Source organism: Legionella jamestowniensis (assembly GCF_001467745.1).
Lineage (GTDB): Bacteria > Pseudomonadota > Gammaproteobacteria > Legionellales > Legionellaceae > Tatlockia > Tatlockia jamestowniensis.
This window is the reverse complement of record NZ_LNYG01000008.1, coordinates 27,698-85,368: the sequence shown is the minus strand read 5'-3', so window position 1 is coordinate 85,368 and position 57,671 is coordinate 27,698. Positions and strand designations below refer to the sequence as shown.

The window sequence follows — 57,671 nt, the reverse complement described above, 5'->3', positions numbered from 1 at the left end:
CGCTTAGATTTTGTAACTCGTTTTTTAACGCCGTGTATTGAGTAACTTTATCAATACTGTTTAATTCATAGCGTTCATTTTTATCTTTATAACGCTTCAGTTGCTCTTCTATATGAGTCTGCAAAGCGTTTAAAATACTATTAATATTGTGTGAAAAAGTCTGTATTTCAAATTTTAGCGCTCTATCTTCAGAGGTATCTCCTGGGTATTCTTGCATAAAAACTCCACTTTAACTTAACGCCTCAATATAAAGCTTGCATTCCTATTCAATCTTTTGTTAATTATACCAGATTATAACAAGAACTGATTAATTAATGTTCATATAACGTAACCCGTAGCCCGGCTGCTTGCAGCCGGGAAGACTTCTATTTAACTGATAAATCCTGCAAAATAGATTCTGAAAGGCTGCTTTATGGGAACGACTTCCCCCGGTTGCAAGCAACCGGGCTACTTGCTGCTTGCAGCTGAATCTTATACACATCTCTGAAAACCTGGTTCAGCTTTGCTTTCCGACGTCCCGCGGCTTTGTCCGCGGGATCCAGAAGCACTGCGCTAAATCACTGGACCCCGCGGACAAAGCGTCGGCAGAGAGATGTGTTCAAGAGACAGGGACAAGCCGCGAAGCGTAGGCAAAGATGTGATCAAGAGACAGCTGCTTGCAGCCGGGAAGACTTCTTTTTAACTCTCCTAAACTTTGCAAAATAGATGATGACAGGCTAGGAGAGTTCATAATTAGGTTACGATTATTCCGGTGGCAAGCAACCAGCTACTTGCTTTAGGTTATTTGAGGAGCAAACATGTAAATTGGAGCCTTTATCCAATCCTTTTAGGCCTAACGTGTTATCGACGTTTCCGATATAATTTGTAACCGATGTCTTCGGAATAGGCCTTATTTAATTGGCGTCCCGGAGAGGATTTGAACCTCCGACCTGCCCCTTAGGAGGGGGCTGCGCTATCCAGCTGTGCCACCGGGACTTCTCGTTAGCAAGTCTAGCGTTATCATTGAAAAATAACAAATCATTTTTCAGGACGTTTACATTAATCTAGGTGAATGACTTTCATCAAATATAGTCAAACAAACTCAATCCTTGAATTTTTGCAAAGGTTTGTTGGGCTGCCTGCAAATAAACTTGTTGAAGTTCAAGTTTTACAGCTACCTCAGCAAGATTGATATCTTCCAGTGAGGACAATGTCTCCTGACTTGTTTGTAACACATCACCATTGACTTGTTCCGCAACATCTAATTGATTTAAACGAGCCCCAACTTGTGACTGGAAAGCCAGAATGTTGTCAAGCGCGGCATCCAGCTGATCAAGAAGTTGATGATTTTCAGTCTCCACCACTGCTTTATCCGCAGCAGTCAAAAATGGCCGCTTTAAGTTAACCACCATCCTGTCCACGGTTGAAAAAACTGATTCATTTTGTGAGGGTTGAATGCTAAACGCATCACCCACGTCGGGATTTCCGGTAATTGTTACCTGGATACCATTGAATGTGACTGTATTTCCCGCCTGATACAAAGGAGCATCATCGGGAAGGCCTGTGGGAGGAATAACCGGCCCACTGTTCACGCCACTTATCAATACTACCAACTCATTCGTGGAATTTAAAACAAATTGCAGGGTATAGTCATCGGGGATATAAGCAGCAACATCCACCACTGTTCCAGAGTTCACAGTCCCACTACCCGTATTGGGGGTTACTGTTTGGCTTACAGTGAAGTAACCATTCCCATTGGGGATACGCATGAATAAATCTGAACCGTTATCATTAACCGCCACATTCAATCCACCACTTATCGCCTGGAATCGTTGTGTTTCATCGCCGTTATAAACGAATTGACCACCCACATCCCGGGTTATTGCTTGTGTGGATGTTTTTCCACCACTAAATAAATAATATCCATTGCTATCCTGAGTATTGGCTAGGCCTTGCAATTGGCCTAACAAGCTTTCTGCTTCCTCACCTAACGCTTTGCGATCAGCCTCTGACAAAGAAGTATTTCCTGCCTGCACCTGAATTTCGCGAACACGCTGCAGCACATTAATCATATTGCTCAGCGTACTTTCTTCATAGCTTATAGCCCCCAGAGCCGCATCACGATTCTTTTGCAGCCGCTCTGTACTGTTAATGCGTTGCTTCATTAAATCAATTTTAGAAGCAGTGATAGGATCATCAGAAGGAGATTGTAATTTTTTTTGCGATGACATTTGTTGCTGTAATTTTAAGGTTTCCATTTGTTGGGCCAACATATTATTGAGGCCTCGCATAAAAATTTGATTGGTTGAAATGCGCATAATCACCTCATTGCAGCAAATAAGATATCCATCATTTGACCTGAAATCGCCATAACTTGACTTGCAGCCTGGTACGCTTGTTGAAATCGTAATAAATTTGTAGCCTCTTCATCCAAATTCACACCACTTTTACTTTCGCGAAACTCAACAGCCTGTTGATGTAGTATATCGGCAGCATCGCTGCGAAGTTTAGATTGGTAAGTTTTCCCGCCTACTTGTGCGATTAAATTAGAATATCTATCAAACAAACTTTCCGTATTCCCTTCAAATATTTTATCTCGCTGTAGCGCATTTAATTGCAAACCATTTCTATTGTCCCCTATTCCGCCACTATTAAAAGAGGAAGAAAAACTGTCCCCTGACTTTGGAATCCCGGACAGCACAATCGAATAAGAAGGTGTAACGGCATCCGGAATTAAAACGGTGTTGTCAGTATTTGGGATAAAAACAAAAGGACCTGTCGTGACACTGTCTGTTACATTAACAAGGTTGTACTGGGTGTCTGAAATGAAATCGATACGAAATTCTTTCTCTACTGCTGTAGTATTAACTATTTCTCCTAAGGCAATACGACCATTTCCTGTATTCGCCAAGGAAGTTTGTATACGTACCGGGGATGCAAACGCAATTTCACGAACATCATTAAGAGCCAACTTAAGATCACGAGCAGCCCCCCGAGTCGGCATTAGTGTAAACCGGTCATCGTTGTTTAAGTTACCCACGTTATCAACAGTAATTGTCATGCCATCAATCATGATTTGTCCTGCTGGTGGTGTTGGCGGTGTATCGGTCCAATTTAACGTCGTTGACTGACCATCTGATTTTCGAATCAATCTTATTTCATTAGTGCCTGCATCGGTGACTAAAAGTTCATAATCACTTAGTTTCGTCTGGGCAACATCGGATATGGCAACAGATAGAACTGCAGAGCCTGTATTATCAGAGGAAGGTATTGAGCGTGCCAATTGTAAAGCCGAGGAATTGAAATCAGTAAAGAAGTCTTTACCAATTTGACTATTCATGTCCATACCTAAATGATGTTGTGCATTAAATCGTGCGGCAAGTCCTATCGCCATTTGCCCCAATAGCTGGCTTGCTTGCCCAAGAATATCCTCTTCAAAACTTAAATATCCGCCCAACATTCCCGACTGTAGATTTTTAGTAACTTCTGTTGGGCCCGCACCGTTATCTACAGTAATTATGGTTCCATTTTGACCTGTGGTGTTATTTTCAATGGTAAGTTCGCGATACTCTGTACCCATTACCAGCATTTCACCACTACCAATTGCAACGCTGATGCCTGTATCACCTTGATTAACAACCGTAACTTCGACATATTGGGATAATTCCCGCAACAACTCATCCCGTTTGTCGAGTAACTCTGGTGAATCACGCATTCCAGCCAATTGTTGATTAACTTGGGCAATATTAGCAGTAATTTGATTGATGCTATCAATTGCTTCTTTTATCTGTAGTGTATTGTTTTGTTGGTACTCATCCAGACGGTATTGTAGTGAATTGAATTGATCAACTAATAGTTCACTTTGTTTTAACGTCACTCCCCTTGACGCGATACTGTCAGGAGCCTCATTCAATTGCGCCAAAGCATTAAAAAACTGTTGCATGCTTGTTGAAATGCTTGTTCCTTCCTGAGATAAAAGCTTATCAATTTGCAAGGCTTGCTGATAAAACGTGTCATATTCTGTTTTAGTAGTCAACGTCTCTCTGACCTGACGGGTAGCAAATTGATCATTATTGCGTTTAATTCCAGATACCGTAACACCAGTTCCAATAAAAGAACCTGCGTAACGGTGAGAAGGGGTTGGAGTAAATTGGGCGGTTTGTCTTGAGTAACCTCTCGTATTCACATTGGCAATGTTATTACCAACCACCTCAAGTGCCCGTTGGAATGCACTAAGGCTTGATGCTGCAATGTTTAAAATCCCTGACATGCTTCATACTCCCTTCCAATATTTTCCATGCGAAAATGTAATTTAAGCGCTTACTCCATTAAAAACCCATTTCGCTCTAGTGCCTGTTGCAATTCATCACCATGGTAAATTGCCATAATTTTAGAGGCATAATTAGGATCAGTGGCATAACCTGCACGGTGTAATTCATCGACATAACGCTGAGGGTCTTTCGTATTTGCCAAAGCAGCCTCATAGCGACTATTGCCTTGAATTAACGCTACGTAATCACTGAAACTATGTGCAATCGATGGATACCTTCGAAAACTGGCATTCATCCTAATAGGTGTATCGGCAATATATTCCGTTGTTTTAGTTTCAACCGTATTTTCAGTATTAGAGGTTGCTTTAATATTAAATAAATTATTACTGCTAATGCCATCACTACCTCGAGTTACAAATTGTCCCCAACCCGTTTCTAATGCTGCTTGTGCCATTAGTATCTTAGGATCGAGCCCTAATAAATTAGCCGCTTGTCGGGCATAGGGCCAAATAGATTTTACAAACTCATCGATAGTTGCTGCTGTTCTTGGAGTATCTTCTCGCCCGTTGTGATTATCTAGGGGAGTAATACGGGAGGCTAATAGTGACTGCTCAACTGATTTTTTAGGAGTATCAGCTGGAGCCTGGGTTTGTCCTAACTGCTTTGCCAGAATGGCAGCAAGACCTATACCCTGACCATTGGCAATGTTGCTGGCATACTGTCCATCAAGCATGTCTTGAAAGGTAGAGGCCGTATCGCTTTTAAATGGACTTGAGTCATCCAGAAAATATTGCCCTCCCATTCGCATACTCTTAAGCATGGCTTGTAAAAAAATTGCCTCAAATTGCTTGGCGACTGCCGGCAACGCCTTTTGCCCATCAGCTTGAGCTTGTTGTTTTAAATGTTGCAAATTTTTAAAATCACCTACAGCGATGCCATCAATTGCCATATCAACCATCCTGGTTAAATAATGATTATCGTTGCATTTAGTGCGCCAACTTGCTTTAAAGCCTCCAGGATTGCTACCAAATCGGCTGGAGTAGCACCAACTGCGTTTATTGCTTTAACAAGATCTTTCAGGGATGCCCCTGGAGCAAACAGGAAAGTACGGTTATTTTTTTGCTCCACATTAATTTGCGTATCGGGTACAACGACAGTTCGACCGGTCGCAAAAGGATTGGGTTGGCTAACAATAGGATTCTCGCTAATGGTTACTACTAAATTGCCATGAGAGACAGCAGACGGTTTGACAAGCACTTTTTGGCCAATAACCACAGTCCCTGTGCGTGGGTTAATAATAATTTTTGCTTCGGCCTCTCCTGGTGTAAATTCTATATTTTCAAGCACAGACACATAATCAACACGATGGGCAGCTGATTTGGGTGCCGTTACTTCCACAGACGCAGCATCAATGGGGTGCGCGGTTCCTGGACCCATAAGTTCATTAATGGCGTCACTCATGCGTTTGGATGTAGTAAAATCCGGACTATGGAGGTTATAAGTTAATGTTCTTGAAAAATAAAACGGGTTGGGAATATCCACTTCCACCGTCGCCCCATTCGCAATACGCCCACCACTGGGAACATTGACTGTGACACTTGAACCATCCTCACCACTGACAGCCAAAGCAACCACTGTAATATTGCCCTGGGCCATCGCATAGACACGGCCATCAGCCCCTTTTAAAGGCGTCATCAACAAAGTGCCCCCTCGAAGGCTTTTGGAGTCTCCAATAGAAGAAACATTCACATCCAGAGTTTGCCCTTTTTTCATGAAAGTACTTAAATTGGCAGTCACCATAACCGCAGCAATATTTTTAGAATTCAGTTTTGTCCCGGGCGGAATATTAATACCTAGCTGCACCAGCATATTGGTAAAACTTTGTTCAGTAAAGCGTGTTCCGGTACGATCCCCTGTTCCATCGAGCCCCACCACAAGCCCATAACCAACCAATTGGTTTGTCCTTACGCCAGCCAGGGTTGCAATGTCTTTAATGCGTTCGGCATAGCAAAAGGTTCCTGCCAAATAGGAAGTAAACACGAGTAAAAAAACTGCGATACCTTTACGCATCGATTTAAACCATCCTCATAACTTTCAAACAGGAAATAAAGGTCCCCAAATAAAGCGTGAAAACCAACCTTGAGCATTTGTATTATTAATCTGCCCCGTACCACCATAAGCAATTCTTGCATTGGCAATTCGGTCTGAAGTAATGGTATTGTCAGGTCGAATATCTTGGGGACGAATTATTCCTGATAGTCTAACAAACTCACTACCCTGATTAATATGAATCCATTTTTCCCCCTGAACAACCATATTACCGTTAGAAAGAACCTTAGCTACTGTTACTGAAATACTTCCAGCCAATTTATTATTTTGTACAGATTGTCCCTCGCCTTCAAATCTACGTTTGGCATCAAGATCAAAATCCATGCTATAGCCGCCACCTAAAGCAATAGGTCTTCCTGCAAAGCTGGCGTTAAATATTTCGACTTTGTCATTTTTTCGTTGACGAGTAATGGCACGTTTTTGGGCATCTGTTTTTTCAATCAACATCACAGTCACAATATCCCCTGGATGTCTTGCACGAGGTGTTTCAAACAATGGTAGTGCCGTTTCCGCGTTATAGATAGCACCATTGATATGACGTGTTTGTTTTGGATCAGGACCGGTGGGGTAAGTAGGTGCATAATCAGGTTGAGTACCTGGGTAAGGAGGAAATAAAGCCTCACACCCTGCTAATTGGCAAATAATCCCCACCCCCAGTAAAAATCGTCGAACCTTCATTGTCCGCTTCCTGCTACACAGTTTGTACTAAATATTGCAACATATTATCTACGGTTTGAATGCTTTTCGCGGTGATTTCATAACCTCGTTGTGCTTGTATCATATTTACTAGCTCTTCAACAACATTTACATTTGAAGCTTCTAATGAGCCTTGTAAAAGAGTTCCCAATCCCGAATTACCAGGAATGTCTGTCTGAGCTGGACCACTCGCAACGGTTTCTACAAAAAGATTCTGACCGATTGGTTGTAAACCTGCGGGATTAATAAAGTCAGTTAATTCCAATGTTCCAATCTGAGTGGGTATATTATTACCAGCTATCAAAGCCGATACTGTTCCATCAGTACCAATAGTGACACTTAAAGTTTGTTCAGGAATTGTAATGGGTGGTTGTATAACATACCCGTTAGCCGTGACAAGTTGTCCCTGGGCATCACTTTGTAATGTACCGTCTCTGGTAAAAGCTTCAGTACCATCAGGCAATAATACTCTTATGAAACCACGCCCTTGGATAGCGACGTCCAAAGGATTTTGGGTATTCTGAATGCTACCTTGATTAAAAATTTTCTGGGTAGCCACCATATGTACCCCTGTACCCATGTTAATCCCAGTAGGTATTTCGGTGTTTTGGGTAGACTGGGCTCCCGCTTGTCGCAAGTTTTGATAGATTAAATCCTCAAATACCGCCCTTCCTTTTTTAAAGCCAGTAGTGTTGACGTTAGCCAGGTTATTTGCGATGTTCGCAATATTTTTATCTTGTGCATCAAGACCGGTTTTACTAACCCATAATGCTGGTTCCATAGCCTTTCCTTGTTATTATTTTTATTAGGCTCTCAAAATCACAACTGCAATAGTTGTGCCAACTTTTGTGAATTTTCATCCGCTACTTGGATAACCTTCATTTGTGCATCAAATTCCCTGCCAGTGGAAATTAAACCAACCATTTGTTCCACGGCATTGACATTACTTCCCTCCAGCGTTCCCTTTATAATTACAACGGAAGCATCAGTGGGGGCAACTCCTCCTTGTCTCAACCTCATTAAGCCGTCAACACCTTTTATTAAATTCTTAGAATCTGGTTTTACCAATTTCAGTCGCTCAATGACAGCCAAAGCATTAGGGTCACCATCTAAAGGAACGATAGAAATTGTCCCATCATTACCGATTTCAATACGCTGCGCTGGCGGAATAGAGATAGGTCCTCCATCTCCTAGAACCGGTTTGTTTCCGGCCGTAACTAACATCCCATTTTCAGTCAAATGAAAATCCCCTGCACGCGTATAAGCCTCTTTCCCATCGGCACCCTGAACTGCAAACCAACCACCTCCCTGTACAGCAACATCCAAATCCCTTCCAGTGGCTATTAATTCGCCATCGGTAAAATTAGTTCCATTCTCGCCTTCAACAACAAAAGCTTCCGCAGTCTCCACCGAGCCAGTCACATACATGGATTCAAACTGGGCTATATCTGCTTTAAATCCTGGTGTATTTATATTGGCTAAATTGTTAGAACTAACCGCTTGTTTTTTAAAATCAGTTTGCGAGCCATGCATAGCATTGTAAAGTACAGGTTCCATTGTTTCACCTCTTTTGATACTACAAAATTCTGAACGTAATAACGTCATTCTGAACGCAGCGAAGAATCTCCCCACTTGTCAGTTGCTTCATCTCCAAGATCCCTCAAGTCGCTGCGCTTTCAGGATAAAGTGATGGGTATTCGCTCAGGGTATTTGATAACAATTACCGAATATTAATAATTGTTTGGGTCACTGCATCCGCTGTGCGAATAGTTTGCGCATTCGCCTGAAAATTCCTTTGGGCACCAATTAAATTAACAAGTTCTCCGGTTAAATCAACATTGGACTCTTCCAAAGCACCTGATTGTATAAGACCAAGGCTTGCTGTGCCTGGATTACTAACTAATGCCTGGCCAGAGGCAGACGTTTCAGCCCAGTTCGTATTGCCCATTGATTGCAAACCATCAGGATTAGCAAAATTGGCAAGCTGTATTTGCCCCATAACCCTGGATTGGCCATTGGTATAACGTCCAAACAAAACCCCTTCTTCGTCAATGTCCAAACCATCTAAACGCCCGGTTGTATATCCATTCTGAACATTGGATTGGACAGCAAAAGGACTCCCAAATTGTGTGCTGTTGGAAAAGTCGACATTAAAATTTAGCGGATCAGCACCATTGGATAGTGCCATAGAAAGTGGGATCAAATTATTGGGTAAAGGGTTGTTAGCCGTGTCCAACGCACTGTTAAACGAGCCATCACTATTAAAATTTACACGATATAAAGTGGCTGTGTTAGCACCTGCACCTGCTGGTAAATTTTGATTATCAAGTTGAAACGCAACATACCATTGATTTTGCGTACCAGGCGGCGTAGATGCGTTAGGGGCACCCGCTGCAGCCGATGCATCGGCGTGAATAAAATACATGGACAGTACATGAGAGTTCCCCAAACTGTCATAAATTGTTGTTGAGGTTGAATTATTATAAGTATCTTGAGCCGGTGTTGCCCCACCCGACCAATCGACTGTAGGTGGTGTGCTTTTGGAATATAAATTGACACCACTTGCTACTGTAGTAGTAGCATTGGGATTGATATTTGCTGTACTAATTTGCAGATTGCCGGATACATTGGTGATATTACCGTTTGCATCGGCAAGAAGCCCTGTTAGATTTTGCCCATTAGCATTAACGATAAAACCTTCAGTATTTAATCCAAACGAACCAGCCCTGGTATATAGATTTGAACCTTGATCATTTAAAACGAAGAAACCAGAGCCACTGACTGCAAGGTCAAGACTATTATTGGTAAAAGTAAAATTACCCTGTCCAAAATTTTGTTGTACCCGGGAAAGACGCACACCGCTTCCAACAGCATTGCCCCCACCACCATAGGTTCCTGTGGCATATACATCTGCAAACTCGGCGCGTGAACTTTTAAATCCTATTGTTGGTGAATTTGCAATGTTGTTGCCAATGACATCCAAATCTTTACTGGCCGCCTGAATACCACTAAGTGCTGTTCCAAATACCATGATTGCCTCCTGCAGTAATCCTCAAGTTTGCAATTTCAGCTTGAGTTAATGGCAGATTACAAATTCTGACATTATTTATATTTTAATCAATTTTTCATGTTTAGTGATCATTAACTACGCAGTAATCTGTTTAACATCGTTTAATGATACCGAACCAATACCAGCGACATTAAGTTTTACACCTTCGCCGTTTTGTCCAAGGCTAACACTATCCACATTAGCTGCTGTCATTGTTTTTAAAGCCACTTCCTTACCGGAATAAATACCATTGACTTTAACCGTATATTTTCCAGCAGCAACCCTCTCCCCTTTTTGATCAAGTCCATCCCAATTAAACTCAAAAAGTCCTACACTACGTTGACCTAAAGGAATGGTTCGAATTAATTCACCTGACTCGGAGTAAATCGCGGCTGCCAGGTTATCGACACTTGCTGGAACATCTACGGCAACCTTTGCCTCACCCTCTTGACCAAGATTCATAACATTACTATTGACCAATACTTTACGTCCCACTAACGCTGAGGCTTGAAGAGCCTGGTTAGATTGCAGGGAAGACGCCAGATTTTGAATGGATTCTTGCATTTTGGTAATCCCGTCATTGGTGCTAAATTGTGCTAATTGAGAGAGAAACTCCCCATTGGTTTGCGGCTCCAAGGGGTCTTGGTTCTGAACTTGCGCAATCATTAGCCGTAAGAAATCACTTTGTCCCAGACTTTTCTTCGGTGCGGTTGCTGCTGGCCCCATCAAAGAGTTTGCTCCATTTACTGAATTCATTGTCATTATTGATTACCTCTTACTGTCCAAGTTGTAAGGTGCGTTGAATGAGTTGTTTTGACGTACCTAATATTTCCAAATCCATCTGATAGGCTTTAGAGGCAGAAATAATGTTCGCTATTTCAGCCACATAATTGATATTGGGTGCATAAACATACCCATCCGCATCGGCAAGCGGATTGTTAGGATCGTATTGTTTAATTGCTTCAGCCTCACTTTCATAAATAGCGCTTACTTCTACTCCGGCTTTAACCTGATTATCCATCCACAACTGCGCTTCATCCTGAACCGTTCTGAAAACTGGATATTGTGCTTTATACGTGTCGTCAGGATTACCCGTAACCACATTTGCATTACTCATATTACTGGTGCTTGTCGTTAAACGGGATGTTTCAGCAACAAGCGCAGAACCTGCAATATCAAATATATTATTTAAAGACATCACTACTCCCCTTTTAGCGCCGTGATCATGGACTTAATCTTGCTATCCAGAAAGGTTAAACTGGCTTGATAAGACAATGCGTTTCGTGAAAACTCAGTCGCTTCCAAATTTTTGTCCACCGTATTACCGTCGAGAGTTACATGGCTTGGATTGCGGTACTTAAGTTGTCCCTCAAAATCATCCTGGCCAAGAATATGATTCGGTTTATCGACCGTCATTTCTTGAGATGCGCCAGCCATTGCTTTCGACAAAGCATTTTTAAAATCAATATCTTTCGCTTTGTAGTTGGGGGTATTTACATTTGCCATATTCATAGCAAGTTGTGTAGCACGCTGCTCACGGAGCACGAGTGCCTTGGCATGAACTCCAAGGTAATTATCTAAATCAAAGGCCATATCAAAACTCCCTTTTTACTATCAACTGCAATAAAGCAAATCGCATGCCAATAATTTTAAATTTAATGAAAATTATGCTGTAAAATAGGGGGTTTTTAACTTAATCTCTCTGTATTTAGCTCCCTTGAGGCAGTAAAATCACTGCATCGCTGAGGCAACATGCTCGATTGCTTCACGTATAAGGAGTACATGATGAAAAAAATCAATGAATTACCCGCCAATGCAATTGAATTAGTTAAGTCCTATCTTTTGTCTCTACAGAATTCGATTTGCAAATCACTCGAAGAGTTGGATAGTCAAAACCGATTTTTAGAAGATAGTTGGGTTAGACCCCAAGGAGGCGGTGGTATTACGCGAGTTCTTGCCGGAGGGAAAGTCTTTGCAAAAGCTGGGGTTAATTTTTCCCATGTATCTGGTGATAAGCTTCCTGCTTCTGCGACAGCACATCGTGAGGAATTAGCGGGTTGTCAATTTCATGCCCTGGGAGTTTCATTGGTGATTCATCCTGATAATCCTTATGTTCCAACTTCTCATGCTAACGTCCGTTTTTTTATCGCTGAAAAAGAGAACTGTGAACCAGTATGGTGGTTTGGTGGTGGTTTTGACTTAACGCCCTACTATGGATTTATTGAAGATTGCAAACACTGGCATCAGATGGCTTTTAATGCATGCCAACCCTTTGGAGCAGAAATTTACCCTAAATTTAAGGCCTGGTGTGACCAATACTTCTATCTTAAGCATCGGCATGAAGCAAGAGGTATCGGGGGATTATTTTTTGATGATTTTAATGAAGGTGGTTTTGATAACAGCTTTGCGCTTATGAAAAGTATTGGTGACCACTTCATTAAAGCTTACGAGCCTATCGTCAAAAAAAGAAAAGAAATGGCGTACGGCCCAAGAGAAAAAGCATTCCAACTTTATCGACGTGGCCGCTACGTAGAATTTAATCTCGTTTACGACCGTGGCACTTTATTTGGTTTGCAATCGGGAGGTCGAACAGAATCCATCTTGATGTCCCTTCCTCCGGAAGTGCACTGGCACTATAATTGGCATCCTGAAAAGGGAAGCCCCGAAGAGAAGCTTTATACAGACTTTTTACCTGCCCGTGACTGGATTAGTCAGTAAATTTCTTTGCTTGAGGTGTTTCACTCTTATTCCAGTTTAATCTCTTATCATCGAGCTTCATGGTATAAGTTCTATGAAGCTCAAATTGATTCTCTTTAAACACACGCCAATCCACAGAGCATGCTTTTGCATTCACATCAATTACAAAATAACTATTCATCTTATCTTTTCGTCTACTGCATGACAAAGTGCCAGCATGCAAAACTGAACAGACCTTGTCATTATTTTTCTTGATTATTCCTACATTGGCGTAATGAAGATGTCCTGTACACACAATATCCACATTGCTTGTTTTTAAATATCGTAAAAACTGCTCTTCATTTTTTAGAGGCTTGTGTAAACCTGCAATATGATCAAAATTATGATGAAAAAATAATATATTTAAATTTTTACCTTCTACAGTGAAAAAATTATTAATTATTTCTAACGTGTTTGATTTTATCTTCCCTTCTTTCACCTTAAAAGGATTAACACTGTTTACACCTAAAATTGCAACTTCATCATTAACAAACTCCGCTTTAAATCGCTCCTTCACATAATGATCATACGCTTTAAAAGGATTCATCAGGCGTGTAAGGAAATTATATAGCGGTACATCGTGATTACCAGGAACCACGAGAACAGTGCCTGGTAACTGATCAAGAAACGATTGCAAAAGCTCAAACTGATGACTCTTTGCCCGTTGAGTCAGATCACCTGAAATGAGGGTTAATTGAGGTTGTAACTGAACTACATCTTTTAAAAAAGCATCGAGTATTAGGGGTTGATGCATACCAATATGCAAATCCGAGATATGGACTATTTTCATTTTAATGTTAATAGTTTTAGTGAATTTGGAAGGCAACGATAGATTAAGGGGGTATCCATAATAGTAGTATCCCCATCTAAAGAAATATTGATCCTCGCTTTCTTTTTAATATCTACATTAATAGGTGTTTTTGATGCTCTTATTTCAAAATTATTCGACTTCCGAAATAAATGGTCAATGACCTTTATTAAACTTAACTTACCACGTTTTAAAAAATAAATGCCCAATACTTTTTGGTTGAAGCTATCTCGACCAATGGTTACTGGAAATTGGTAAGAATATAAATTATTTGAAACCATCAAAAATGAGGTATTGATTGAAAAATTCTCTTCTTCATTTTTTATTGTGATGGAGAACTTTTCATGATAACGAAGGGCTTCCAAAAAACTTGGTATATAGCTCAACCATTTTGGATAATGTTTTGCATAAAAATCTCTTTTCCTGGCAAGCTTCGGATAAAATCCAATCGAAGAATTATTAACAAATACTTTACCATTTACTTCAGCAAGATCAATTTTTATAAATTTTGGTTGTTTTAATGCAGCTACTAGATCATCCTCTGTTAACGGAAGATGTAATTCTTTCGCGAAGTGATTCATGGTGCCAAGTGGTAAAACACCCAGCGTAGTAGAACTGTTTGCGCACCACTGAGCGGCACTACGAATGGTGCCATCTCCCCCTCCCACTAACAATAGTGAGTAGTCTGTTAGACAATTCTTTATTTGCGTTTCTAAATTTTCAGGGGCTACCTGATAACAATGGTAATCAATTTTTTCCTTGTTAAAGGCAGCAAGATAATTATCTATCAACTTGGCATTTTTAGCCCGATTATTTAAAATTATGGCTATGTTATTCAAGGCCGCCTCCTTAAATACTAACCGCTACAACGTTTAGGGATAAATGGGCAACCATAGGAATTTCTCAATACATCAAAAACCACTTTACCTTGGATATCATGCGGGCGCAAGGTTACCTGCCCTATGCAATTCATAAAAATTTGTTGCCCCTTACTCAAGGCTAAAAAGTTACTAGAATTAAACTCCCCTGGCAGTTGAACCAAACTTTTTAAATTAATGGGCGAAGAGAGAAGTTTGTTCGTTCCTTCATTAAAATAATTAAGAAATAAATTTACCTTTTGATCATTATTGATGTGGGGATCTAATGCTTCCAAATGCTTATCACCGCATCGCCAGAATACCTTATACTCGGCAGTCCATCCAACTGCTGTAAAACAAGTCAATATCAAGACGATAATATAAGTTTTCATCCTTGTGCTCCTTTCGAGTTACAGCACCCCAATATTATTCAATTTTAGCATCAGCCATCGCTCTTTTACTGAGTGAAGCAATAATTTTCTCGAGACTGTGAGGATAAGGATCAGTTTGGTTAACAATCGCCTGGGTGCGTTGTTCACAATAGTCTTTAACCTCTTTATCCGGAAGAATATAGAAAGTCTTGTTTTCCACCTCCCTTAAAATGTGGGCAGCCACATCCTCGGCAGGCCTGCTTCGTGCAACTAGTTCAGCGACCATATCATGCAATGCATCTGTATGTAAGGGGGTAGAATTTTTAAGTAGCTGTGTGTTAGCAAATGAAGGACATACAACAGAAACGTCAACTGGTTTATTTAAACGTTTAAGATCAAAATACAGGGATTCTGATAAAGCGACAATCGCATGTTTAGACATGGCATAGGCAGACATTTGTGAACCACTGCATAAACCATAAAGGCTGGCCATATTGATGATGTGGGCACGATGTGTTTGTTTAAACATGAAAGGCAAGAAAGCCTGCACACCATGAACTACGCCATGTAAATTAACATCCATTACTTTACGAATATGCTCAGGGGTTAACTCCCATACCGGTGCTAAATGACCGCTAATACCTGCATTATTAAATACCCAATCTACACGATTAAAATATTCAAAAGTCTGCTTGGCAAGATGACGCAAGCTTTCAACCTTGGTTACATCACAAACGACGCCTAAAACTTCCGCTTGTCCTAAATTGCTTAGCTGTTCGACTTGATCGCATAAAGTAGTAACGGCATTATCAGCCATAACTACATGCATACCACGCTGTATACAAGCCTGAGCCAAAGCGAGACCTATTCCGCTTGCCGCGCCAGTAATCACTGCAACCTTTTGATTAGACTCCATTCCAATCTCTCCTGAAGTGACATAGGTAAATAGTAGTTAGATTATTACACATTAATAAATTCTGGTATCTCGTTTAAAACGTTACACCGAGTGTTCTTATTTTAAACAAGAAATTTTTATTTGATGGGATAATAACGATTCTACCAGGTCCAGGTCAAGAATAACTGTCATTTCGAACAGAACAAAATCATACTTTGCGGTACTATACCCCAAAGAGGCATCCTTGATGATGTTCACTCGCGAAAGTCTAAGCAATGATTCGAGTGAAGTTACTTGAATATTCTATGCTTTCGCGAACGAGGAGTGGGTTTTAATGCCTTAGGCTATCCGCATAGTTCTATACAATTATTAACTCAGTTATTCTTCAGTAACAACAACGACTTCCTGAGCTTTAAATCCTTTCGGACCTTTATCAAGTACATAGGTTACTGGATCATTTTCGTGTAATGTTTTAAATCCAACACCTTGAATATCTTTGTAATGGACAAATATGTCATCACCTTGTTCGTTGACGATAAATCCAAATCCCTTTTTTTCATTGAACCACTTAACGTGGCCATTTTCTCTTTGCGACATTCACTATCCCCTTTCGTCTAAAACATATCTACTCTCAGTAGATTGAAACAGTCAGCACACATCTAGATCAAATTTCAGACAATATGCAATCAATACTGCAAAAAACTGGATTTTGAGCTAGAATGAATGCTTTTACGTTAGTACAAACTAACATTTGCCTAGAATAGCAGTTTTTTATTGATTGTTAACGATTTTTTTAAAAAACATTTAAAACTGGCGTAAATAGAGTCTATTCGTTTCAAAAATTTGTAAAATATCCCATTTTTTTCAATATGCAGGATATCTATGGATCAATTTAAAGAATCTTTCATTCGTTTGGCACTTGATTGTCAAGTACTAAAATTTGGTGACTTTATACTCAAGTCTGGCAGGCGAAGCCCTTATTTTTTTAATGCAGGATTATTTTATCAGGGGGAAGCCTTACATCAACTAGGTCAATTCTATGCAAAGACACTGCTCCATCATCAAGTCGATTTTCAACATCTTTTTGGACCCGCCTACAAGGGACTTCCTTTGGCTACTGCTACTGCTATTGCCTTGGCTGAATCAGGAACGGATGTCACCGTGACATTTAACCGTAAAGAAATAAAGGATCATGGGGAAGGAGGACAACTTATTGGTGCCCCATTACAAGGTAAAACCATTATTGTGGATGATGTCATTACTGCCGGTACAGCTTTTCGTGAGGCTCAAACACTAATTCATCAACATGGGGGTAAGTTGACAGGTGTAATTATTGCGCTTGATCGCTGTGAACGTGGACTAGATACGCAATCTACTCTGGCAGAGATTAAAGCACAAGGGATTGAAGTCTTTTCAATCATTACCTTTTTTGACTTGATAGACTATCTGCAGACAAATGGGCAATGTGAACAAGTGGAACGTTTAATGGCCTACCAACGTGAATATGGTTGTAATTGATAAGTCTTCTCTTATGCGAGTGATCAAATGCTCGCATAAGAGGATAATAATTTTTAATTAATAAGCGGCAATATCAATTGTTTTCATCTTAAAGTGGAGTTCCTTGCCATGCCTTAAAACGGTTAAGGTGATTTGGTTACCAACTTTAATATCCACAAGGATGTTATAAAAAGCATCGTAATTTTTTACAGGATGACCGTTAATCGCAACAATTACATCACCAAGGTGAATACGTCCCCAACTGTCACGTAAAGTACCACGCAATTTTGCATGGGCAGCAGGTGTATTGGGCAAAACGTCTGCAACCAGTAAGCCTTTTTCAATTCCTAAACGCTTGGCTATATGAGGTTCAACAACTTGAATACCAATCCCTGATAAAACAACACGCCCATTCTTAATCAACTGGGGAACAATACGAGCGATGTCATCAGCAGGAACAGCAAACCCAACACCGGCGGAAGAACCGGAGTTCGAATAAATTGCTGTATTTAAACCAATAAGACGTCCCTTGCTATCTAATAAAGGACCACCGGAATTTCCTGGATTAATCGAAGTATCTGTTTGAATCATATCGCGAATGGTAACACCACCAGCGCCGGGCACTTGTCGTCCTAAGGCTGAAATTACCCCTACAGTCAAGCTATGATCCAACCCAAATGGGTTACCAATTGCGATAGTTTTTTGGCCAACTAACAGCTCATTGGTAGGCGCCAATTCAAAAGGAGTATACGTTTTTAACAATTCCAATGCCTTAGGGGATTTAACCGCCAGCACTGCAATATCCTTTCGAGGCTCTGCCCCGATTACTTTGGCAGGAACCGTAAGTTTGCCAATACTAACGGTTAAATTATCAGCACCGTTAATGACATGGAAATTGGTGACAATATGACCTTGGGCATCCCAAATAATGCCTGACCCGGCTCCAGCAAGAACCTGCATCCTTTCATAAGAATGGTTAACTACTGTTGCCAAACGGTGTACATAGACTACCTTTGGGGAAAATTTTTGAAAAATCTCTACAGTATTTCTTTCATTAGGTAGTAATTCATCCAACGTAGTACTGTAGGAAGGTAAAACCATTGTAGCCATACAAAAAAATAATAAAACCAACCCTCTAAATTTCATAATCTAACTCCATACCTATTGCTCCATACAACTGTTTTGCGAATACTGACGCGAATAATAATGTGGACCCACAGGATTTTTCTTTAATTTTTAAATTTTGCCAATTATGCCTTATTTTAGTGTAGTTAGACAAATAAAAAAGCATTTGTACTGTAAATAGCCGCTTAACAAGATAGGAATAAATTAAGAAATTTCAAGCTAAATCCTCCATGAAACTAAAGTTTTATGAGTGCATTTAGCAGGGAATTAGACAAATCAAATAAAATTTAAAACGAAATGGCATAATAAATAGTGATCCGCCCTATAATTCTGCAGGCTTATTTGAAGAAGTAAGACGAAGTTTTCGAGTATAAATTTTCAACACTAGAAATAGTCTGCTTAACGTCGTCATCCGTGTAGATGACGCCGTTTATTTATATTTAGATTAAGTATGATTTTGTCCTGAATCAAAAAACTCTATTTTCATACAGCAAATTCTGGTTTTGAATTGCTGTTGTTTGTATTTTCTTCATCGGTTGGAGCATTATCAATGTCATCATCTTTACCATTAATATCGTCTTCCGCATCAGAAACATCTTCTCTTGCATCAATTTCATCTTTAGCTTTTTCATCATCAATATTGCTGGATGGTTTAAAATACTGCATTAACATGGTAATAGGAGTCAAAATTAACGCCTTAAAGGTTTGCGTCCCCGCTTCGATTGACTTGACCGCAATGGTCTCACTATTCTTGTTATGCCGCAGATAAATTTTTTCTAATAAACCAGAGTGACGTTGATAAATGGCATCAAGATGTTTATTACGCTTTCTTTCCTGCTCTAGAAGATACTCTTTTAATTCCGAATGAGTATCCCATAACGAATCACGTCGTTTTTGCAGTTGCTCGAGCTCGTTATTATAGAATTCCAGTTCATTATCAATTTCTTGTTTAAGTTTATCGCAGGTGGCTTTTCGCTCTGCAGACTGCTCCCCTCCAATAATAGCCGTTGACTCTTTTACTGCAATTTGAGAATAACGTTCTATTAAATCTGTTTTCTTTTTGAGGATATCTTCAATTTTTTGATCAAGATATTGAATAGCCTCTTTATTTGAACCTAGAACCTGGTAATGAGAGTCAAAGCGTTTATTGTTTGCCATCTGATTTCGCAGGTTTTCCAATTCTTTTACTTCTTGAGCGAGAGCTATTTGCTGTGCCTGATCATTTAAATTTTTATCCCGACTTAATAATAGCTGTCGTATAAAAGCAGCCAAAACAGCAACAACGCCAAAAGCAGTCACACAAATGATAGCTATAGTTACAGGTTCCATAGCCAATCCTCCTTAGGACAAATGAATCAATTGAGTATGTATGTCTATAGCGAAATAACGACTGAATGCCTGGTAGGAATCAATTACTGGCCATTCTTCAACGTTATTACACATACGCATCATTTCGGCTTCAAAAATGGGTTCATAGTAATGTTGAAGAAAAGGTTTTATCTGGCTTAATTTGCTAAAATTTTTCACAACAACAGTCGCATTTTCGGCCAAATGAGATAAATTCACTTTTTCCAATACACTGATTAAATCATTCTGCTCTTCGACGGCAGCCTTCATCCATTTCAATAGCACGGAACGTGGTCTTACTCGAAGTAATTGTTTTCCTTCTTCAATAGAAGGCTCCATAAGAACAATGTGCGAATGCAGTTCAAATTTAAAACAGCATAAGAAATCAAGGAAACTCCCTTCGATTTCATTTCGTGCATTCTCACCAAGCCAACGACATATTTCGTGTCGGAACATTGTGGTAAAATGACGCTCTATTTCATTTAAAGTCTCTTCATCATTTCTTTTCTTTTCAATAACATAAGCTGTGTTATCAGTCTGTAACAAACGTAATTCTGGTAACTCAATCTCGGGTAATTGTGAAGCAAGGAATGATAAGAATACTGGAGTAGGCTTGAGAATTATAATTTCCCATTTACTTGGTTGCATGACGCTCTCCTTGATTTTATCGACTCATCCTGAGTACAGCTAAAAAGCAAAATCAACGTCTTTTTCTCCCCACTTTTCTTCAGGGAAGACTATCAGATTAGTTCAAAGAAAAAATAATAACAAGAGAAAAATTTATTTTTTTGTAGTGCGCATGTTGGTATGCCGATTAATCATCAAGAATGCCTATGTTTTAACTAAATGCCTGTTTGTCCTAGCTATACCGTGTAAAGGCATCTAGTGACTACCTTCAGCTCTTCATGCGCGGAATCCAGCACTTGCTTGGTACAAGATCGTATGGATGTCCGTGCATAAAGCAGGGCGGAGGTATAGGAAAAGAAATTTTGTCGATTAGATGCGTTCATTTCTGTCTATACACCAAGCTTGACATACTTATTCATGTCTATACTATATGTTTGCCTTTTTCCTTTTAATCCAAAGATGAAATTTTTCAAAAAACTATTTATTTTCTTCGCGGTCACCCTAATAGTCGCTACAGTGATTTTATGGACTCTGGCCAAATCCATTAGTCCGGCTGTAGTCAAAGACTATGTAAGCGCTCAATTAACCCTCTTGACCAAGCAGCAAAGCCAAGTAGAAGGCGATATTTCATGGCAATTGTTTCCACGGCCTGGAATTAAAATTACTCGAGTAACAATTGGCAATGACAACAAGCAAAATGATTATTCAGTAAAATTGGAAAATTTACTTTTTAATTTAAAAATAACCCCTCTTTTACGTGGGAAGCTGGTTTTTAGCGAGCTTAATGTAAATGGTTTTCAACTTACTATTAATTCGGATATAAAGCAGCCAGTTGCTAAAAAAACAGCACTCTTCTCTCCTCAAAAGGATAGTATTGCAGAACAATTTGCAATAGAAAACATTCTTTTAACCCATGGTGAAATGCTGTTTAAAAAAGATAAAAGAATTATCCAATTTTCCAATCTTCAAATAGGTGCCGAACGTTTTAATTTACAAAAACAATCCTTCCCTCTCCAATTCAAATCCCAACTAACAATTACCGCCGATGGCAAACCCTCTGTTAGGGCCCATATTAATTTTAAAGGAAGTACTGCTTTATCCATGAAACTGTTTGATAATCCACTAGCAGCTTTCCAAAATACACCGTTAGCAGGTCAACTTATAATTCAAGATTTTAAGTTGAATCAGTTTAAGGTAAATAAAATCCGTTCTACTGTAAAAACAAAAGCCGGTACCCTGTTACTTAACCCATTAACCTTAAATATGTATCACGGCGAGTCGGTCGGTGATTTGAGTTATGAATTTGCCACAAACAAGCTTGTCTTAAATCAAACAGCAACTAACTTAAATGGCAGTAAACTTATTTATGATTTGGTAGAGAAAAAATTATTCAGAGGGAATGTTGATTTCTCCATTCATGCTTTGGCCAATATGGATAAAAATTGGCTTGAAACTGCATCGGGCAATGGAAATCTCACCATCAAAGATGGGGTGGTTGAATCTGTTAATTTAAATAAAGTTATTGATAAAACCAGCAATAAAATCAATCAACTACTGAGCGGCAAAAAAAATGAAGTAACTGATGTCCTGCAACTCAGTCAATTTGATGATCCTGCTTTCTTTAAAGGCCATACTAATTTTAAATTGCTTACGATCGAGTATACGCTTCAGAATGAAAAATTATTAAGTAACTCCCTGGTCTTACAAACAGACAAATTACAACTTAAAGGGGACGGCGAATTAAATTTAAAAGACACTAACTTAGATAGCCATTTGCAAGCGAAGGTAAGCCTGACTGATCCTGAAGTGGATAAAATTCAACAATTGTTAGGCGGAAACTTTCCACTTTTAGTAAAAGGTAATTTAAGAGCCCCTGCTGTTTTACCCGATTTAAAAATTATTAATCCTATCCTAACTCGATTTTGGTTGAAAGAAACACTGACAAAGCCTGTAAAAGTCTTTCATAAACAACTTAAAACCCTTTTAACCAATGAGAATAATTAGTCAACTTCATGAACAGTTTAGCCAACCACTATTAGCCTGGTTTGATCGGTTCGGGCGTAAGGATTTGCCTTGGCAAAATCCTCGAACACCCTATCGGGTCTGGGTTTCTGAAATTATGCTGCAACAGACTCAGGTTAAGACAGTCATTCCTTATTTTGTTCGTTTTATGGAGAATTTTCCTGAGTTGTGGCATCTGGCCAATGCGACAGAGGATGAGGTATTAGCCCTGTGGTCAGGATTAGGTTACTATGGTCGCGCACGTAATTTACATAAAACCGCCAAAATTATTTGCGAACAGCATCAGGGAGTTTTCCCATACCAGCTGGAGGAATTAATTGCTCTACCGGGTATAGGCGAATCAACCGCTGCAGCCATTGCTTCACAAGCATTTAACCTAGCGACTGCAATTTTAGATGGCAATGTAAAACGCGTTTTATGTCGCTATTTTATGGTTGGCGGCTTCCTGGAGCAAACAACCACCAAAAAAACACTTTGGCGGCTCGCAAATCAATGTATGCCCACCTACCGTTGTGCAGATTACACGCAAGCCATTATGGATTTAGGGGCCATCTGCTGTACCACTAAAAACCCTGATTGTACCCATTGCCCATTACAAACAACTTGTCTTGCCAAACTTCAAGATCAAGTCAGCCAATTTCCACATAAGAAAATAAAAAAAATTTTACCCCATAAAGAAGAACAGTTTTTATTACTACACAATGAAGACAATAAAATTTTTCTTGAAAAAAGACCGCCAGTGGGTCTATGGGGAGGATTATGGTGCATACCTAGTATAAGTATGGACAGTTGTCCTGAAGCATTTATTAAACAAAATTATCAGTTTGAGTGTTTAAACGTTAAAGAATTGCTTCATCTCAAACACTCCTTTAGTCATTTCCATTTACATATCAGAGCTCTCAGTGTCTATACGAGAGCGCAAGAATATAGTGTTTATGAGTCGACTGGAAAATGGTTTAGCCCAAATGAGGTTGTTCATCTTGGGCTAGCAAAGCCGGTTACAACCATTATTAAACATTTTCAGGAAATGCTCGGCTCAACAGTTTGACGCTTGCTTATTGCCATTATGATTAAAATAACACCAGCAAGACTCAGCAGAATAATTTCAGCAGAATACAGTTTTGTTACCGGGATATCTTTCCAATGCACTAAAGCATAATAAAAGAAAATGATAATAGCCCCCGACAAACTATTAAATAACGACTGTACTCTTCCCTGATAATCAAGATCCGTTATTTCTTGAGCCAGAGTGGTCAATAAAGCCCATGAAGAAAAAGAAAAGCCAATAAAAAAATGATACAAGATTGCTAGCTCTGTATTCTGGGTATGGCTAAAAAAATAAAAGGATACAATTCCCAACAGTACCTGGCCAAAAATAACCTTACCCAATGAAAAAAGCGTGGCAAGCCAGGGACTCATAAAACCGCCAAAAATGATCCCGCCTGATAAAGCAGCTTCAAGCCAACCAAATTGAGCAACATTACTGTGCAAAATTGATTTTGCAAAGGGTGCCAATAAAACCGGGGCAGTCATGTATGAAATAAAAAATAACCCCTGAACCAAATAAATAAACAACACGGGTGTACGTTGAAGAATATAGCGGCCTCCTTCGACAAACTGCGTTAAAAAAGACTCTATTAGTTCTTTCGCTTTCCTTTGTCTGTGATAAGGGATTGCCAGAAGAAAGAACGCTGCCAATAAATAGCAAGCACCGTTTATGGCAAAGCAAGTGGCAAAAGAAGTGTATGCCAGAATCAAACCAGCACTCCCCATTCCTAACGCGGCTCCCACTTCGTAAGCAGTATCCAGCATGGCATTGGCGTAAAGCAAATCCTCTTCCTCTACAATGATTTCACGGATAAAAGCCATGGCTGCAGGAATATAGGCAGCAAGCAACGTTCCTATTAACGTTGCCAGGAAATAAATAGCAAAAGGATTAATATAATTATTGTAGGCAATTAGTGCAAAACCAAACAAACAGAGCGCGCGCAAGCCCACTGTCGATAAAAGCACCCATTTTCGATTGTAACGATCAGCAAGAACCCCCATGAATGGTCCTAATAAAACATTAGGAAGCCAAAAACAGGTCATAAGAATAGCCGTGGAAACCACCGACGTATCAAATCTTATCAGTGCCCATACCATGACGATGTAAGTTAAGCCATTACCGAACATGGCTAACATACAGCTTAGCGTAAAATGCCTAAAAGCGGCGTTTTTAAAAAGATGGCGTTGTTTGCTCAACATAATATTTTGTCTTTTGAACGTAGCTGGCAAAGAATGTTGCTCTAGTGCCAGAAACCTTATTGTGATACAAGAGAAATTAACTCGCTTCCTTTACAGCTTCTCCTGACTTCTATCTTGCTGCACTTGATGATAGAGTCAGAGAACTGCAAATCATACCATATTGCCAGCAATATGAAAAGTTTTTGAACAAAAAAGTATGTTGTTTTCATCGATAAATACAGTATTATCAATGCTTAACTCATACTATTCAGCACGGCATCTTTTAGTAGGTTTGCAAAGGAAAAGACCTTTGCACTGGACAATAAATTGGAGTCGCGTTTTTGCGAGCGTCAGCGAAGCAATCCATTCGCAACGACGACATAAAAAATTTTATCCTGTGCAAAGGAGAAAACACTGCATAACATGAGTTCTTAATCTTCTTGAGAGCAAATATGATCATTTTACTTCTATTAATTAGTTTTATTGCTTTATTGTGGGCCGCAAATCAATTGGTCACAGGAGCAGCTGGAATAGCGGCATACTACCGCTTGTCCCCGCTATTGATAGGTTTCACTCTTGTTGCTTTAGGCACTTCCGCTCCAGAAATAATGATTGCAATTACTGCATCGATAGAAGGTTTTACCGATATAACCCTAGGGAATGCCATTGGTACAAATATAGCGAATGTTGGTTTGGTCTTGGGATTAACGACATTAATAAAGCCCATCCGAGTACAATCGACTTTAATGCGAAGAGAGTACCCTTTATTGTTTTTGGTAATGCTTTTTTCTTATTCCCTAATTCTCGATGGTTATTTAGGCATCCTGGATGGCTGCCTGTTGTTAATAATGTGTTTGGTAATTATTAGCTATTTTATTGTAACTACTCGGCAACAACGTCCACAAAAACAATTGACCTTGGCATTTCAACAGGCAGCACTGAGGAAGCATTCTATGAAATCTCACATTCTCAGCCTGTTGCTTGGTTTAATCGTACTTCCAATCAGTGCAAAGTATTTAATTAACAGCAGCACTGAGCTTGGACATATGCTTGGAGTAAGCGATTTGATCATTGGATTAACCCTGATTTCTATAGGGACAAGCTTGCCAGAGTTAGTCACTTCGATTGTGGCAGTTACAAAAGGGGCAGACGATATTGCTATTGGCAATATTTTAGGGGCTAATGTATTTAATCTGCTCACAATCATGATTTTTCCGGGAATTATTCACCCAGCGCCTGTAAGCACTACTTTGTTATGGCGCGATATTCCTGTCATGTTTATAACTGTGTTTATTCTTTTGTGGATGAATTACCGCAATAAAAAAAGAATGGCACGATGGCATGGGGGCATCCTGGTTTTAATCTATTGCTGTTATATATTTTCTTTGATTATCAATGCAATGATATAAAATCTAATGCTGTCTAGAGCAAAATTTTTTTTGTCGTTGCGAACAAAGTGAAGTATCCAGAGCAGATCTTTGTTCAAAGATTGAATTAGATTGCTTCGCTGACGCTCGCAACGACGCGATTCTAAATTTTTGTCTCGCACAGAAGTCTATGCAGGACAACGCAATTCTAAATTTTTTTCCCACACAAAAAGATCTGTCGATTCTTTCCAAGTGAAATTAACTATGGCCAGATACTTTGTGGTTGCTGCTGCAGGATAGTCAGGGCAGCAACAGCCTCAGGTTGCCCCGCCTGAGCTGCTTTATTAATCCAGTACCATGCTTTTTTGCGGTTTTCAGTAACACCCTGCCCGTAGTAATACATATACCCTACGGCATATTGTGCATCCCGGTTTCCTTTTTTTGCTTCAGGCTTTAAACGAACGAATGCTTGTCGATAGTCTTGTACGCGAAAACTTTTGATGCCCTCTATTAAATTCGAGCGAGCTACACAAGCAAACTCAGCGAGAGCTAATACAATTATCAGGGCTATGCGGAGGGAAAAACGCATGATTTATTCCTCAATGAGCGGCTTTGCTGGAGCTTCGAAGATTAATTCATTTTTCGGTAAACTTAAACTCTCAAGCGCCCCATTATGCAATACAACGATGGCATCAGGTGAAATCCGTTTAATAATGGCACCACCAGGCAATGAATCTCCAATAGAATAAACTTTTTCAGGCCCTCCTCCAACTTTAATAATCACTTGAGAGTACTCTTCATTATCATCAAACATAATACCAACTATTTCAGCATCAAGCATTGACTGTTTGATATCGGCTTCTGCCAGATTAGCGGGCAGATAATCACCGAATAAGGGCGTAGTGAAGATAGGGGAACGGCTATGTAACGTTTCTTGTACCGGCTGCTTTCTGTAAATTGTAGTAACAGTTACTTGTTTAGTCGATTGAAAAAAATTAATAATTTCCCACAAAAATAAAAAGAAGGTCAGAAAAAATAAAAATACCGCCATTAGCAATTTGTGATCAATATACGCAAGAGAAAATTTAGTATTTTTCATAAATTGTTGCAACTTAGCACGATTTTTGCCTGTATTTACTCATCAAACGTTCTATCATCACAGAAAATTAAGGGATATTGCAAGTTTCGTAGCTAATAAGGGAGTGATTAAACGATGGTTTTATAGTTTAGACGCACCCGCTAACGACTAAAGGAATTTGACAATGGAAATAAATCAAGAGCCACCTTTTGTACAACTAGCAACCATGTCCCGCTGGTATGTGGTTTCTCGGGCTATTCATGTTATGGCAAAACTTGGGATAGCCAATCACATGTCGTTACAACCTGTAAAAATTGAAACGCTGGCAAAACTAACAGATACTGTACCTGAATTATTGGAAAGAATCCTACGGTTTCTTAGCGCCTATAAAATTTTTAATTGTGAGGGCGATACTTGTGCGCTTACTGAATTGTCGCTACCTCTTCGCGATGATGACCCCCACTCTATTCGCGATGTTTTATGCATGGTCGATGAGAATTGGTGGCAGGCTTTTTCTTGTCTAGAAACGAGTTTAAAAACAGGGGACTCCGCCTTCTTTCATCAACACGGAGAAGATTTTTTTAGTTTCCTAGGCAAACACCCCGAAAAACAAAGAAATTTTGACAAGGGAATGGCTAAATTATCTACTTATGATGATAGCGCAATCGCCAATGCGTTTGATTTTTCTTCGTTTTCACATTTAATAGATATGGGCGGAGGTCGCGGTGGACTAGTTAAAGCAATCTGTCAAAAACATCCGCAGCTAAAACTGACACTATTCGATACGCCACCTGTCATTAATCAACTGGACAATAGTGATTTTCCTGCTCAGGTTGAACTCATTGCCGGGGATTTTCTAAAATCTATCCCTCCCGCCGACGCCTATCTATTTAAAGGTGTTCTGCACGATTTCAACGATAGTTTAATGCAACAAATTTTAAAAAATTTACATGAGCAAATGCCCAAAGATGCAATACTTTTCATTGCAGAACAGGTTCTTCCTGACACCAAATCCCCTCATCCCAATAAAACAATGGATATTGTCATGATGGTCTTATTGGGAGGCAGGCAGCGAAGTTTGACTGAATGGCAAAAATCCATTGAACCTGCAGGTTTCGTTTACCAGGACAGTTATAAAACAAATTCACTCTTTACATTAATGAAATTTAGACCTGAAAAATAAATAATGTTTAATGACGTGAATGAGGGTATGGCAACTTAAAAAACTATTCACCTTTAAATCCATTTGCTGTATAATTATACTATGTGTATTTTTTTGAAGAATTATTATGTCTAAAGAATTACCTAAATCTAAATGGCACGAGATAAAAAAACAATCTGAAATTGATGAGAAGTATACTCCTGTAGATAATGCAACTCGAATTAAAAAGCTTTTTCTGGACACTTACAATGGCAGCCCTGTTGATACAAAAGAAGAGTTTGATATCCAAACTACAAACCAGGGTCCAAGTGATACACCGATAGAAAATGAACAGGATGAGTCAACTCATACTAACAAGCCTCAGTTAGGCGGCTAATATCGTTGTAATAAGCTAAAGCGGATGTAAATAGGATTTCAAGATACCGCGTGGATCATATTTTTTCTTAAGATTAAGCCAGGCATCATAAGAAGAGCCAAAGTGGGCTTTCCAATATTGTTGTTCCAATCCATCACCCAAATAGCCTGAAAGATACCGCTTTCCCCCTTTTTCAAGAAATAAAGAGTCCAAAAGTTTTATCGTCTGCAGACAAGCTGGAAGTAATTTATCATTCACCCCTGGGGTTAAAATCATTACCGCATAAATTTTCCCACCCCTGGGAAGTATTAAAAAGCCTGTGTCAGGCTGATTTGCAATGGGTACAATCTGCAACACAGTAGCATAAAAAAGGGGCAACTGCGGCAGAATTTCATCCAGCGTAGTTTTTAGTAATTGTTCGGAAACAAAGCACTCATACCAAGGATGCAACAGTTCCCATTGGCCGGTCATTTTCATGGCTTCGAAGCGAGAATCATGTCGATGAAAATAAGACATGATGGATTCATCCTGCGTATGAAGAGTTTTCCAGGGTTTTAAGGTTGGGTTAATATCATCAAGTGTTGGTGCTTGGTTATCAAATTCTTTGCAGATATGCAAAGCATAAAGCCAGTGCGCAAAAGGTACGCGTCGCCCTGAGTCCGTTAATTTCGCTCCCTGGACAGCGGGAGAGCAAAAAGTTTCCAAATAATCAGCTTCCTTTTCAGCTTTTTGTATATCTTGTAACCATTGATCTTTATCAAGGTAAACTAAAAAAAAGGTTCTGACATTTTTTGCACAGTGTCGCAAATTAATACAGGCCTTGGTTATCACAGCGAAACGACCTTGCCCTGAAAGACAAGCTCCGAAAAGATCATCGTCAGGATCCACAATTTTAACGTTCCCGTCTGTTGTAAGTACTTCCAGTGTTTTCACGTGAGAGGTGATGCTGCCAAATTTAAAAGACGATGCCCCTATTCCCCCCGCTGAGAGAACCCCCCCTACCGACAAGTTACAATTATAGGGAATTACATAAGGACTTTGAGACTTCTGTAAGGATTTAGCCAGTAAATCAGCCCAGGTTGCATTCGCATCTACCCAGATAGAATCGTTTTCATGTTCACCAATGTTATTTAATTTTTTCAGATGCACGGCTAAGCCGCCCTCTAAGGGAAGCGATTGACCACATTGACTTAAACCATTTCCTCGAAGTGTTAGAGGGAGAGAGTGTTGATGAGCAAAATTTAGCAAACGTTGTAATTTTTCCAAGGAGGACGGAGTACAAGCTGCAATTGGAGAAGAGTGGGTAAGCCTACCAAAATCTTGTGCAAAAAAAGAAAGCGAATGCTCATCACTGAGCATCGCTTCTCCTGTTTCTTTCTCACACTGCTTTATCTGATGCATATTCCAAAGCATTTGCTGCATTTTTATTCCTTTCTTTAGCCAATTGCAGTCGTTTGTTACATGCAAGAATTAATCCATCGAACATTTTATTGAAGGCATCATAGCAGCGATCAATCATTTTTAATGCTTCACGACGTACGTTCACGGGTACAGGCCACTCAAACAGTTTACGTTCCATTTCTGCTTCAAAAATTGCATGGGCCATTTCGACTTCAAGATGTGAACTTGAGAAGTATTTAAGATTTTTGTCCGCACCTGTTTTCTTCACTTGCTTTACTACTTTTTCGAAGAAAACATGACCAGAAGACTCTAATGTCAACAGTAAAGCAATATTGATAATTTCATCGTCCGCTTTATAAATTTCAGACATAATCGCATAGGCTGCATCGCGGGTTAACTGAGATTCTTTGCTATATAGCCATGCTACATCATCTTTATTGCATGAATCGTTGTGAGAAACCCTACCTAGATATTTTTTATCATGTAGGAACCATTTCTCATGGCCAGCGTCTTCCAATCGATGGTGACGTGCTACCTTTTTCAAATAAGGGTCTGTAACTCTTTCTTCATTTAAACGTAAAATATCCTGGAAGGTCATTGCCCAGAAAGTCAATTCAGGGACAAAATAACTGATTTCCTCTAAATTATCTAATTGAGCCAAGACATCGAAAAAGGGATGATTCATGAATTCTTGTTGTTTGGAGTCAATATAGGATTGTATAGTTTTCATAATCGTTGCCTCCGAGGCATAATAAATTTTTACTCATCTTGGGTATTGCACCCATCATGCCAATATTTTTTTCTTTTTGAGGCAAAAAAGCGCAAAAAAACCTTCTTTTTTTCTTTTAGGCAGGGGTAAACCTCGGAAAGCGACAAAAAAATGCCTCCGAAAACAGGCAATATGACAATTTTTTGGCCAATTTAATCCTTTATGATAACGCTTATTCTAGTTTTGAGTTTAAATTCGCCAAATTTTTGTCATATTGCTCCATTAATGTATTCACTTTTCCCCAATCTATCTCATTTATCGACCTCGCTTTTTCACAAATTTTATTTAATAACGCCTGTTGGATTTCCCCACATGCCTTTGCAGTGGCATAAGGCGTATTGGTAAACATGACCAACACATGTTTTGAAATATAACGCTCTGGATAACGATGCATTAATTCTTGTTCAAGCTGTTTTTTTAAATTAAATTGTTCATCTCGTATATCCGTTTGTATCTCGTGATAATTATCCATTGACATTTCCGCTACCGCATCTGTATTCACCTTGCGAGCTGTAAAAAAAGCCGGCATTACCTGCTGCCAGTTATCCTCATAACTGTCTAAAAGCTCATTTAAAATTCGGCAATCCTCAAAGGCACTATTCATCCCTTGTCCAAAAAAAGGGACTATCCCGTGTGCTGCATCACCTATTAATAAACAATGATCACCAACATACCAGGGTGAGCATTTAACGGTGCTTAAATTACCCGTGGGATGATTAAAGAATTCTCCAACTGGATCAGGCATTGCTGGATACGCATCGGAAAATTGTGTTTTAAAAAAAGAGCGAATAGAAATTTCATCATCAAGCGCTGCAAAACTGTGTTTGCCTTGCAGGGGTAAAAATAGCGTACCTGTAATGGATAAATCACGGTTAGGATTGCCAAGTAGCATAAACGAATCTCTAGGCCAAAGATGTAAATGCTCAGGTACAAACTCAGAGGAATGGCTGCGTGAAATTGACAACTCCTTATAGCCATGTGGTAGAAAACGCCTTGAAGCCTGCACCAGATTTCTTTTTATCAGTGCCTCACGAACATAAGAGCCTGCCCCATCGGCACCAATTAATACCTCATAGGATTTATTTATAGGTTGCTGGTTTTTATTGGAAAACGTTAACGCTCTATTATTTATATCAAGGTTTACTAATTTCATGTCAAAATGCACACGAATTCTTCTATTCTTTTCAGCAGCATTAAGCAATAGCGCGTTTAATTCACTACGATGAATAGCATTAATATATTCACTACTGCGACGTCCGAACGCCTGAAATTTTATTTCGCCATCGGCTTCATGAATCGCCCTTGCTCGCATGGGTACCATTATTTTCTCAACTTCAGGCATTAAATCCACACCGGCTAATCCAGTAATGCCACGGCATGATAAAGCAAGGTTGATTGAACGGCCTCGATCCGGTTTCTCTATTCGAATATCAGGTCTTGCCTCAAAAACCTCGACTTCATAACCTCGTCTGGCCAGATAGAGTGACACCAATGTCCCAGCTAAACCAGAGCCAATAATGGTCACGCTTTTCATACTCTCTCCATTGCCATCTCAGTCAATGAAACCAGTTATTCTCAGCCTCATCTATCCCAAGATTTGCTCTCCATAATTTTTCCATCACTTATACAGGCAAAGTGATAAACTAGTACTAAAAACATCGACTTTGGCGTGAACTAATGCATAAACATACTCCAAAATGAAAAATGTTCTTTTCCTTTGAAAATTAGAACCATGTATTAATCCCAGCAAAAATCATACCGGACTTATTGCGAGTCTCCGCACATCAATAAAAGTTAACGTTATCAGTAACTATCTTCTACGTCTCCGCTTCGTATGGGAGATCCAAAAATTTGTCAAGATCACTGAATTCCGCTGCTAACTAGAGCATAGAGGATTAAGGGTTTGTAGAAAATTTAATATAAAAGTTAATTATATTTCGGATAATGCTCTAAAAATTCTTTTAAAGCATCAGGTGTTGCAGGAGGTTTGAAATAATAACCTTGAGCGTAATCGCAACCATGTTGAATCACAAAATCTTTTTGAAGCTCTGTTTCTACTCCCTCGGCCAGCACCTCCAAATTTAAACTGTGACCGAGATTAATAATAGCCCTTGCAATAGCAGCATCGTTTTCTTTATTGACCAATTCGCTAATAAAAGAGCGGTCAATCTTTAATTTATCGACAGGAAATTGCTTGAGGTAGGATAAACTGGAATAGCCTGTACCAAAATCATCAATGACAAGCTTCATTCCCATATCTTTTAATTGATACATTGTTTCTACAGCCTTATCAATGTCATCCACCAAAAGACTCTCAGTGAGCTCAAGTTCTAAATATTTTGCGGATAAACCTGTTTTTTCCAGAACGCCACTAATAACTTCTGGCAATTGACTTTGTCTAAACTGTCGGCCTGAAATATTAACTGCAATCGATAAATTCTTAAATCCCTGCCGATGCCATGCTAGCGTTTGTGTACAAGCTTGTTCCAGAACCCATTGACCAATATCGATGATTAAGCCATTTTCCTCTGCCATTCCAATAAAGTCCGCAGGAGAAACTTGCCCCAGCAAATGACTATTCCAGCGAAGCAAAGCCTCGAATCCAACGACTTTCTGTTTTTTCAAATTAATTAAGGGTTGATAAACCAGATAAAGCTCGTTTTTTTTCATTGCATCATGTAAAGCGTTATCCAATTGCATATGATTGATAACACGCTTGTTCATTTCTTGTTCAAAAATACGATAGCTATTTCTACCACTATCTTTGGCATGATACATTGATAAATCAGCATTCTTCATGAGGGACTCATAGTCAAGTCCATCCTTCGGATAATAACTAATTCCTATACTGCCCGTTATTTTTAAACTATGTTGGTCAATCTGGAACGGCTTTTCAATAAGATGCAGGACTTCCTGAGCCATTTGTTGAGCCTGTACCTCTGTACTGAGCTCCGGTAAAAGAATTACAAATTCATCGCCCCCTAACCGAGCTACCGTATCATAATCATTAGTAGCAATTAATAAACGATTTGCGACAGCCTGTAGTAATTTGTCGCCGATACTATGGCCTAAGGTGTCGTTAGTCATTTTGAATCGGTCTAAATCGAGAAAGAGAAAAGCAAGTATGGATTTTTTCTTTTTGGCTTGCAAAATTGCCTGCTCGACCCTATCCATTAATAGCACACGATTGGGTAGCTCTGTCAGCGAGTCATGTGTAGCTTGTCTCACCAACTGCTTTTCCATTTCGCGACGTTGGGTAATGTCATTGATGATGCCAATAAAATGTCTAATTTTACCAAAAGAGTCACTGACCGGCGCTACGCTTAATTCTGACCAATACATTTCGCCGTTGCGTCGATAACTTTCTAGTTCAACCGTTTCTTCACGCTGTTCTCGTATTGCCAATTCAACCCGCTTTTGATTAACCTGGTCGATTTTAGTGCCTATAATTTGCGAAATATTCTGGCCGATAATTTGTTTATCATTGTAGCCCGTGATGCGCTCAAAAGCCTTGTTCACGTAAATAATGGGTTGGGATGCTTTAGTAATATCAATAATCGCTACACCATGGGTACTTGCCTCAATCGCCCTCTCGCGAATACGCAATTCATCATCTGCCATCATTTTTTGGGTTACATCGCGAAAGCTATATACCCGGCCTACAATTTCAGAACCAACGCGTTGCGGTTGCGTATAACGCTCAAAGATGCGGCCATCTTTGAAATGAAGCAAGGGAAGCTCTCCTTGCCACTCAGGATTTTCATAAAGATATTGGACATCCGCAATGACTGCAGCAGGGTTACTTAACTGTTCCAGAATGTATTCAAACCCTATGCTTTCTGTACCGGATTCAAGCATGTAAGAAGGGATGCGCCACATTTCAACAAATTTTTGGTTCCAATCCACGACCTGGCCTTTACCATTGACCATCATGATCCCATCAGCAGTAGACTCCAAAGTCGCACGTAATAGCGAAAGTGATTTTTCAAGCTCAATGTTTTTTTCCAGTATTTCACTGGTTTGTATTTTAATATTATTAGACAGCGGGGCATTGACTGAACGTTGGAACTCTGGTTGATTGTGGTACCACTTTTCAAGGAGCGAAGACAATTCTGGGGTTAGAGAAATAATCCCCAACTCTTCACAAACATTGGTTAAGGAGGGTTCCTTCCCCTGCTGTCTTACAGATTCAGCCGCAGAGGCAACTTTTTCATAACTAATTTCTTGCCTACGCATTAATCCCTCTCTAGAATGACGCTTTCATAGCGCTTTTTATTAAAACCTATACAAATAAAAATATTCAACGCATTTTATTAGAATATTATATACTGCTCTTGTAATTTTTGCCGGCTATGCAACTTTAAAGAGGGAAATCATGGACAAAACACATTTTGACACACGTGCGATTCATGCTGGTCAATCCGCTGATCCAGGCACTGGTGCAGTAATGACCCCTATTTATGCCACTTCAACTTATCGCCAAACAGCACCCGGCGTGCATCAAGGTTATGAGTATTCGAGGACGCATAATCCTACTCGTAAAGCTTATGAAGATTGTGTTGCCAGCCTTGAATGTGGTCAAAAAGGTTTTGCCTTCGCCTCTGGTATGGCGGCCATTAATACTGTAATTGATCTTTTAAATGCAGGGGATCATGTCATTGCCACAGATGACCTTTATGGCGGTACCTTCAGATTATTCGATAAAGTAAAAACCCGTACTTCCAATTTATCGTTTTCTTTTGTAGACATGAAAGATGCGAAAACCATAGAAGCCGCAATTCGTCCCAATACCAAAATGATTTGGGTAGAAACGCCCTCCAATCCGATGTTAAAGTTAGCCAATTTACGCGAAATTTCAGCAATTGCTAAGCGTCATAACCTTATTTCAGTGGCAGATAATACGTTTGCTACTCCCTGGATTCAGCGCCCCATTGAACTCGGCTTTGACATTGTTTTGCATTCAGCGACCAAATATTTAAATGGTCATTCTGATGTTGTGGGAGGTATAGTTGTTGTTGGTGATAGTCCGGCTTTAAGCGAAAAGCTGGCTTTTTTGCAGAATTCCTGTGGAGGGATAGCTGGGCCATTTGACAGTTTCCTGGTATTAAGAAGTCTAAAAACCCTCTCTTTAAGAATGCAGCGTCATTGTGAAAATGCCAATGCCCTAGCCCAATGGCTTGAAAGAAACCCCAAAATTTCAAAAGTCATTTATCCAGGTTTGACGAGCCATCCTCAACACACATTGGCCCAAGAGCAAATGCATGATTTTGGCGGAATGATTTCAATGGTCCTAAAAGGAAACTTGGAAACAGCCACACGGTTCTTATCACGCTGCGAATTATTCACACTGGCAGAAAGCTTAGGCGGTGTAGAAAGTTTGATTGAGCATCCTGCCATCATGACCCATGCTTCCGTGCCACCGGAAACTCGAAAAACGTTAGGGATAGAAGATGGGTTTATCAGGCTTTCTGTTGGGATTGAATACATTGATGATTTAATAGCAGACTTAACCTATGCATTAAAATCGTAAAACCTTTAAGCTGACACAAAATAATTTGTTAACTTGAAAATTATTAGTTTTTAATGGAGAAAATAGTGAAGAATACAAAAGCCTCTGGAGGCCAGCTTCATGGAATTGCCACCATATTTGTACTGGTTCTCACTACCGTCCTGTGTTTTATTCCCATTCTCTTTATTGGAATATTAAAGCTTTTTCCGAATCGGCACTGGAAGATTCTCTGTACAAAATGGGTAGATTCAATTGCCAGCCTATGGAACGCGATTAACAATACCTATATCAATCGCATGCAAAAAATTACCTGGGAAGTCAATGGTCTGGAAAATCTTAGTCGTAAAAACTGGTATTTAATCATTGCTAACCATCAAAGTTGGCTTGACATTGTAGTATTGCAACGGCTTTTTAATCGTAAAGTCCCTGTACTAAAATTTTTTATTAAAGATCAATTAAAATGGGTGCCCTTATTAGGGTTTGCCTGGTGGGCTATGGGATGCCCCTTTATGAAACGATATTCGAAGGATTATCTAGAAAGAAAACCACATAAAAAAGGCAAGGATTTACAGGCCACCCGTAAAGCCACGGAATTGTTTAAACATACACCGGCTGCAGTTATGAGCTTTGTTGAGGGAACACGCTTCACTTCACAAAAAAGTAAACAACAGCAATCCCCCTACCAGTTCTTGTTAAAGCCGAAAGCAGGTGGTATTAGTTTTGTAATCAGCGCAATGGGACAACAATTTACCAGTTTACTGGATGTTACCATTGTTTATTCCAATACTAAATGTTCTCTTTGGGATTTCTTATGTCGCAGAATTAATGCAATCAAAGTACATGTTAGACAACTTCCTATTCCCAAGCAATTTATTAATTCTTCTTTAGTTGAAAATGAAAGCGTGCAAGAAGAGTTTAGACACTGGCTAAATAGCAGTTGGCAAGAAAAAGATAAGTTAATTGCTAGCTTAAAAGCTTAAGCTTCTCAGATATTAGAGTCTATTTTACAAGATTGAATGCCGCGAATAAAATCGCGGCATGTAAATTGTGAAAGGACAAGCCGTGGGACATAGAGAAGGTGTGTACCATTAAACACTCTCGGCGCTTTAAGCCTCTTTAGCATACAGAGCAATTGCATTTCCTTCTGTATCAAGAATAATAGCTCTAAAACCATAAGGTCCAATTTGCTCTTTATTTTTGAGCACTTGACCACCATGCGTTGATGCCGCCTCAATGGCTGCATCTATATGGCCATCCACATTTAAATAAACTAATGGGCCGCTTTGTGAGGGCTTTCTATCTTCCATAACACATAAACAACCAGATACATTATCTTCCTGGTGAGGTAATAATCCGAATTCAAACCCATGTTCAGTTATTTTTTGCACAGGAGTGTCTAAAAGTCGGCTATAAAAAGCGATTGCCCTATCTAAGTTAACCACTGGAATGTCAATCCAGCAAAATGTGTTTCTTTGGCTCATGATTTTTTCCTTAAAAAGAAAAAATTCTACCATAAACGTATAAACTTCATAGTGAGTTGATGGGATCATAAGACCAGGTTATTGCATTGCTAAAATTCTTTTCCGAATGAAGAAAAAGCCACCACGCCAGCGTCTTTTAATTGCTCAACCATTTTTTCTTTTCCACTGTTATGAGCTAACGTAAGTAACTCTTTTCCATGGTCTTCTAAAATAGATTTCTCGCAATGTGTGCTTAATTTCTTAAATGTCTTTGTATCTTCAAGATGAATGCATTTTTTCATTAAGCTTACAACTTCGGTGGAAGTAAGTTGACTTAATTTATCCTCGCTAAGGTCTAATTCAAGTGGGAGTAATGCGTCTTCTAGATGAGTAAAAATGAGCTCCTTTATATTATCTGACATAGGATTTTTTAACGCTTCAAGTACAACAGAAATTAAATTTTCGGCTAATGCCAAAGAAAACTCCTCCTGTAATCGCTCAGCATTCGCATCTAAATCAAAGCTATTGACATGTTTTGTAAGATAATTTGCAAATAAGTCAAACAGGGAGAACGCCAAGTCATCAAAATCAGACTTTAAATTGACTTCTTCAACTTCTTTACTAGAACCAAAATCTGTAAAATAAACTCTTCCAGAGCCTCTATCATAAAAAATATTCTTTGGATTAACATCCCCGTGAAGTATCTTTTGCTTATTTATAGTCACTAGCTCTTTTATTATATTTGCTACAATATCCATTAGTTCCCTTTCATTGACTTCCTGGAAATTAACGTTGGCAAGTTCAACCCCTGGAATTTTAGGCATTAATAAATAGGTTTTATCTTTCTTGTCATCAAAAAGAATTTCACCGAAACCATAAATTTTTTTCATTAACCCAATTTCTTTTTCCATTTCGGGAAGAACTTTATTATATTTCTTTACCGCATAGAGTTTATGTGTTAAATGATATTCACCGTTTTCTTCTTCTAATTTAACGCATACCTTTACAGTACTTCCGAAATTTGTACCCGAACCTAGGAAAGCATTTTTTTTATCCTTCCTTTTTCCATCCCCTATTAAATAAATACCCGATTCAACAATGAGTAGAGTATATTTAGGACTTGGGAGTTCTACATAGGTCGCATTTTTTCTTAATACTTGTGCAGATGGTGCTGACTCACGAATTAACTTGTTAATACTAACCATATCTTGTTGAGTAACTTCAATGGAGTAATTACCAGGATCTTCTTCAAAAACAAGGAAGTTGGACTCTTCACCAATTTGAGCCTTCTCTTTAATACCTAGTTTCTCCAACATTAATCGCGTTGTTTCTGCTTTTTCACCCATAGCTAAATCTTTTGATGTCAATAAATTGTAATTATAGACAACAATATGATTAAAGTTTTATTAATTATAGGGTGATGAGAGCGACCTCTATCAAAGAACTTTTTCGTACTAATCATCAAGATTAATTAAGAAAAATTTAACAATAAAAGTGTAAATACCATTGCACAAAACGAGAGACACCTTCACGAAAATCCGTTGTAGGTAAATAACCCAATTCATTGCTCAGGAGCTGGGTATCGGCATGGGTAGATAAAACATCCCCTGCCTGCATCGGTAAGAATTCTTTAATTGCTTTTTTGCCCGTAGCTTCTTCGATAGCTTCAATATAGTCAATTAAATTGACTGGCTTGCCGCATCCAATGTTGTATATTTTATAAGGGGCATAACTACTCGCCGCACAAGGGGCATCAGCAGACCATGATTCATTCGCAGCAGCCGGATTATCAATGGCCAAAGAAATACCTGCAACGATATCATCAATGTAGGTAAAATCACGTTGCATTTGACCATGGTTGTAAACTTTAATGGGATTGCCAGCCAAAATATCGCGTGTAAAGGAAAAAAAGGCCATATCAGGTCTTCCCCACGGCCCATACACTGTAAAAAATCGCAGCCCTGTGGTCGGCAGTTGATATAGGTTTGAATAAGAGTGGGCAATGAGTTCGTTTGCTTTTTTAGTAGCTGCATAAATCGTTAACGGGTGATTCACTCCATCCGTTTCTTTATAAGGTTGAATACCATTTGCTCCATAAACAGAGCTTGTAGAGGCATAAACCAAATGTTCAATCTCATGATGCCGACATGCTTCAATAATATTGGTAAACCCAATTACATTAGATTGCACATAAGCATGAGGATTAGTTAGAGAGTAACGCACGCCAGCCTGTGCTGCCAAATTGACAATGCGTTTTGGAGCATGCTTAATAAATAGCTCATTGATAGCTGCTACATCAGCAATATCAACTTGATAAAATTGAAAATTAGAATAGGTCTGCAACAATTCAAGACGTGCTTGTTTTAAACGGACATCATAATAATCATTGAGATTATCGACAGCAATCACCGTATCACCGCGTTCCAATCGAAACTTTGCCAGATGAAAACCTATAAAACCTGCAGCACCTGTAATTAGCAAACGCATAATTGATCACCACTCTTAAAATTCCGGAGAAGTATACTCGCTATAAGACTCGATGAAAACTCAAAGACTAAGAACCTGCCGCAAGTGAAAATATTTAATTTGAACGAGAAATTGCTTTATTTTGGCCTACTTGTCATATTCCGTGCATAGCATCCATCCACTCTTAGGTCAAAAAACAGGCGCCTGGATTCCACATAAGTGGAAGATTGACAATGGATAAGTTCATAACACTTTGCATTAAACTTGATTACCGATATCCTGAGCAAAACCACCGTCATCCTGAGCAAAGCGAAGGATCTCCAGCAGATAAGTCTCGATCTTCAAACGGGGAGATCCTTCGCTTTGCTCAGGATGACGGGGAATTGGAATAAAACATAATTTTCCTGTTACCCCCCGCCCCATTTCTATCAAGCTTTTGATTCGCTATACTAGTTTGCCAATTTATTGCAAACGATAAAACTATGAACTCACTACAAACCACCATCGAGCTTGGCTTTGAGCAACGACAGGAATTATCACCTGACACCGCTTCCAAGGAAATTATTGAAGCTGTTAATGACGTGATTGAAGGACTGGATCAAGGGCATTATCGTGTCGCTGAAAAAATCAATAATCAGTGGGTCGTCCATCAATGGCTTAAAAAGGCCGTTCTTCTTTCTTTCAAATTGAACGCCAACCAAGTCATAGACGCTGGATTTTGCAAATTTTATGATAAGGTGCCGCTTAAGTTCTCCACCTATCAACCCCAGGAATTTGAACAAACTGCGGCTCGGGTAGTTCCTCATGCCATGGTAAGGCGGGGTGCTTTTATAGGGAAAAATACCGTTTTAATGCCCTCTTATGTGAATATCGGCGCCTATATTGATGAAGGTGTTATGGTTGATACCTGGGCAACTGTAGGTTCTTGTGCACAAATTGGAAAAAATGTGCATCTATCAGGTGGCGCCGGAATTGGCGGCGTATTAGAACCTTTGCAAGCGAATCCCACCATCATTGAAGATAATTGTTTTATTGGTGCCCGTTCGGAGGTTGTTGAAGGCGTTATTGTTGAGCGTGATTCAGTATTATCAATGGGTGTTTTTTTAGGACAAAGCACCAAAATTTATAATCGCTTAACTGGCGCAGTAAGTTACGGGCGCATCCCTGCGGGCTCAGTCGTTGTTCCTGGCAACATGCCCAGTGAAAATGGACGCTATAGCCTTTATTGTGCGGTAATTGTTAAGCAAGTTGATGAAAAAACGCGGGCCAAAGTCAGTATTAATGAATTATTGAGAGACATTAAATAACATGCATACGGTGAAGTCGCTTCTTGCCAAACTCGTAGGCTTTCCATCCGTTACGCCACATGACATGGGTTGCCAAGATTATATGATTCATTTTTTTGAACAACTTGGCTTTACTTGCCACCGTTTTAATAATCCCCCTGTAGCCAATTTTTTTGCTTACCGTGGAAACGCCGAGCCTTTACTGATTTTTGCTGGACATACGGATGTGGTTCCCGTCGGTGAAACCAACCGATGGGTTACCGACCCATTCATCATGCAAGAAAGCGGTGGAATGCTCTACGGGCGTGGAACTGCCGATATGAAAGGCAGTTTGGCTGCGATGATGATAATGGCTGAGCGTTTTGTAAACAAATACCCAATTTTTTCAGGAAGTCTCGGTTTTTTAATTACCAGCGCTGAAGAAGGAGATGATTTTGCCCTCGGTACGCCTTATGTCATGTCGGAACTTGCAAAACGTTCTATTAAACCAACGTTTTGTATTGTAGGCGAACCTTCCAGCAGCACCCACCTTGGTGATGTCATTAAAATTGGCCGCCGCGGTTCTTTAACCGGCAGACTAAAATTACAAGGCAAACAAGGCCATGTGGCCTACCCCCACCTTGCAGAAAATCCTATTCATACGATTAGCCCTGTGTTGGCAGAATTAACAGGAAGAGCTTGGGATAATGGTAATGAACATTTTCCTCCAACCTCACTCCAAATCACGCATATTAATGCTGGTGGACAGGCTGGTAATATTATTCCAGGGGAACTAACGCTGCAGTTTAATTTCCGGTTCTCAACAGAGCAGACAGCGAATGGTTTAAAAAAAGCAGTAGAAGATTGCTTTAACCATTATGGGTTAAAGCCCGAGATTCGTTGGCAACTAAATGGTGAACCTTTTTTAACCGCAAAAGGTCAATTATTGAATAGTTGTATCAAAGCCATTCAGAAAGTTACTGACAGAACACCGGAATTATCAACGAGTGGCGGCACCTCTGATGGGCGTTTTATTGCTCCATATGGGGTAGAAACCATTGAATTGGGGCCAATTAATGCCACCATTCATCAGGTGAATGAGTGTGTTTCTTTAGCCGATTTAGAAAATTTGGTACTAATTTATGAACTGATTTGTGAAGAGATTTTACTGAAAGCTTAAGTATTAATTTTGGATAGAGAGCAATGACAAAAAAAAATACCGGGGACTTACATAATCACCTTAATGGAAGTCTAACCCTTGAATTTCTAAAAAAAATAGCTAAAAAAAACAATTGCCTTGATATTTATGAACAGTTAGTAAGCATTAGAGGAGATTATTTACAGCGCACCAGCTCTCAACCTGAAACAGGTTATTCTAGTGAATTGATAGCGTTAATTTGGAAACAATTTGGACTAATTCATAAGATTGTTCAAAATATGGATGACATCACTGAAGGCGTTCTTGATGTAGTTCAAAATTCAACCGCAAAATATCTCGAAATTAGAACGACACCCAAATCCATGGCAGGAAAAACAGAAGATGACTATATAAATGCCTTTGTGGATGGTCTATCGCAAGCCAAACAAACATTACATGGCAAAGAAGCGGTGGGTTTATTAAGTTTGGATAGAACAGTGCACACTTTGGAAAACGCCAGGCACTTCATTCGTCGCATAATCGAATGCCCCAATAAATTATTAGTTGGCTTAGATATTTCAGGCAACCCCTTGGGAAAAAGAACGTTAACAGGGAATCAGTTAAGAGAAGTTATTCACTTAGCCCTAAATAGTGGTATTGCCATAGCGATACATATGGGTGAAGCAGAGAACGAGATAGAAAAACAGGATACTGACATAATTTTATCAGCGCTTGAAGAATGGCAATCTTCACGGTTTACTCAAGGCGCAAACCCTTTACATGGTAAAGTGCGACTAGGCCATTGTATTTTTTTAACAGATGCACAAAAAGAAAAAATTGTATCGCTTGGAATACCTATCGAGGTTTGCCCATCCTGCCATAGCAAATTAAATTGGCATCTTGAAAAGCTACCTCATCCGTAACAACTATTTATAAAGATTTAAGTGATCCAGTAGTGGTAGGTACTGATGATGAAATAATTTTTGGCGCTTCAGCAAAAACTGAATTTAATAGTCTTTTAAAATTTTTTTCAAATACAAAGCAACTGGATAAGAAACAACTAAAAGAACACCAAGCAAATTTTCGTTTTTCTTTATGATTCCAACAATACCAGTCTTGTTCTGGTTAACGACTAGCCGATAACCAGAACTTTATTTAAGATACTCGCAATGCATTTAACCCGTGATCACTTGGGCATCATGAATGGCCTCTTCATCCGCTTTGGCTTTTTCGTTAACCACCTTGGCAACACAAGAATCAGACCAAACATTTAGCGAGGTCTCAAGCATGTCTATCAAGCTATAAAAAGGTAAAATAATACCTAGCAAAGTGATAGGGACATTCATACTGGCCAATAAGCTTGCACTTAAGAAAAAGCACCCCATTGGAACGCCAGCATTACCTATTGCCGCGATGGTTGAAATTACAATCCACAATCCCATCATGGGTAAGGAAATTTCAATGCCATGATTTTGCATCAGATAAATAACCGTGGCAAAAATAAATGCGGCACAACCATTCATATTCAAACTTGTGCAAAGCGGTAGCACAAAACGGCTAATTTCGGGTTTAACTTTTAAGTTTTTCTCAGCAGTTTCCATGGTTATTGGCAAAGTGCCTACGGAAGATTTGGAGAAAAAAGCCACGGATAATGCAGGAAGCATTCCCTTAAAAGCGGCAAAGGGCTTCACGCCCTGTGATTTTAGCCATAGAGGCAAAATAACAAACCCTTGTATCAAATTTGCTAAAATAATAATAAGTAGGTATTCCCCTATTCCCTTAATTGCCATACCTTCTCGTAATTGCACTACAGTTGTTGTAATAAATCCGTACAAACCGAGAGGAATAATAGCAATAACCCAACCTGTAATCACCATAAATAAACCATGGGCACCACGAAAAAATTGGGTAATCGTTTGTCGTGCTTGTACTTCTGGTATAAAGCGAATGGCAATTCCAATCACAATACCCATCAGTAATACACCCATGACTTGATGCTCAAGAAAAGGCGACAAAATAGAGGAAGGAACTAAATTAGCTATATGTTGAAAATAACCAAGTTGACTTGTTTCTGGCGCAGCAGCAGCAGCATGCTGCTTAATAACGCCCACCATGCCGGGGTGAATAAGGATATAGAGTACACAACTGATGGCTGCTGCCACCAGTGTCGTGCCTAATGTATAAGACATGGCACGACCCCAGATTTTGCGCATCACCCCATCTGCACGATAATTCGATAAAGTGACGATAATCGACAAAGCAATAATAGGTAGACTTATGCATTTGAAAATTTTAATAAAGACATCCGCAATGAATAAGCCAAAGACTTTCAATACAGTAATGTCTGAATAACCACTTAGGATGCCGAGGACGATCATAATGGCGTATAAAAAAGGTGTAGAAAGCCATTGTTTTTTTGGGGAAGAAGAGTGTTGGGCGCACATGGGAGAAATACCTTAAAATAGTTAATGAGACTTTTACGAGGAGTGTGAAATTAACAACAACAGCAACAGCGGTAGTAGTAAGCAGAGAAAGAACCTGTATGGAAAGCTGCGTAAGTGTGCTGTAAAGTGTCGTTCATAGTCACCATTTTAGGTATTTTTTTGTACATTGAGTGCATATTTTAACACAACTGAGATTCAGGTCAAGACCTCTCCGTGTGAAAATTTAACCGAGCTTTCTTTAAACCTATTATCCTGTCATAAGCTTCTTCAATCCGATCTTTTGAAATTTTGTTTTCATGCACTAATTTTTCGATTTTATCAATCACTTCATAAGGTGTTACATCATCCAATTGATTTCCAAAAATAATCATATCGGCGCCGGCATTAATCGTTAAACACAATGCATCATCCATTGCATAATGTTTGGCAATCGCATGCATTTGCAAATCATCACTAATTATAACGCCACTGAAACCAAGTTCTTGTCGCAAAAGGTCTGTTAATATAGTTTTGGATAAGGTAGCAGGCAGACCGCTTGAATCCAATTGACGATTAATAACATGGGCTGTCATGACCATAGTTGGAATATTCTCTTTACTAAAAATAATGCGGTAAGGCTCCAATTCACTTAATTGAAATGTCTCCGTAACATCAACAAATCCCTCATGAGTATCACCAACCGCACTTCCATGACCAGGAAAATGTTTATAGCAACAGGTAATTTGATAGTTTGAAAACATTTCAACAAACTGGGTTGCCAAGTTTACGACTTGTTCTGGATAAGCAGAAAAGCTTCGCTTTAATTTCCCGATGATTCCCTCTTCCTGGTTTAAATCAAGATCAATAACAGGGGCAAAATTCAAATTAAAGCCAAGCTCATGCAGGGTATTTGCCATCTGGTGTACTTCGGCTTGAAAATTTATGGACGAAAATTTGGCTAATTCTGCCGGGGTCACTGTCTTTGTGCAGTTCTCAATATATTTTAAACGGTCTACAGCCCCACCTTCATAATCAACTGCAATAAAAAGCGGCGGAGTCCCTTTACCTAAGGCGTTATTCGCTTGATGGAGTTGGTCTATTAAATGTTTAATTTGAGCACGATTAACAAGATTTTTTCCTTGGCGTTGATGGATAAGGTCGTAATCAAACAGCAAAACGCCCCCAAGACTATTATCCTTTAACCATTCTTTTATTGGGCTTTTTTCACTAATCACCGTGTCCGAAAAACCCATGATTAGCATTTGAGCAATTTGCTGTCGTAAAATGGTCATCTTGTCGTGCCTTCTCATTCAGAAGGAAACGATAATACAAGTTCACAAAGCTCAAGAAAAGACTATTGTAATAGAATGTTGTTATTGTGGAGGTATCGCCGGAACATTTGTCCAGTCGCATTTGCAATTGCCTTGTGCATCGGGTGGAAAAGGAACGGCTGCAAAATTGGCTGGGAAACAAATTGGTATATTCCAGGCTGTATCCCCTGGCCCTATAGCGCCAGGCAATGACCAATAGCGCATTGACATATAAACTTTACCTACTTCACTTTGCCAAAAAACAGGTTTATAGGTTGCCTGATAGAAAAAGCGCTGCGCCGGGCTACATGTGAAAGAAGCCCTCCCCCAGGATTTACCTTTTGGAATATCGACAGTGACTATTTTGTCATTCGTTTTTGCATCAATAGCAACTACTTGCACATCGTAATTTGTCCAGCAGGTATCTTTGGCCACGGTTAAGAAACAAGGAAATGCAAAGACAGGCACTGCAATTAATAAACCACTTAGGGATAAAAACGATTTTATAATCATAGCAACCCACATGATCAAAAAATATACTTTAAGTATAATCAAAAATTTCCCATTTATTAAAATGCTCGTAATACGGTTAACTATTGTCTATAGTTGTTAAAGCATCTGATGTAAAAATCAAACCAATAGATATTATCAATCAAATCATAACCTTGCTCTATCACCGCGTATCTTATGGTTGATTTCCACCCTATATCGGTATATTCTTCGCGCTTGAGGAGAGATGGCCGAGCGGTCGAAGGCGCACGCCTGGAAAGTGTGTATACGGCAACGTATCGAGGGTTCGAATCCCTCTCTCTCCGCCAAATCATTTAATCTCCACCGAATTTATGACATCTGAACTCATCAAATACTTTTATGAATGCGAAGATTATTTTTTTCGTGCAATTAGCAAAGAAAGCTTTAATTATAGTCATCAAACAAGAATTTATATTACAGCCGTTCCCGTAGCCAGTTTAAATGTGGTGGTTATACCTCATCCTATTAAGGATTTAGGGCTTTTTTTAAATAACATTAATCAGTTTTTCATGGGCAAAAGTTTACCTTGGGCAGCCGCTTTTTCCCTATGCGACCCAATACACGCTTTGGAAAATGGTTTAGAGAGTATCCATTTCGCAGAAAGCGAAAATGCTACCTCCATGTGTATTCCTTTAAATCAAATACCTCCTTTTCATTCAAACGAAGCATTACTTATAAAAGCCACAGACACTAAATTAGCTGATTGGAGAACGCCGCTCATAGAAGCATTTCAATCAACGGTTGAACTAACTGCTTTGTATCAAAAAACCCATGAACATGCACTTGTAAAGAAAAGCCAACTGCACCATCTTACGCTTTATCTTAATGAAAAGCCCATCTCTTCATTAACCCTATCCCTTCAGGGCAAACTAGCAAGAATTGATGATTTTGGCACCCTTCCCGCCCATCAACGAAAGGGGTACGGAAGTTACCTGTTAAATTTTGCTTTAGACAAACTTAAAAAATTGGGAGTCGAGTATTGCTTTTTGGAGGCAGCTGAATCAAGTTTGTCGCTATATGAAAAATTGGGATTTAAAATACTTTTTAAAAGAAAGTACTTATGGGATTTTTACAATTAGACTCCCCGCTAAAAAATAAATTTCGTTTCAATTAATTTTTTATGGCTGCTCAGGCTTGATATTGCTCATTTAAGAACGCAACAAGTTATTAAAAATATAGACTGTGTATTTTTTTGCCTTAACGCGCTAAAATAGCCACTAATGGTCATAAAAAAATATGGATTTTTTCTTGGAAAAGAAACTATTTACTTGTTATTTGATTGGCGAAGATCATCTCTTGCTTGAATGTGCCGAGATTCTTTTATCACACCATCATTCTATACTCGGTATTATTTCCCCTCTTGCAAGTGCAGAGGATTTCTCCCTCGCGAGAAAGATACCTTATTTTAGAAAACTTGCAGACGCAATGCCTGTTTTATCAATCACTTCATTTGATTATTTATTTAGTGTCATTAATGGCTCCATTCTTCCCCTTTCTTTGCTGAAACGAGCAAAATGCATGGCAATTAATTACCATAATGCCCCTCTGCCTAAATATGCAGGTCTTCATGCTCCATCGTGGGCAATTCTACATAGTGAAACTGTGCATGGGGTAACCTGGCACCAGATGGTAGAAGAAATTGACGCCGGTGACATCCTAAAGCAAGCGTTAATTGAAATAGAATCGAATGAAACGGGATTAAGCCTGGGGGTTAAGTGTTACAAGGAAGCAATTAATACCTTTAAGGAATTGGTTTATGATTTAAGCTTTCAATGTGTCCGCTCAACTCCCCAGGATTTAGCACATCGCACCTACTTTGATTATTATAAAAAGCCGCGGCATGGTGGCTGGATCAACTGGAATGATGCCGGAGAGAGCATTGATAGGGTATGCCGGGCATTGAGTTTAGGTCATCATTACAATAACAGATTGGGCTTACCTAAATTCAACATTGGGAAACATTTTTTTCTTATTACTCAACTGCATATGCTTGATGAACACAGCACTAACCCGCCTGGTACCTTGTTGGAGGTTTCATCTAACTACTGGAAAATTGCTACAAGAACTAAAATTATCCAATTAGAGCAAGTCATTGCATTAGATGGTAGCTCGTCTAACCTGGCAGATATTGCCAAAGCTTTGCATTTGAAGAAAGGTACTATACTGCCATCTGAATTGGAAAAAGTATTACTTGAATATGAATACCTTTATGAGATTTACTCTATCCATGAGCTGTTTTGGGTAAGACAGAAAAAACATTTTAATCCCGCCTTCCTTCCTTTTCAAACGCTTTCAGCTAACCTCCCCAACCATTCACTGGAATGTATTGCAAGCCTGGATGCCTCGTCTTTATTTTCGTTTCCTACGAATGAATATCCTAATAATCCTTGCAACTTATTATTTGGAGCTTTGTTAATTTATCTTTATCGTTTAGGGAATAAGGAAAAATTGGGGGTAGGTTTTTCTCATTCTAAATTACAGCAACTCTCTGAACCCCTTATCCCCCTATTCGCCCAAGTAGTACCTTTTTCAATTGAATTCGAAGAGGATTACACCGTAGAAAAAGCCCTCAATAAATTTTTTAATCAGATACTAAAACTAGATAAACATTTAAGTTTTTCGAAAGATATTTTTTACCGTTATCCAGATTTGTCATCAAGCCCAAGTTTTTACCCTATAGCGGTTCTTATAGGCCATGAACAAGGATTAGCAACTCAAATAGAAACTATTCCTGCCGCCGTCATTATCACTATTTCCAATACCTACAAAGTTCAATGGTATAGTCACGAAAAAAACGATAATTTAAAAGCAGTCATTCAGAATAGTATACAGCATCTCTCTGTCCTTATTAATGCAATGTTTAAACAACCAGCAACGCCTATTTCCAAGTTGCCACTTCTGACTGAAAAAGAATTAAAGCAGCTGCTGATTAATTGGAATGATACCCAAACTCCTTATGGAAAGAATAAAAACGTAATTGAGGTTTTCTTAGAGCAAGTACAAAAAACACCTTCACAACTTGCACTTGCTTATGAAAAACAATCGCTCACCTATCAGGCCTTAAATGAGCGATCTAATCAATTTGCACGGTTATTACAGAAACAAGGAGTGCAGCCTGGCGCCCATGTGGCCATTTGTACGGATCAGGAAATTCATTTAATAGTAGGCTTACTGGCTATCTTAAAATCGGGGGCTGCCTATATTCCTATCGACACCAATTATCCTTCCTCTCATATACAATTTATTTTAAGCGATAGTAATGCCACTTTGGCCTTATCTTCCAATTCTGTAAAAGATAAAATGCAAGTTTGTTGTGATAATCAGAATGTTCCTTTACTCGTTTTTGACAACCTAACGAAAGAAGCTGCCCATGAAAACAGTGATAATTTAAATTTTACCCAGGTAGAGCCGAATCATTTAGCCTATATTATTTACACCTCAGGAACAACAGGAAAGCCTAAAGGGGTTATGATTCCTCATCGAGGCATTAACCGACTGGTTAAAACAACCAACTACATCCAAATAACACCCAATGATCGCATCGCACAAGCCGCAAGTATTAGTTTTGATGCTGCAACGTTTGAAATCTGGGGGGCTTTATTAAATGGGGCAACACTTGTTGCCGTGCCTCATGAAATACTACTAAATGTTTCACATTTCGCCCGCTTTTTAGCCAAAAAAGAAATTACCATCCTATGGCTGACTTCGGCGTTATTCAATCAATATGCGTCAATTAATCCTTCGATGTTTAGTACGCTTTCGTATTTGTTAGTGGGAGGCGATGTATTAAATACAGAGCAGATAATGAAGGTGGTACGATGCGCAAAGGGAGCCCCACAAAGCGTTCTAAACGGTTATGGACCTACGGAAAATACAACCTTCACCACGACTTATCCCATTGAAGCCAAAAAAGAAGCTTACCAATCCATCCCCATTGGAAAGCCCATTGCCAATACCACTGTGTATATTCTTGACACACATCTTCAACCCACTCCGATTGGGGCGCCCGGAGAATTGTATACTGGGGGTGCAGGGGTCGCGCTTGGCTATCTAAACCGCCCTGAAATTACAGCCTCCCGCTTCATCCCGAATCCCTTTGATGAAACAAATCAAACCCTGCTATATAAAACTGGCGATATGGTACGCTGGCTACCGGATGGTAATATTGATTATCTTAGTCGCCAAGATAATCAGGTAAAAATACGTGGCTTTCGCGTAGAGCTAGAAGCTATCAACTCCATTTTGTCGCACTATGAAGCCATTGATCAATGTGCTGTTCGTGTTTATGAAAATGAAAAACATCAAAAATTCATCATTGCTTATATTGTTCTTAAATTTGAAACACCTATTGCAAATATTCAACAATATATGGCTACACAGCTGCCTGCATATATGATTCCAAGTTTTTTTATTACCATTGACACAATCCCTTTAACGCTAAATGGAAAAGTAAATTTCGAAAAACTACCTGCCCCTGACTTTTCAATGCACGCCTTGCGCGCAGAATACGTCGCGCCTCACACACCCATTGAAAAAGAGATTGAAAGAATCTGGTGTGAATTGTTTGGGCTTGACCAGGTCGGTATTCATGATTCCTTTTTTGATTTGGGCGGTCATTCTTTAATGGTAACCCAAATGGTTTTAAAGATGAAAGATCAATTACACTATGATTTGCCCTTGCAACAATTCCTTGAAAAACCAACCATCGCTTATCTAGCGCAATTGATAGAAGCCAATATACATTCTGAGACGGAGCAATCCTCATTTATGGCGCATTGGCAGTTTGATACGGAATTAAGCTTGCCTTCTTACCCCAGAGAACTTCAATTGTACAAAGATAAACCACAAAGCGTGCTATTAACGGGGGCAACAGGTTTTCTAGGTGCAAACCTCCTTTACCAACTTCACACCCTTACTGCAGCCGAGATTTATTGTTTGGTGAGAGCAAATGACTCTGAAGAAGCCATCAAAAAACTCGATAATGCACTGCAACAGTACCCTGAATTAGTGGGTAGCAAGCGAATACATCTATTGGTTGGTGATTTGGAAAAATCTTATTTAGGGCTGGCCATTGAAGAGTTTATGATGCTGTCTGAGAAAATTGATATTATCTACCACAATGGTGCAGCAGTTCATCATTTATACAGCTATGATATGTTACGCGCTGCCAATGTATTAAGCGTTAAAGAGATCTTGAAGCTTGCGACTATCAAAAAACAAATACCAGTACATTATGTCTCAACCCTGTCTGCTGCAGGAAACTATACTAACCCGCTAAATACAATCATCGAAGATTTTATTTATACACATCCCAATCCACCCCCGGCTGATGGTTACAGTCAAACCAAATTAGTGGCGGAAGAATTGCTTGCAAAAGCCCATCAACAACAATTGCCCGTGAAAATATACAGGCCTGGATGGATCTTGGGCGATTCAATTTCTGGTTTTATTGCTGCAGAACAAAATCACTTATTAATGCTGGTTAAAGGATGTCTTCAGTTAGGCTATGCGCCAGCCTGGGATATTTCGCTAGATATTCTACCCGTTAATGTTGTAAGTCAGATGATTGTTAAAAGCTCATTAAATCAAAATATTCCTTATCATGTCTTTAATCTGGCGAATCCGAATAAATTGTTGTGGAAAGAGTTAATGGCTTACCTCTTAAACCGCGGTTATGAATTATCATTATTACCCCCCAATGAATGGCGTGCAAAGCTTTCAAAAGAAATAGACTCTCAAAATACGCTTTATTCCCTTTTGACTTTGTATATAAATCAAAATGATAATGACTGGATGAAAGCCTTAAACAAAATTTCACATGCAAATAATCAAAATACACACTATGCTTTTAGAGAAAATAATATGGAATTTCCCTTAGTAAATTCACAGTTACTGGATATATATTTTAGTTTCCTGGAACAAAAGGGATTTTTAATGAAAAAGTAAGACACTAGTAGGTAGCTCTGATAATGGAAAAGCAATCCCCGTCGACAATATCCACCTCTCTTTTCCAATTGGAAACCCTACTTTCATTATCAGATGATAGTATTATTATTTTAGATGCAAATTTTCATATTATTGATTTCAATGCTGTGACAGAAGCACTATTGGATTGGAAAAAACCTGATTTATTGGGTAAGCCTTTGGAATCAATTTATTCAAATCCTAGTTACAGGCGCCCCTTTTCTTTATCGAAAGTTAAAGCCATCCGTCAAGGGAAACTCGAAGACTATGAGCGAGTTTTTTATCATCATAATACAAAACAATATATTATTTGGAAATTCAAGCGCTCTGCTGATCAACTAAATTTAATTATCTTAGGTAAAGACATTACTGATAAAAAACGTCTTGCTTTGCAAAGCGTGACTATGTTTGAACAAATTAAAAAAATTTCAGCATGCGTGCCTGGTAATTTTTATTGGAAAAATAAAGATGAGGAATACCTAGGCTGTAATGAAATTTTGCTTAAAACGCTTGGTTTTAAGTCTATGAAAGATATCGTGGGAAAAACCGATTATGATTTATGGCCTGAGCATGCAGACGAGCTAAAAAGGCATGATGAACAAGTTATCAAGGTAAAAAAACCTATCTTTTTCGAAGAAACGGTTACTCGCGATGGAAAAATAATGTACTTTACCGTAATTAAAATGCCTCTTTTAGATGATGAAGGAAATATCATTGGCATTTTAGGTAATTCCCTCGATATTACCGAGCTTAAAAAAACACAGGCCGACTTAAAAATAGCCAAGGAAATCGCTGAAGAAGCCAGTCAAGCCAAAACGGAATTTTTAGCCAATATGAGTCATGATATTCGAACCCCCCTCACTGGCATTATTGGGATGTCAAAAATGCTGGAAGAAACGCTTAAAACTCCGGAAGAAAAACAGTATGCAAGCTGGGTAAATGACAGTGGCGAGCAACTATTAAAATTTTTAAACGGTGTATTGGATGTCGTATCGGCCGAGCACATGAATGAAGATGACCTCCACCAGGAATCATTTTGTTTGCAAGCATGTCTTGAGGATTTAAGCCAATTGGAACAACCCGCAATGCGACAAAAAGGAATTCATTTTGATTTGAACATTTCATCAGATATTCCTTCTATTATTACCACCGATCGCTTTAAGCTAAGTCGCATTCTGTTAAATTTGTTAGGTAATGCTATTAAATTTACCGATCACGGCACTATTCGATTATCGGTAGATTTGCAGACTTCTAATCAGCAAAAATTTTTGGTTTTTAAAGTTTCAGACACAGGAAAAGGCATCCCCAAAAAGGCACAAAATAAAGTATTCGAACGATTTTATCGTGTTTCTCCTTCTTATAAAGATGATCACCATGGACATGGTGTGGGACTGCATATTGTCGAAAAATACATCCACATATTAGGTGGAACGATTCAACTTGAAAGTGAGGAAGGAAAAGGAACCAGTTTTTTCTTTACCATCCCACTTAAAGTAAACGACTTTCCTCCTCCCCCTAAAAAAATTGCGCATGCAAAGTCAACTACCCCTACGTCTATCACTCCCTCGGGCCATATGCCAACTATTTTGCTTGTGGAAGATAATATGGTGGCGCTGAAGGTTCTGGAAGCCATTGTTGCTAAAGCAGGTTGCCCCTATAAGTCTGCAATTTCTGGTGAAGAAGGTTTAGAACTTGCTACAAATGAGCATTTTGATTTAATCATCACAGACATTGGGTTACCAGGCATTTCAGGGAATGAAATGACACAACAAATTCGTGCACTTGAAAAAGAAAATCCGAAAATTACTCCTGTGCTTATCTATGGTTTAACCGGCCATGCTGTACAGACAGCCGAAGCGCAATCTTTACGTGCAGGGATGAATGGGTTATTTACTAAGCCAATTACCAATAAGAATTTACAAATTATGTTAGATGCTTTCCAATGTAAAATCACAAATCAACAAATCCAGCCCAATAAGGCTTTGGATGCCCACGTTGAGAATGGGGAGGACGAACTTTTTAAAATAAGGCACTTACCCTTATTGGATATTGAAAAGGGGTTGGCTACGCTTGGGAATATGAATATTCTACAGGAGCTTTTAACCACGATGATTAATGAAACCTTGCCCGTAGAAGAAGTTAAAATTCAAGAAGCCTATAAGCAAAATAATTGGGATGAAGTTAGAAATCTGGCTCATACCATGAAAAGTGGTGCTATTTATTGTAGTGCAGTAAGGATGCATTACGCCTGCCAACACCTAGAGCGCTATCAAAAAACTGGACACAATGAATTACTTGATAAACTATTTCATCAATTAATATCAGTCGTGGAGGATACAAAAAAAACAATTAAGATCTGGTTAGAAAAAAATAATTAATTCCTAGCATGGGCATTCACTATGAATTAATTTGCAATAGGAGCTTAACCCCTACTCCCCTTACATTGTCAATACATCAGCAGCCACATGATAGGCCGTGTCTTCTTCTAAATAGCCATTACCACACTGCTGCGCGATTTTTATTAAAAGCTCCTGCTGTTGATGATTTTGAATTTCAGGATCAAAAACACTTAAATCGATTTTAGTCAATTTGTCTAATTGTTGAAGTTGTTTCATATTGATTTTTACAGGTTTAAAAAAAGCCTGTCCTCTACTCCCCTGCGCCAAAAGTATTGCTGCTCTTCTAATCGCTAAAAAATCTTCACCCCCATTATCGAGCGGTTGATGACTTCCCTCGTTTAATACCGGTCTTAAACGACCATCAAGGGCGAGAGCAACGGCGAGAGCTCGATTAGGATGTTCAAAAAGTAAATCAAATTTGTCTTGCTTAAGCTGATTGTTATTGTCCAGACAGCAACACGCACTGGCTATAGTGCGAATTAACTGCGAATGATTGATTAATTTTCTAATATTAGTCGCATTGAGGAGATCAACATAATCCAAGGTGGATAGTAGATTAGAAAATTCTGAGGTCATCAAATTTTTATTAAACAATTCTTCACAAAAATTAATTTTTTCACCATCATCATCAAGCTTAATCGCCTCCAGGCGTAACAATCTTAAAATACCTGCAGCTATTTCAGCATTATGCGGTTGTTTGAGGGCAAGCTCTCGAGTTACAGGAGAGAATTGCTTAGCTTTAACCAGTTGTTTAAACAACGATGCCATTGAAGCTGCATGCTCAGGTATTTTACTAATGGCATTTTTATTGTCACTATTATCCAAAGATATTGCATTTAAAGTGTTTATCCCTTCAGCAATCTTATCAGCATACTGGGGTTCGCGAATGATAATTGCTAAATTTTCATCAGTTAATAGCTCATGCTGGGTAAGGATAATTACTGCGTTTGTTAAGCTGTTATAGAATTGAGGATAGTTAAAAAGCGCATCCAGAATAAATTGTGCCTGTTCCGGTTTTAATTTATTTTTTGGTAGTGTTACAACCGCAAGTCCGATTTTTAAATGCTCATTCTTAATAACGCTTTCAAGCAGCCTGAATAAATTCGCTTCGCTATTCCAACCCGCTTCGCGAAATAAGATTAATATACTTGTTATCCGCTCTCTTGCGTTTAATAGGTGAGGATTTACACAAATTTCAATGTGCTTTTGAGTGACGGCCTCTTTGGCTTGGGCCAACTCTTTAAGAATATCAAGAAAATCCAACGTATGTTGTCCAAGCTTACAGATTGCTGAAAGATTGGGACTAATTAATTTGGGGTTGATAGAAACTAATAACGTTAAAATAGTATACGTGGAACTCATAAGAGTTGAAGAAGACAAACAATTTATCGCTTCGCCAGTAATCCCATGTTCTTGTAACAACAAAATACATTTGGTCATTGTGCAAGGTGCTGGGCTATTGGCAGTCAGTAATAATGTTTGTTTTGTCAAAACTTTTGCTTCTTTTAGAGATGCAATGTCTTTCAATTTTTCATGTAATTGAGGCAAATGAAGTTCATGGGCAAATTCTGTAAGTGATGCATCTAATCTATAACCTTTTAATACCTCAATTAATAATGATAAATTTTCTGCATATTCCTTATGTTTCTCCAGCAGACCAACATTGGTGACTGATAACTGCTTATTTTCTTTTAGTCTTTGTAACGCATTCCTTCCACCAAGCTCTTTAAGAAGCGCATCAAAGGTATTACTACTTTCTGAACCATTCCAGTTTTTTTTGCCCAAACAAATTTTAACTAATTGACGTAACTCTTCGGGGGTTAACTCATCTCCAGCCTTTTTAACCCTTTCAAGATAAAACTGACGCAGCTCAGCAATATGAGGCTCCTCCTTTAATGAGCGCCCATAGCCTTTGTTGGCATCGTAACTATCAAGGTATTCTTTTATTTTTAAAATCTTCATTGAGTCATTCCATCCATGCTTGTCCCTACTTCGTATGACGCAGAGTTAAATATTTGCAAAAGAAAAATAGCGACAGGTAAGTAAATAGTCAACTAGAATTAATTATTTTAGAAAGAATGTCAAAAGCTGGCGCATTGTTTAATTTCATAATGTACGATATAAAGATGAACACGCTTCTATTGAAATAAACCACTATGACTCAAAAATCCATCTCCCCTGAAAGCATTTTGGCTGATGGGGCAGACTATGCTCAATTTAAAGGAGTTCAAGTAAGAAAAGCCACCGTAGCGGCCTTTATTGCGAATATTGAATTACTCGAAAGCGCGAGTGCTTCGCCTGAAGACAAACATCAAGCGATACGCACCTTAATGGATTTAGCGCCATCCATTGTAGCAATTGGTCTACCTGAGCATGTGCTTTTTAAAAACGAGATTGTAGAATCAATTATTCAAGAAGCTAAGAAACAGGTACCCTAACCTCAACTTTGTGAAAAATTT

At 39.1% G+C, this 57,671-nt stretch carries 52 protein-coding genes and 2 tRNA genes (1 of these 54 cut by a window edge); 19 read left to right on the top strand and 35 right to left on the bottom strand.

Annotation, left to right across the window (positions count from 1 at the left end; translation table 11 throughout):
- From Ljam_RS02395 to flgB, 13 genes are all read right to left on the bottom strand, one after another.
- On the bottom strand, positions 1-217 hold the 5' portion of the coding sequence (locus Ljam_RS02395; protein WP_058448541.1) for a hypothetical protein. Its footprint begins 296 nt before the window's first position; only the first 217 of its 513 coding nucleotides appear in the window; its start codon is at positions 215-217; its stop codon lies beyond the left edge, outside the window.
- A gap of 681 nt (positions 218-898) precedes the next feature.
- Positions 899-975, bottom strand: a tRNA-Arg gene (locus tag Ljam_RS02390).
- 86 nt (positions 976-1,061) lie between these two features.
- Positions 1,062-2,297: a flagellar hook-associated protein FlgL gene (gene flgL / locus Ljam_RS02385; RefSeq protein ID WP_058448540.1), complete on the bottom strand. Its 1,236-nt coding sequence runs from the start codon at positions 2,295-2,297 to the stop codon at positions 1,062-1,064.
- 2 nt (positions 2,298-2,299) lie between these two features.
- Entirely contained in the window at positions 2,300-4,249 is a 1,950-nt protein-coding gene (flgK, locus tag Ljam_RS02380) for a flagellar hook-associated protein FlgK (protein WP_058448539.1), read from the bottom strand.
- Positions 4,250-4,299: 50 nt separating this feature from the next.
- Positions 4,300-5,199 (bottom strand): flagellar assembly peptidoglycan hydrolase FlgJ, encoded by a 900-nt coding sequence (gene flgJ, locus Ljam_RS02375; protein WP_058448538.1) that lies wholly within the window; start codon positions 5,197-5,199, stop codon positions 4,300-4,302.
- 14 nt (positions 5,200-5,213) lie between these two features.
- The gene (locus Ljam_RS02370) at positions 5,214-6,320 is read right to left on the bottom strand and encodes a flagellar basal body P-ring protein FlgI (protein WP_058448537.1); all 1,107 of its coding nucleotides are present in this window, start codon (positions 6,318-6,320) and stop codon (positions 5,214-5,216) included.
- Between the two features lie 24 nt (positions 6,321-6,344).
- Complete coding sequence (locus Ljam_RS02365) at positions 6,345-7,037, bottom strand: flagellar basal body L-ring protein FlgH (protein ID WP_058448536.1); 693 nt, start codon at positions 7,035-7,037, stop codon at positions 6,345-6,347.
- Between the two features lie 13 nt (positions 7,038-7,050).
- Entirely contained in the window at positions 7,051-7,836 is a 786-nt protein-coding gene (gene flgG / locus Ljam_RS02360) for a flagellar basal-body rod protein FlgG (protein WP_058448535.1), read from the bottom strand.
- 38 nt (positions 7,837-7,874) lie between these two features.
- Complete coding sequence (gene flgF, locus Ljam_RS02355; protein WP_058448534.1) at positions 7,875-8,612, bottom strand: flagellar basal-body rod protein FlgF; 738 nt, start codon at positions 8,610-8,612, stop codon at positions 7,875-7,877.
- A gap of 163 nt (positions 8,613-8,775) precedes the next feature.
- Positions 8,776-10,086, bottom strand: coding sequence for a flagellar hook protein FlgE (flgE, locus tag Ljam_RS02350; protein WP_058448533.1), 1,311 nt, complete (start codon positions 10,084-10,086; stop codon positions 8,776-8,778).
- Between the two features lie 114 nt (positions 10,087-10,200).
- Positions 10,201-10,866: a flagellar hook assembly protein FlgD gene (locus tag Ljam_RS02345; RefSeq protein WP_058448532.1), complete on the bottom strand. Its 666-nt coding sequence runs from the start codon at positions 10,864-10,866 to the stop codon at positions 10,201-10,203.
- 13 nt (positions 10,867-10,879) lie between these two features.
- Complete coding sequence (gene flgC / locus Ljam_RS02340) at positions 10,880-11,302, bottom strand: flagellar basal body rod protein FlgC (RefSeq protein ID WP_058448531.1); 423 nt, start codon at positions 11,300-11,302, stop codon at positions 10,880-10,882.
- A gap of 2 nt (positions 11,303-11,304) precedes the next feature.
- A complete protein-coding gene (gene flgB, locus Ljam_RS02335) occupies positions 11,305-11,697 on the bottom strand; it encodes a flagellar basal body rod protein FlgB (protein ID WP_058448530.1) in 393 nt (130 codons plus the stop codon).
- A gap of 192 nt (positions 11,698-11,889) precedes the next feature.
- Here flgB and hemF point away from each other — a divergent pair, with 192 nt between their 5' ends.
- Positions 11,890-12,822, top strand: coding sequence for an oxygen-dependent coproporphyrinogen oxidase (gene hemF / locus Ljam_RS02330; RefSeq protein ID WP_058448529.1), 933 nt, complete (start codon positions 11,890-11,892; stop codon positions 12,820-12,822).
- Here hemF and Ljam_RS02325 read toward each other — a convergent pair.
- The 5 genes from Ljam_RS02325 to Ljam_RS02305 all read right to left on the bottom strand — a co-directional run bounded on the left by Ljam_RS02325 (position 12,812) and on the right by Ljam_RS02305 (position 16,368).
- A complete protein-coding gene (locus Ljam_RS02325) occupies positions 12,812-13,594 on the bottom strand; it encodes a metallophosphoesterase family protein (protein WP_238583677.1) in 783 nt (260 codons plus the stop codon). The genes hemF and Ljam_RS02325 overlap by 11 nt on opposite strands.
- Before the next feature lie 32 nt (positions 13,595-13,626).
- A complete protein-coding gene (locus Ljam_RS02320) occupies positions 13,627-14,487 on the bottom strand; it encodes a diacylglycerol/lipid kinase family protein (RefSeq protein WP_058448528.1) in 861 nt (286 codons plus the stop codon).
- 17 nt (positions 14,488-14,504) lie between these two features.
- Complete coding sequence (locus tag Ljam_RS02315) at positions 14,505-14,897, bottom strand: hypothetical protein (RefSeq protein ID WP_058448527.1); 393 nt, start codon at positions 14,895-14,897, stop codon at positions 14,505-14,507.
- A gap of 34 nt (positions 14,898-14,931) precedes the next feature.
- Positions 14,932-15,792, bottom strand: coding sequence for an SDR family NAD(P)-dependent oxidoreductase (locus Ljam_RS02310; RefSeq protein WP_058448526.1), 861 nt, complete (start codon positions 15,790-15,792; stop codon positions 14,932-14,934).
- Between the two features lie 357 nt (positions 15,793-16,149).
- Positions 16,150-16,368, bottom strand: coding sequence for a cold-shock protein (locus Ljam_RS02305; protein ID WP_058448525.1), 219 nt, complete (start codon positions 16,366-16,368; stop codon positions 16,150-16,152).
- 285 nt (positions 16,369-16,653) lie between these two features.
- Between Ljam_RS02305 and pyrE the strand changes: the two genes are divergently transcribed.
- A complete protein-coding gene (pyrE, locus tag Ljam_RS02300) occupies positions 16,654-17,289 on the top strand; it encodes an orotate phosphoribosyltransferase (RefSeq protein WP_058448524.1) in 636 nt (211 codons plus the stop codon).
- Positions 17,290-17,346: 57 nt separating this feature from the next.
- On the opposite strand, the gene Ljam_RS02295 is transcribed toward pyrE, so the two are convergent.
- From Ljam_RS02295 to Ljam_RS02285, 3 genes are all read right to left on the bottom strand, one after another.
- Positions 17,347-18,414 (bottom strand): S1C family serine protease, encoded by a 1,068-nt coding sequence (locus tag Ljam_RS02295; protein WP_058448523.1) that lies wholly within the window; start codon positions 18,412-18,414, stop codon positions 17,347-17,349.
- A 462-nt stretch (positions 18,415-18,876) separates the two neighbouring features.
- On the bottom strand, positions 18,877-19,722 hold the full coding sequence (locus Ljam_RS02290) for a coiled-coil domain-containing protein (protein WP_058448522.1): 846 nt from the start codon (positions 19,720-19,722) through the stop codon (positions 18,877-18,879).
- Positions 19,723-19,734: 12 nt separating this feature from the next.
- Positions 19,735-20,388, bottom strand: coding sequence for a hypothetical protein (locus Ljam_RS02285; RefSeq protein ID WP_058448521.1), 654 nt, complete (start codon positions 20,386-20,388; stop codon positions 19,735-19,737).
- Positions 20,389-20,826: 438 nt separating this feature from the next.
- Here Ljam_RS02285 and Ljam_RS02280 point away from each other — a divergent pair, with 438 nt between their 5' ends.
- Together Ljam_RS02280 and mutY are read left to right on the top strand one after the other, a co-directional pair.
- Positions 20,827-22,371: an AsmA family protein gene (locus Ljam_RS02280; protein WP_058448520.1), complete on the top strand. Its 1,545-nt coding sequence runs from the start codon at positions 20,827-20,829 to the stop codon at positions 22,369-22,371.
- On the top strand, positions 22,358-23,437 hold the full coding sequence (gene mutY, locus Ljam_RS02275) for an A/G-specific adenine glycosylase (protein ID WP_058448519.1): 1,080 nt from the start codon (positions 22,358-22,360) through the stop codon (positions 23,435-23,437). The genes Ljam_RS02280 and mutY overlap by 14 nt, the downstream gene beginning before the upstream one ends.
- On the opposite strand, the gene Ljam_RS02270 is transcribed toward mutY, so the two are convergent.
- Entirely contained in the window at positions 23,410-24,636 is a 1,227-nt protein-coding gene (locus Ljam_RS02270) for an MFS transporter (RefSeq protein ID WP_058448518.1), read from the bottom strand. The two genes, mutY and Ljam_RS02270, sit on opposite strands and share 28 nt — an antisense overlap.
- Positions 24,637-25,067: 431 nt before the next feature.
- Here Ljam_RS02270 and Ljam_RS02265 point away from each other — a divergent pair, with 431 nt between their 5' ends.
- A complete protein-coding gene (locus tag Ljam_RS02265; protein WP_058448517.1) occupies positions 25,068-26,024 on the top strand; it encodes a calcium/sodium antiporter in 957 nt (318 codons plus the stop codon).
- A 220-nt stretch (positions 26,025-26,244) separates the two neighbouring features.
- Here Ljam_RS02265 and Ljam_RS02260 read toward each other — a convergent pair whose 3' ends face one another.
- Both Ljam_RS02260 and Ljam_RS02255 read right to left on the bottom strand, forming a co-directional pair.
- Positions 26,245-26,571, bottom strand: coding sequence for a tetratricopeptide repeat protein (locus tag Ljam_RS02260; protein ID WP_058448516.1), 327 nt, complete (start codon positions 26,569-26,571; stop codon positions 26,245-26,247).
- 3 nt (positions 26,572-26,574) lie between these two features.
- Complete coding sequence (locus tag Ljam_RS02255) at positions 26,575-27,081, bottom strand: type II secretion system protein N (RefSeq protein WP_058448515.1); 507 nt, start codon at positions 27,079-27,081, stop codon at positions 26,575-26,577.
- 163 nt (positions 27,082-27,244) lie between these two features.
- On the opposite strand from Ljam_RS02255, the gene Ljam_RS02250 reads away from it, so the two are divergent.
- Both Ljam_RS02250 and Ljam_RS02245 read left to right on the top strand, forming a co-directional pair.
- Positions 27,245-28,243 (top strand): methyltransferase, encoded by a 999-nt coding sequence (locus Ljam_RS02250; RefSeq protein WP_058448514.1) that lies wholly within the window; start codon positions 27,245-27,247, stop codon positions 28,241-28,243.
- Positions 28,244-28,349: 106 nt separating this feature from the next.
- Positions 28,350-28,598, top strand: coding sequence for a hypothetical protein (locus Ljam_RS02245; RefSeq protein ID WP_058448513.1), 249 nt, complete (start codon positions 28,350-28,352; stop codon positions 28,596-28,598).
- Positions 28,599-28,613: 15 nt separating this feature from the next.
- Here Ljam_RS02245 and Ljam_RS02240 read toward each other — a convergent pair whose 3' ends face one another.
- From Ljam_RS02240 to Ljam_RS02225, 4 genes are all read right to left on the bottom strand, one after another.
- Positions 28,614-29,999 (bottom strand): FAD-binding protein, encoded by a 1,386-nt coding sequence (locus Ljam_RS02240; RefSeq protein WP_058448512.1) that lies wholly within the window; start codon positions 29,997-29,999, stop codon positions 28,614-28,616.
- Positions 29,956-30,708 (bottom strand): hypothetical protein, encoded by a 753-nt coding sequence (locus Ljam_RS02235; RefSeq protein WP_058448511.1) that lies wholly within the window; start codon positions 30,706-30,708, stop codon positions 29,956-29,958. The genes Ljam_RS02240 and Ljam_RS02235 overlap by 44 nt, the downstream gene beginning before the upstream one ends.
- Positions 30,709-30,919: 211 nt before the next feature.
- A complete protein-coding gene (locus tag Ljam_RS02230; RefSeq protein ID WP_058448510.1) occupies positions 30,920-32,281 on the bottom strand; it encodes an FAD-dependent oxidoreductase in 1,362 nt (453 codons plus the stop codon).
- A 392-nt stretch (positions 32,282-32,673) separates the two neighbouring features.
- A complete protein-coding gene (locus tag Ljam_RS02225; protein WP_058448509.1) occupies positions 32,674-34,983 on the bottom strand; it encodes a bifunctional diguanylate cyclase/phosphodiesterase in 2,310 nt (769 codons plus the stop codon).
- Between the two features lie 139 nt (positions 34,984-35,122).
- On the opposite strand from Ljam_RS02225, the gene Ljam_RS02220 reads away from it, so the two are divergent.
- Together Ljam_RS02220 and Ljam_RS02215 are read left to right on the top strand one after the other, a co-directional pair.
- Positions 35,123-36,277, top strand: coding sequence for a trans-sulfuration enzyme family protein (locus Ljam_RS02220; RefSeq protein ID WP_058448508.1), 1,155 nt, complete (start codon positions 35,123-35,125; stop codon positions 36,275-36,277).
- A 65-nt stretch (positions 36,278-36,342) separates the two neighbouring features.
- Positions 36,343-37,236 carry an acyltransferase gene (locus tag Ljam_RS02215; protein ID WP_058448507.1) on the top strand — a complete coding sequence of 298 codons (894 nt, stop codon included), beginning with the start codon at positions 36,343-36,345 and terminating at the stop codon, positions 37,234-37,236.
- A gap of 126 nt (positions 37,237-37,362) precedes the next feature.
- Here Ljam_RS02215 and Ljam_RS02210 read toward each other — a convergent pair whose 3' ends face one another.
- From Ljam_RS02210 to Ljam_RS02200, 3 genes are all read right to left on the bottom strand, one after another.
- Positions 37,363-37,737 (bottom strand): VOC family protein, encoded by a 375-nt coding sequence (locus tag Ljam_RS02210; protein ID WP_058448506.1) that lies wholly within the window; start codon positions 37,735-37,737, stop codon positions 37,363-37,365.
- 89 nt (positions 37,738-37,826) lie between these two features.
- Positions 37,827-39,062 (bottom strand): protein kinase domain-containing protein, encoded by a 1,236-nt coding sequence (locus tag Ljam_RS02205; RefSeq protein ID WP_058448505.1) that lies wholly within the window; start codon positions 39,060-39,062, stop codon positions 37,827-37,829.
- A 136-nt stretch (positions 39,063-39,198) separates the two neighbouring features.
- Positions 39,199-40,203 carry an NAD-dependent epimerase gene (locus Ljam_RS02200; protein ID WP_058448504.1) on the bottom strand — a complete coding sequence of 335 codons (1,005 nt, stop codon included), beginning with the start codon at positions 40,201-40,203 and terminating at the stop codon, positions 39,199-39,201.
- Positions 40,204-40,415: 212 nt separating this feature from the next.
- Between Ljam_RS02200 and Ljam_RS15080 the strand changes: the two genes are divergently transcribed.
- From Ljam_RS15080 to Ljam_RS15075, 5 genes are all read left to right on the top strand, one after another.
- Positions 40,416-40,574, top strand: coding sequence for a hypothetical protein (locus Ljam_RS15080; protein WP_156411908.1), 159 nt, complete (start codon positions 40,416-40,418; stop codon positions 40,572-40,574).
- Positions 40,575-40,664: 90 nt separating this feature from the next.
- Positions 40,665-41,489, top strand: a complete 825-nt coding sequence (gene dapD, locus Ljam_RS02195; RefSeq protein ID WP_058448503.1) for a 2,3,4,5-tetrahydropyridine-2,6-dicarboxylate N-succinyltransferase — start codon at positions 40,665-40,667, stop codon at positions 41,487-41,489.
- A 1-nt stretch (position 41,490) separates the two neighbouring features.
- Positions 41,491-42,627 carry a succinyl-diaminopimelate desuccinylase gene (gene dapE / locus Ljam_RS02190; RefSeq protein WP_058448502.1) on the top strand — a complete coding sequence of 379 codons (1,137 nt, stop codon included), beginning with the start codon at positions 41,491-41,493 and terminating at the stop codon, positions 42,625-42,627.
- A 23-nt stretch (positions 42,628-42,650) separates the two neighbouring features.
- A complete protein-coding gene (locus Ljam_RS02185) occupies positions 42,651-43,508 on the top strand; it encodes an amidohydrolase family protein (protein ID WP_058448501.1) in 858 nt (285 codons plus the stop codon).
- A gap of 32 nt (positions 43,509-43,540) precedes the next feature.
- A complete protein-coding gene (locus tag Ljam_RS15075) occupies positions 43,541-43,684 on the top strand; it encodes a hypothetical protein (protein ID WP_156411907.1) in 144 nt (47 codons plus the stop codon).
- A gap of 76 nt (positions 43,685-43,760) precedes the next feature.
- Here Ljam_RS15075 and Ljam_RS02180 read toward each other — a convergent pair whose 3' ends face one another.
- The 3 genes from Ljam_RS02180 to Ljam_RS02170 form a co-directional block, all read right to left on the bottom strand.
- The gene (locus Ljam_RS02180) at positions 43,761-45,029 is read right to left on the bottom strand and encodes a dicarboxylate/amino acid:cation symporter (protein ID WP_058448500.1); all 1,269 of its coding nucleotides are present in this window, start codon (positions 45,027-45,029) and stop codon (positions 43,761-43,763) included.
- Positions 45,030-45,229: 200 nt separating this feature from the next.
- On the bottom strand, positions 45,230-46,300 hold the full coding sequence (locus Ljam_RS02175) for a glycoside hydrolase family 3 N-terminal domain-containing protein (RefSeq protein WP_058448499.1): 1,071 nt from the start codon (positions 46,298-46,300) through the stop codon (positions 45,230-45,232).
- Between the two features lie 81 nt (positions 46,301-46,381).
- Entirely contained in the window at positions 46,382-46,831 is a 450-nt protein-coding gene (locus Ljam_RS02170; protein WP_058448671.1) for a hypothetical protein, read from the bottom strand.
- Between the two features lie 217 nt (positions 46,832-47,048).
- Between Ljam_RS02170 and Ljam_RS02165 the strand changes: the two genes are divergently transcribed.
- The 4 genes from Ljam_RS02165 to Ljam_RS02155 all read left to right on the top strand — a co-directional run bounded on the left by Ljam_RS02165 (position 47,049) and on the right by Ljam_RS02155 (position 55,191).
- A tRNA-Ser gene (locus Ljam_RS02165) sits at positions 47,049-47,136 on the top strand.
- A gap of 24 nt (positions 47,137-47,160) precedes the next feature.
- Positions 47,161-47,928 carry a GNAT family N-acetyltransferase gene (locus Ljam_RS14850; protein ID WP_074881672.1) on the top strand — a complete coding sequence of 256 codons (768 nt, stop codon included), beginning with the start codon at positions 47,161-47,163 and terminating at the stop codon, positions 47,926-47,928.
- A 169-nt stretch (positions 47,929-48,097) separates the two neighbouring features.
- The gene (locus Ljam_RS02160; protein WP_058448498.1) at positions 48,098-52,795 is read left to right on the top strand and encodes an amino acid adenylation domain-containing protein; all 4,698 of its coding nucleotides are present in this window, start codon (positions 48,098-48,100) and stop codon (positions 52,793-52,795) included.
- A 23-nt stretch (positions 52,796-52,818) separates the two neighbouring features.
- Positions 52,819-55,191: a PAS domain-containing hybrid sensor histidine kinase/response regulator gene (locus Ljam_RS02155; protein WP_058448497.1), complete on the top strand. Its 2,373-nt coding sequence runs from the start codon at positions 52,819-52,821 to the stop codon at positions 55,189-55,191.
- Positions 55,192-55,251: 60 nt separating this feature from the next.
- On the opposite strand, the gene Ljam_RS02150 is transcribed toward Ljam_RS02155, so the two are convergent.
- Positions 55,252-57,174 carry a hypothetical protein gene (locus Ljam_RS02150; protein WP_058448496.1) on the bottom strand — a complete coding sequence of 641 codons (1,923 nt, stop codon included), beginning with the start codon at positions 57,172-57,174 and terminating at the stop codon, positions 55,252-55,254.
- 194 nt (positions 57,175-57,368) lie between these two features.
- On the opposite strand from Ljam_RS02150, the gene Ljam_RS02145 reads away from it, so the two are divergent.
- Complete coding sequence (locus Ljam_RS02145) at positions 57,369-57,650, top strand: hypothetical protein (protein ID WP_058448495.1); 282 nt, start codon at positions 57,369-57,371, stop codon at positions 57,648-57,650.
- The last annotated feature ends 21 nt before the right edge of the window (positions 57,651-57,671 follow it).

Bases quoted from the DNA above. Each gene is read 5' to 3' on its own strand.
- flgL (WP_058448540.1), bottom strand. From the start codon at position 2,297: ATGCGCATTTCAACCAATCAAATTTTTATGCGAGGCCTCAATAATATG.
- flgK (WP_058448539.1), bottom strand. From the start codon at position 4,249: ATGTCAGGGATTTTAAACATTGCAGCATCAAGCCTTAGTGCATTCCAA.
- flgJ (WP_058448538.1), bottom strand. From the start codon at position 5,199: ATGGCAATTGATGGCATCGCTGTAGGTGATTTTAAAAATTTGCAACAT.
- Ljam_RS02370 (WP_058448537.1), bottom strand. From the start codon at position 6,320: ATGCGTAAAGGTATCGCAGTTTTTTTACTCGTGTTTACTTCCTATTTG.
- Ljam_RS02365 (WP_058448536.1), bottom strand. From the start codon at position 7,037: ATGAAGGTTCGACGATTTTTACTGGGGGTGGGGATTATTTGCCAATTA.
- flgG (WP_058448535.1), bottom strand. From the start codon at position 7,836: ATGGAACCAGCATTATGGGTTAGTAAAACCGGTCTTGATGCACAAGAT.
- flgF (WP_058448534.1), bottom strand. From the start codon at position 8,612: ATGGAACCTGTACTTTACAATGCTATGCATGGCTCGCAAACTGATTTT.
- flgE (WP_058448533.1), bottom strand. From the start codon at position 10,086: ATGGTATTTGGAACAGCACTTAGTGGTATTCAGGCGGCCAGTAAAGAT.
- Ljam_RS02345 (WP_058448532.1), bottom strand. From the start codon at position 10,866: ATGACAATGAATTCAGTAAATGGAGCAAACTCTTTGATGGGGCCAGCA.
- flgC (WP_058448531.1), bottom strand. From the start codon at position 11,302: ATGTCTTTAAATAATATATTTGATATTGCAGGTTCTGCGCTTGTTGCT.
- flgB (WP_058448530.1), bottom strand. From the start codon at position 11,697: ATGGCCTTTGATTTAGATAATTACCTTGGAGTTCATGCCAAGGCACTC.
- hemF (WP_058448529.1), top strand. From the start codon at position 11,890: ATGAAAAAAATCAATGAATTACCCGCCAATGCAATTGAATTAGTTAAG.
- Ljam_RS02325 (WP_238583677.1), bottom strand. From the start codon at position 13,594: ATGCATCAACCCCTAATACTCGATGCTTTTTTAAAAGATGTAGTTCAG.
- Ljam_RS02315 (WP_058448527.1), bottom strand. From the start codon at position 14,897: ATGAAAACTTATATTATCGTCTTGATATTGACTTGTTTTACAGCAGTT.
- Ljam_RS02310 (WP_058448526.1), bottom strand. From the start codon at position 15,792: ATGGAGTCTAATCAAAAGGTTGCAGTGATTACTGGCGCGGCAAGCGGA.
- Ljam_RS02305 (WP_058448525.1), bottom strand. From the start codon at position 16,368: ATGTCGCAAAGAGAAAATGGCCACGTTAAGTGGTTCAATGAAAAAAAG.
- pyrE (WP_058448524.1), top strand. From the start codon at position 16,654: ATGGATCAATTTAAAGAATCTTTCATTCGTTTGGCACTTGATTGTCAA.
- Ljam_RS02295 (WP_058448523.1), bottom strand. From the start codon at position 18,414: ATGAAATTTAGAGGGTTGGTTTTATTATTTTTTTGTATGGCTACAATG.
- Ljam_RS02290 (WP_058448522.1), bottom strand. From the start codon at position 19,722: ATGGAACCTGTAACTATAGCTATCATTTGTGTGACTGCTTTTGGCGTT.
- Ljam_RS02285 (WP_058448521.1), bottom strand. From the start codon at position 20,388: ATGCAACCAAGTAAATGGGAAATTATAATTCTCAAGCCTACTCCAGTA.
- Ljam_RS02280 (WP_058448520.1), top strand. From the start codon at position 20,827: ATGAAATTTTTCAAAAAACTATTTATTTTCTTCGCGGTCACCCTAATA.
- mutY (WP_058448519.1), top strand. From the start codon at position 22,358: ATGAGAATAATTAGTCAACTTCATGAACAGTTTAGCCAACCACTATTA.
- Ljam_RS02270 (WP_058448518.1), bottom strand. From the start codon at position 24,636: ATGTTGAGCAAACAACGCCATCTTTTTAAAAACGCCGCTTTTAGGCAT.
- Ljam_RS02265 (WP_058448517.1), top strand. From the start codon at position 25,068: ATGATCATTTTACTTCTATTAATTAGTTTTATTGCTTTATTGTGGGCC.
- Ljam_RS02260 (WP_058448516.1), bottom strand. From the start codon at position 26,571: ATGCGTTTTTCCCTCCGCATAGCCCTGATAATTGTATTAGCTCTCGCT.
- Ljam_RS02255 (WP_058448515.1), bottom strand. From the start codon at position 27,081: ATGAAAAATACTAAATTTTCTCTTGCGTATATTGATCACAAATTGCTA.
- Ljam_RS02250 (WP_058448514.1), top strand. From the start codon at position 27,245: ATGGAAATAAATCAAGAGCCACCTTTTGTACAACTAGCAACCATGTCC.
- Ljam_RS02245 (WP_058448513.1), top strand. From the start codon at position 28,350: ATGTCTAAAGAATTACCTAAATCTAAATGGCACGAGATAAAAAAACAA.
- Ljam_RS02240 (WP_058448512.1), bottom strand. From the start codon at position 29,999: ATGCAGCAAATGCTTTGGAATATGCATCAGATAAAGCAGTGTGAGAAA.
- Ljam_RS02235 (WP_058448511.1), bottom strand. From the start codon at position 30,708: ATGAAAACTATACAATCCTATATTGACTCCAAACAACAAGAATTCATG.
- Ljam_RS02230 (WP_058448510.1), bottom strand. From the start codon at position 32,281: ATGAAAAGCGTGACCATTATTGGCTCTGGTTTAGCTGGGACATTGGTG.
- Ljam_RS02225 (WP_058448509.1), bottom strand. From the start codon at position 34,983: ATGCGTAGGCAAGAAATTAGTTATGAAAAAGTTGCCTCTGCGGCTGAA.
- Ljam_RS02220 (WP_058448508.1), top strand. From the start codon at position 35,123: ATGGACAAAACACATTTTGACACACGTGCGATTCATGCTGGTCAATCC.
- Ljam_RS02210 (WP_058448506.1), bottom strand. From the start codon at position 37,737: ATGAGCCAAAGAAACACATTTTGCTGGATTGACATTCCAGTGGTTAAC.
- Ljam_RS02205 (WP_058448505.1), bottom strand. From the start codon at position 39,062: ATGGGTGAAAAAGCAGAAACAACGCGATTAATGTTGGAGAAACTAGGT.
- Ljam_RS02200 (WP_058448504.1), bottom strand. From the start codon at position 40,203: ATGCGTTTGCTAATTACAGGTGCTGCAGGTTTTATAGGTTTTCATCTG.
- Ljam_RS15080 (WP_156411908.1), top strand. From the start codon at position 40,416: ATGGATAAGTTCATAACACTTTGCATTAAACTTGATTACCGATATCCT.
- dapD (WP_058448503.1), top strand. From the start codon at position 40,665: ATGAACTCACTACAAACCACCATCGAGCTTGGCTTTGAGCAACGACAG.
- dapE (WP_058448502.1), top strand. From the start codon at position 41,491: ATGCATACGGTGAAGTCGCTTCTTGCCAAACTCGTAGGCTTTCCATCC.
- Ljam_RS02185 (WP_058448501.1), top strand. From the start codon at position 42,651: ATGACAAAAAAAAATACCGGGGACTTACATAATCACCTTAATGGAAGT.
- Ljam_RS02180 (WP_058448500.1), bottom strand. From the start codon at position 45,029: ATGTGCGCCCAACACTCTTCTTCCCCAAAAAAACAATGGCTTTCTACA.
- Ljam_RS02175 (WP_058448499.1), bottom strand. From the start codon at position 46,300: ATGACCATTTTACGACAGCAAATTGCTCAAATGCTAATCATGGGTTTT.
- Ljam_RS02170 (WP_058448671.1), bottom strand. From the start codon at position 46,831: ATGATTATAAAATCGTTTTTATCCCTAAGTGGTTTATTAATTGCAGTG.
- Ljam_RS14850 (WP_074881672.1), top strand. From the start codon at position 47,161: ATGACATCTGAACTCATCAAATACTTTTATGAATGCGAAGATTATTTT.
- Ljam_RS02155 (WP_058448497.1), top strand. From the start codon at position 52,819: ATGGAAAAGCAATCCCCGTCGACAATATCCACCTCTCTTTTCCAATTG.
- Ljam_RS02150 (WP_058448496.1), bottom strand. From the start codon at position 57,174: ATGAAGATTTTAAAAATAAAAGAATACCTTGATAGTTACGATGCCAAC.
- Ljam_RS02145 (WP_058448495.1), top strand. From the start codon at position 57,369: ATGACTCAAAAATCCATCTCCCCTGAAAGCATTTTGGCTGATGGGGCA.